Annotated in this window: 58 protein-coding genes, 1 tRNA gene, 1 other RNA gene and 1 pseudogene (2 of these 61 only partly in view); 31 read left to right on the top strand and 30 right to left on the bottom strand. The window is 67.6% G+C overall.

Annotated elements, in window-relative coordinates; genetic code table 11:
* A protein-coding gene (locus tag ACMGFE_RS20295) for a DUF5677 domain-containing protein (RefSeq protein ID WP_436927095.1) crosses the window boundary here: on the top strand, nt 1–993 show its 3' portion. It extends 570 nt beyond the left edge of the window; only the last 993 of its 1,563 coding nucleotides appear in the window; its start codon lies beyond the left edge, outside the window; it ends in the stop codon at nt 991–993.
* A 272-nt stretch (nt 994–1,265) separates the two neighbouring features.
* Here ACMGFE_RS20295 and ACMGFE_RS20290 read toward each other — a convergent pair whose 3' ends face one another.
* From ACMGFE_RS20290 to ACMGFE_RS20270, 5 genes are all read right to left on the bottom strand, one after another.
* Nucleotides 1,266–2,891, bottom strand: a complete 1,626-nt coding sequence (locus tag ACMGFE_RS20290; RefSeq protein WP_436927094.1) for a DUF7845 domain-containing protein — start codon at nt 2,889–2,891, stop codon at nt 1,266–1,268.
* A 6-nt stretch (nt 2,892–2,897) separates the two neighbouring features.
* A complete protein-coding gene (locus ACMGFE_RS20285) occupies nt 2,898–3,041 on the bottom strand; it encodes a hypothetical protein (RefSeq protein WP_436927093.1) in 144 nt (47 codons plus the stop codon).
* A complete protein-coding gene (locus ACMGFE_RS20280) occupies nt 3,038–3,238 on the bottom strand; it encodes a sigma factor-like helix-turn-helix DNA-binding protein (RefSeq protein WP_436927092.1) in 201 nt (66 codons plus the stop codon). Before ACMGFE_RS20280 ends, ACMGFE_RS20285 begins: the two co-directional genes overlap by 4 nt.
* Nucleotides 3,235–3,465 (bottom strand): hypothetical protein, encoded by a 231-nt coding sequence (locus ACMGFE_RS20275; RefSeq protein WP_436927091.1) that lies wholly within the window; start codon nt 3,463–3,465, stop codon nt 3,235–3,237. Before ACMGFE_RS20275 ends, ACMGFE_RS20280 begins: the two co-directional genes overlap by 4 nt.
* 189 nt (nt 3,466–3,654) lie before the next feature.
* Nucleotides 3,655–3,729 (bottom strand) — tRNA-Arg (locus ACMGFE_RS20270).
* A 97-nt stretch (nt 3,730–3,826) separates the two neighbouring features.
* On the opposite strand from ACMGFE_RS20270, the gene ACMGFE_RS20265 reads away from it, so the two are divergent.
* The 3 genes from ACMGFE_RS20265 to ACMGFE_RS20255 all read left to right on the top strand — a co-directional run bounded on the left by ACMGFE_RS20265 (nt 3,827) and on the right by ACMGFE_RS20255 (nt 5,876).
* Nucleotides 3,827–4,666 carry a geranylgeranylglycerol-phosphate geranylgeranyltransferase gene (locus ACMGFE_RS20265; protein WP_436927090.1) on the top strand — a complete coding sequence of 280 codons (840 nt, stop codon included), beginning with the start codon at nt 3,827–3,829 and terminating at the stop codon, nt 4,664–4,666.
* Between the two features lie 120 nt (nt 4,667–4,786).
* A complete protein-coding gene (locus ACMGFE_RS20260; protein WP_436927269.1) occupies nt 4,787–5,422 on the top strand; it encodes an RAD55 family ATPase in 636 nt (211 codons plus the stop codon).
* Nucleotides 5,423–5,465: 43 nt separating this feature from the next.
* Complete coding sequence (locus ACMGFE_RS20255; protein WP_436927089.1) at nt 5,466–5,876, top strand: CoA-binding protein; 411 nt, start codon at nt 5,466–5,468, stop codon at nt 5,874–5,876.
* Nucleotides 5,877–5,969: 93 nt separating this feature from the next.
* Here ACMGFE_RS20255 and ACMGFE_RS20250 read toward each other — a convergent pair whose 3' ends face one another.
* Nucleotides 5,970–6,410: a DUF5798 family protein gene (locus tag ACMGFE_RS20250; RefSeq protein WP_436927088.1), complete on the bottom strand. Its 441-nt coding sequence runs from the start codon at nt 6,408–6,410 to the stop codon at nt 5,970–5,972.
* 126 nt (nt 6,411–6,536) lie between these two features.
* On the opposite strand from ACMGFE_RS20250, the gene ACMGFE_RS20245 reads away from it, so the two are divergent.
* The 3 genes from ACMGFE_RS20245 (at nt 6,537) to ACMGFE_RS20235 (ending at nt 8,586) form a co-directional block, all read left to right on the top strand.
* Complete coding sequence (locus tag ACMGFE_RS20245) at nt 6,537–6,956, top strand: DUF7548 family protein (RefSeq protein WP_436927087.1); 420 nt, start codon at nt 6,537–6,539, stop codon at nt 6,954–6,956.
* Nucleotides 6,957–7,047: 91 nt separating this feature from the next.
* Nucleotides 7,048–7,361: signal recognition particle sRNA (gene ffs, locus ACMGFE_RS20240), an RNA gene on the top strand.
* Between the two features lie 367 nt (nt 7,362–7,728).
* Nucleotides 7,729–8,586, top strand: coding sequence for an alpha/beta fold hydrolase (locus tag ACMGFE_RS20235; protein WP_436927268.1), 858 nt, complete (start codon nt 7,729–7,731; stop codon nt 8,584–8,586).
* Nucleotides 8,587–8,862: 276 nt separating this feature from the next.
* Here ACMGFE_RS20235 and ACMGFE_RS20230 read toward each other — a convergent pair whose 3' ends face one another.
* From ACMGFE_RS20230 to ACMGFE_RS20220, 3 genes are all read right to left on the bottom strand, one after another.
* Nucleotides 8,863–9,726, bottom strand: a complete 864-nt coding sequence (locus tag ACMGFE_RS20230) for a mechanosensitive ion channel family protein (RefSeq protein WP_436927267.1) — start codon at nt 9,724–9,726, stop codon at nt 8,863–8,865.
* Between the two features lie 89 nt (nt 9,727–9,815).
* A complete protein-coding gene (locus ACMGFE_RS20225; RefSeq protein ID WP_436927086.1) occupies nt 9,816–10,064 on the bottom strand; it encodes a YhbY family RNA-binding protein in 249 nt (82 codons plus the stop codon).
* A gap of 85 nt (nt 10,065–10,149) precedes the next feature.
* A complete protein-coding gene (locus tag ACMGFE_RS20220) occupies nt 10,150–10,434 on the bottom strand; it encodes a ribonuclease P protein component 4 (protein ID WP_436927085.1) in 285 nt (94 codons plus the stop codon).
* A gap of 130 nt (nt 10,435–10,564) precedes the next feature.
* On the opposite strand from ACMGFE_RS20220, the gene ACMGFE_RS20215 reads away from it, so the two are divergent.
* Nucleotides 10,565–11,668 carry a glycosyltransferase gene (locus ACMGFE_RS20215; protein WP_436927084.1) on the top strand — a complete coding sequence of 368 codons (1,104 nt, stop codon included), beginning with the start codon at nt 10,565–10,567 and terminating at the stop codon, nt 11,666–11,668.
* A 129-nt stretch (nt 11,669–11,797) separates the two neighbouring features.
* On the opposite strand, the gene ACMGFE_RS20210 is transcribed toward ACMGFE_RS20215, so the two are convergent.
* The 6 genes and pseudogenes from ACMGFE_RS20210 to gatC form a co-directional block, all read right to left on the bottom strand.
* Nucleotides 11,798–11,935, bottom strand: a complete 138-nt coding sequence (locus ACMGFE_RS20210) for a DUF8556 family small protein (RefSeq protein WP_436927083.1) — start codon at nt 11,933–11,935, stop codon at nt 11,798–11,800.
* 99 nt (nt 11,936–12,034) lie between these two features.
* Nucleotides 12,035–12,151 (bottom strand): annotated as a pseudogene (locus ACMGFE_RS20205) (ubiquinol-cytochrome c reductase iron-sulfur subunit); the annotation flags it as partial.
* 83 nt (nt 12,152–12,234) lie between these two features.
* Nucleotides 12,235–13,140 (bottom strand): winged helix-turn-helix domain-containing protein, encoded by a 906-nt coding sequence (locus tag ACMGFE_RS20200; RefSeq protein WP_436927082.1) that lies wholly within the window; start codon nt 13,138–13,140, stop codon nt 12,235–12,237.
* Between the two features lie 47 nt (nt 13,141–13,187).
* Nucleotides 13,188–13,850, bottom strand: a complete 663-nt coding sequence (locus tag ACMGFE_RS20195; RefSeq protein WP_436927081.1) for an HD domain-containing protein — start codon at nt 13,848–13,850, stop codon at nt 13,188–13,190.
* A gap of 16 nt (nt 13,851–13,866) precedes the next feature.
* Nucleotides 13,867–15,159 carry an Asp-tRNA(Asn)/Glu-tRNA(Gln) amidotransferase subunit GatA gene (gatA, locus tag ACMGFE_RS20190; RefSeq protein WP_436927080.1) on the bottom strand — a complete coding sequence of 431 codons (1,293 nt, stop codon included), beginning with the start codon at nt 15,157–15,159 and terminating at the stop codon, nt 13,867–13,869.
* Nucleotides 15,160–15,217: 58 nt separating this feature from the next.
* Nucleotides 15,218–15,502 carry an Asp-tRNA(Asn)/Glu-tRNA(Gln) amidotransferase subunit GatC gene (gene gatC / locus ACMGFE_RS20185; protein WP_436927079.1) on the bottom strand — a complete coding sequence of 95 codons (285 nt, stop codon included), beginning with the start codon at nt 15,500–15,502 and terminating at the stop codon, nt 15,218–15,220.
* Between the two features lie 346 nt (nt 15,503–15,848).
* Here gatC and ACMGFE_RS20180 point away from each other — a divergent pair, with 346 nt between their 5' ends.
* Together ACMGFE_RS20180 and ACMGFE_RS20175 are read left to right on the top strand one after the other, a co-directional pair.
* On the top strand, nt 15,849–16,823 hold the full coding sequence (locus tag ACMGFE_RS20180) for a transcription initiation factor IIB (RefSeq protein WP_436927078.1): 975 nt from the start codon (nt 15,849–15,851) through the stop codon (nt 16,821–16,823).
* 60 nt (nt 16,824–16,883) lie between these two features.
* Complete coding sequence (locus ACMGFE_RS20175; protein WP_436927077.1) at nt 16,884–17,354, top strand: NUDIX hydrolase; 471 nt, start codon at nt 16,884–16,886, stop codon at nt 17,352–17,354.
* A 36-nt stretch (nt 17,355–17,390) separates the two neighbouring features.
* Here ACMGFE_RS20175 and ACMGFE_RS20170 read toward each other — a convergent pair whose 3' ends face one another.
* The 3 genes from ACMGFE_RS20170 to ACMGFE_RS20160 form a co-directional block, all read right to left on the bottom strand.
* Nucleotides 17,391–17,942 (bottom strand): hypothetical protein, encoded by a 552-nt coding sequence (locus tag ACMGFE_RS20170; RefSeq protein ID WP_436927076.1) that lies wholly within the window; start codon nt 17,940–17,942, stop codon nt 17,391–17,393.
* Nucleotides 17,943–18,039: 97 nt separating this feature from the next.
* Nucleotides 18,040–19,113, bottom strand: a complete 1,074-nt coding sequence (locus ACMGFE_RS20165; protein WP_436927266.1) for an asparagine synthase C-terminal domain-containing protein — start codon at nt 19,111–19,113, stop codon at nt 18,040–18,042.
* A gap of 53 nt (nt 19,114–19,166) precedes the next feature.
* Complete coding sequence (locus ACMGFE_RS20160; RefSeq protein WP_436927075.1) at nt 19,167–19,853, bottom strand: CehA/McbA family metallohydrolase; 687 nt, start codon at nt 19,851–19,853, stop codon at nt 19,167–19,169.
* Nucleotides 19,854–20,100: 247 nt separating this feature from the next.
* On the opposite strand from ACMGFE_RS20160, the gene ACMGFE_RS20155 reads away from it, so the two are divergent.
* Nucleotides 20,101–21,579 (top strand): LVIVD repeat-containing protein, encoded by a 1,479-nt coding sequence (locus ACMGFE_RS20155; protein ID WP_436927074.1) that lies wholly within the window; start codon nt 20,101–20,103, stop codon nt 21,577–21,579.
* 70 nt (nt 21,580–21,649) lie between these two features.
* Here the strand turns inward: ACMGFE_RS20155 and ACMGFE_RS20150 are convergent, their stop codons facing one another.
* Both ACMGFE_RS20150 and ACMGFE_RS20145 read right to left on the bottom strand, forming a co-directional pair.
* Nucleotides 21,650–22,864, bottom strand: coding sequence for a TIGR04347 family pseudo-SAM/SPASM protein (locus tag ACMGFE_RS20150; protein ID WP_436927073.1), 1,215 nt, complete (start codon nt 22,862–22,864; stop codon nt 21,650–21,652).
* Complete coding sequence (locus ACMGFE_RS20145) at nt 22,861–23,241, bottom strand: Htur_1727 family rSAM-partnered candidate RiPP (protein ID WP_436927072.1); 381 nt, start codon at nt 23,239–23,241, stop codon at nt 22,861–22,863. The genes ACMGFE_RS20150 and ACMGFE_RS20145 overlap by 4 nt, the downstream gene beginning before the upstream one ends.
* Nucleotides 23,242–23,412: 171 nt before the next feature.
* Here ACMGFE_RS20145 and ACMGFE_RS20140 point away from each other — a divergent pair, with 171 nt between their 5' ends.
* The 4 genes from ACMGFE_RS20140 (at nt 23,413) to ACMGFE_RS20125 (ending at nt 25,805) form a co-directional block, all read left to right on the top strand.
* Nucleotides 23,413–24,534: a TIGR04053 family radical SAM/SPASM domain-containing protein gene (locus ACMGFE_RS20140; RefSeq protein ID WP_436927071.1), complete on the top strand. Its 1,122-nt coding sequence runs from the start codon at nt 23,413–23,415 to the stop codon at nt 24,532–24,534.
* A 144-nt stretch (nt 24,535–24,678) separates the two neighbouring features.
* Nucleotides 24,679–25,056, top strand: coding sequence for a helix-turn-helix domain-containing protein (locus ACMGFE_RS20135; RefSeq protein ID WP_436927070.1), 378 nt, complete (start codon nt 24,679–24,681; stop codon nt 25,054–25,056).
* Complete coding sequence (locus tag ACMGFE_RS20130) at nt 25,053–25,388, top strand: DUF7521 family protein (protein ID WP_436927069.1); 336 nt, start codon at nt 25,053–25,055, stop codon at nt 25,386–25,388. Before ACMGFE_RS20135 ends, ACMGFE_RS20130 begins: the two co-directional genes overlap by 4 nt.
* 96 nt (nt 25,389–25,484) lie before the next feature.
* On the top strand, nt 25,485–25,805 hold the full coding sequence (locus ACMGFE_RS20125) for a DUF7521 family protein (RefSeq protein ID WP_436927068.1): 321 nt from the start codon (nt 25,485–25,487) through the stop codon (nt 25,803–25,805).
* A gap of 108 nt (nt 25,806–25,913) precedes the next feature.
* Here ACMGFE_RS20125 and ACMGFE_RS20120 read toward each other — a convergent pair whose 3' ends face one another.
* From ACMGFE_RS20120 to ACMGFE_RS20095, 6 genes are all read right to left on the bottom strand, one after another.
* On the bottom strand, nt 25,914–26,036 hold the full coding sequence (locus ACMGFE_RS20120; protein ID WP_436927066.1) for a hypothetical protein: 123 nt from the start codon (nt 26,034–26,036) through the stop codon (nt 25,914–25,916).
* A gap of 129 nt (nt 26,037–26,165) precedes the next feature.
* A complete protein-coding gene (locus tag ACMGFE_RS20115) occupies nt 26,166–26,687 on the bottom strand; it encodes a hypothetical protein (RefSeq protein WP_436927065.1) in 522 nt (173 codons plus the stop codon).
* A gap of 166 nt (nt 26,688–26,853) precedes the next feature.
* Nucleotides 26,854–27,465, bottom strand: coding sequence for a hypothetical protein (locus tag ACMGFE_RS20110; protein ID WP_436927064.1), 612 nt, complete (start codon nt 27,463–27,465; stop codon nt 26,854–26,856).
* Nucleotides 27,458–28,648 carry a DUF3179 domain-containing protein gene (locus ACMGFE_RS20105; protein ID WP_436927063.1) on the bottom strand — a complete coding sequence of 397 codons (1,191 nt, stop codon included), beginning with the start codon at nt 28,646–28,648 and terminating at the stop codon, nt 27,458–27,460. Before ACMGFE_RS20105 ends, ACMGFE_RS20110 begins: the two co-directional genes overlap by 8 nt.
* 259 nt (nt 28,649–28,907) lie before the next feature.
* Nucleotides 28,908–30,599, bottom strand: a complete 1,692-nt coding sequence (locus ACMGFE_RS20100) for a glycoside hydrolase family 13 protein (protein ID WP_436927062.1) — start codon at nt 30,597–30,599, stop codon at nt 28,908–28,910.
* Nucleotides 30,596–32,413: a glycoside hydrolase family 13 protein gene (locus ACMGFE_RS20095; protein ID WP_436927061.1), complete on the bottom strand. Its 1,818-nt coding sequence runs from the start codon at nt 32,411–32,413 to the stop codon at nt 30,596–30,598. The genes ACMGFE_RS20100 and ACMGFE_RS20095 overlap by 4 nt, the downstream gene beginning before the upstream one ends.
* A gap of 254 nt (nt 32,414–32,667) precedes the next feature.
* On the opposite strand from ACMGFE_RS20095, the gene ACMGFE_RS20090 reads away from it, so the two are divergent.
* The 8 genes from ACMGFE_RS20090 to ACMGFE_RS20055 all read left to right on the top strand — a co-directional run bounded on the left by ACMGFE_RS20090 (nt 32,668) and on the right by ACMGFE_RS20055 (nt 41,622).
* On the top strand, nt 32,668–34,584 hold the full coding sequence (locus ACMGFE_RS20090; protein WP_436927060.1) for an ABC transporter substrate-binding protein: 1,917 nt from the start codon (nt 32,668–32,670) through the stop codon (nt 34,582–34,584).
* Nucleotides 34,585–34,593: 9 nt separating this feature from the next.
* Nucleotides 34,594–35,604 carry an ABC transporter permease gene (locus ACMGFE_RS20085; protein WP_436927059.1) on the top strand — a complete coding sequence of 337 codons (1,011 nt, stop codon included), beginning with the start codon at nt 34,594–34,596 and terminating at the stop codon, nt 35,602–35,604.
* A complete protein-coding gene (locus ACMGFE_RS20080) occupies nt 35,591–36,856 on the top strand; it encodes an ABC transporter permease (protein ID WP_436927058.1) in 1,266 nt (421 codons plus the stop codon). Before ACMGFE_RS20085 ends, ACMGFE_RS20080 begins: the two co-directional genes overlap by 14 nt.
* 1 nt (nt 36,857) lies before the next feature.
* On the top strand, nt 36,858–39,161 hold the full coding sequence (locus ACMGFE_RS20075; RefSeq protein WP_436927057.1) for an ABC transporter ATP-binding protein: 2,304 nt from the start codon (nt 36,858–36,860) through the stop codon (nt 39,159–39,161).
* A 136-nt stretch (nt 39,162–39,297) separates the two neighbouring features.
* A complete protein-coding gene (locus ACMGFE_RS20070) occupies nt 39,298–39,495 on the top strand; it encodes a hypothetical protein (protein ID WP_436927055.1) in 198 nt (65 codons plus the stop codon).
* Between the two features lie 122 nt (nt 39,496–39,617).
* Nucleotides 39,618–40,676: a TrmB family transcriptional regulator gene (locus ACMGFE_RS20065; protein ID WP_436927054.1), complete on the top strand. Its 1,059-nt coding sequence runs from the start codon at nt 39,618–39,620 to the stop codon at nt 40,674–40,676.
* Between the two features lie 236 nt (nt 40,677–40,912).
* Entirely contained in the window at nt 40,913–41,185 is a 273-nt protein-coding gene (locus tag ACMGFE_RS20060; protein ID WP_436927052.1) for a DUF2249 domain-containing protein, read from the top strand.
* A complete protein-coding gene (locus tag ACMGFE_RS20055) occupies nt 41,182–41,622 on the top strand; it encodes a hypothetical protein (protein WP_436927050.1) in 441 nt (146 codons plus the stop codon). Before ACMGFE_RS20060 ends, ACMGFE_RS20055 begins: the two co-directional genes overlap by 4 nt.
* Nucleotides 41,623–41,667: 45 nt before the next feature.
* Here ACMGFE_RS20055 and ACMGFE_RS20050 read toward each other — a convergent pair whose 3' ends face one another.
* Both ACMGFE_RS20050 and ACMGFE_RS20045 read right to left on the bottom strand, forming a co-directional pair.
* Nucleotides 41,668–41,982: a cupin domain-containing protein gene (locus ACMGFE_RS20050; protein ID WP_436927049.1), complete on the bottom strand. Its 315-nt coding sequence runs from the start codon at nt 41,980–41,982 to the stop codon at nt 41,668–41,670.
* On the bottom strand, nt 41,979–42,212 hold the full coding sequence (locus tag ACMGFE_RS20045) for a DUF2249 domain-containing protein (protein ID WP_436927048.1): 234 nt from the start codon (nt 42,210–42,212) through the stop codon (nt 41,979–41,981). The genes ACMGFE_RS20050 and ACMGFE_RS20045 overlap by 4 nt, the downstream gene beginning before the upstream one ends.
* Nucleotides 42,213–42,340: 128 nt before the next feature.
* Here ACMGFE_RS20045 and ACMGFE_RS20040 point away from each other — a divergent pair, with 128 nt between their 5' ends.
* The gene (locus tag ACMGFE_RS20040; RefSeq protein WP_436927047.1) at nt 42,341–43,528 is read left to right on the top strand and encodes a hypothetical protein; all 1,188 of its coding nucleotides are present in this window, start codon (nt 42,341–42,343) and stop codon (nt 43,526–43,528) included.
* Nucleotides 43,529–43,691: 163 nt separating this feature from the next.
* Nucleotides 43,692–45,521 carry a cbb3-type cytochrome c oxidase subunit I gene (locus ACMGFE_RS20035; RefSeq protein ID WP_436927046.1) on the top strand — a complete coding sequence of 610 codons (1,830 nt, stop codon included), beginning with the start codon at nt 43,692–43,694 and terminating at the stop codon, nt 45,519–45,521.
* A 205-nt stretch (nt 45,522–45,726) separates the two neighbouring features.
* Here the strand turns inward: ACMGFE_RS20035 and ACMGFE_RS20030 are convergent, their stop codons facing one another.
* On the bottom strand, nt 45,727–46,641 hold the full coding sequence (locus ACMGFE_RS20030) for an alpha/beta hydrolase (RefSeq protein ID WP_436927045.1): 915 nt from the start codon (nt 46,639–46,641) through the stop codon (nt 45,727–45,729).
* Between the two features lie 215 nt (nt 46,642–46,856).
* Between ACMGFE_RS20030 and ACMGFE_RS20025 the strand changes: the two genes are divergently transcribed.
* The 4 genes from ACMGFE_RS20025 (at nt 46,857) to ACMGFE_RS20010 (ending at nt 49,760) form a co-directional block, all read left to right on the top strand.
* Nucleotides 46,857–47,318, top strand: coding sequence for a VOC family protein (locus ACMGFE_RS20025; RefSeq protein ID WP_436927044.1), 462 nt, complete (start codon nt 46,857–46,859; stop codon nt 47,316–47,318).
* A 141-nt stretch (nt 47,319–47,459) separates the two neighbouring features.
* Complete coding sequence (locus ACMGFE_RS20020; protein WP_436927043.1) at nt 47,460–48,467, top strand: DUF4129 domain-containing protein; 1,008 nt, start codon at nt 47,460–47,462, stop codon at nt 48,465–48,467.
* 88 nt (nt 48,468–48,555) lie between these two features.
* Nucleotides 48,556–49,386, top strand: coding sequence for a DUF7537 family lipoprotein (locus tag ACMGFE_RS20015; RefSeq protein ID WP_436927042.1), 831 nt, complete (start codon nt 48,556–48,558; stop codon nt 49,384–49,386).
* 65 nt (nt 49,387–49,451) lie between these two features.
* The gene (locus ACMGFE_RS20010; protein WP_436927041.1) at nt 49,452–49,760 is read left to right on the top strand and encodes a hypothetical protein; all 309 of its coding nucleotides are present in this window, start codon (nt 49,452–49,454) and stop codon (nt 49,758–49,760) included.
* A gap of 238 nt (nt 49,761–49,998) precedes the next feature.
* Here the strand turns inward: ACMGFE_RS20010 and ACMGFE_RS20005 are convergent, their stop codons facing one another.
* Nucleotides 49,999–51,174 (bottom strand): multicopper oxidase domain-containing protein, encoded by a 1,176-nt coding sequence (locus ACMGFE_RS20005; RefSeq protein WP_436927040.1) that lies wholly within the window; start codon nt 51,172–51,174, stop codon nt 49,999–50,001.
* 233 nt (nt 51,175–51,407) lie between these two features.
* Between ACMGFE_RS20005 and ACMGFE_RS20000 the strand changes: the two genes are divergently transcribed.
* Nucleotides 51,408–52,271, top strand: a complete 864-nt coding sequence (locus ACMGFE_RS20000; RefSeq protein ID WP_436927039.1) for a universal stress protein — start codon at nt 51,408–51,410, stop codon at nt 52,269–52,271.
* Between the two features lie 95 nt (nt 52,272–52,366).
* On the top strand, nt 52,367–54,333 hold the 5' portion of the coding sequence (purL, locus tag ACMGFE_RS19995; RefSeq protein WP_436927038.1) for a phosphoribosylformylglycinamidine synthase subunit PurL. 205 nt of this gene lie beyond the right edge of the window; the window shows 1,967 of its 2,172 coding nt (coding positions 1–1,967); the start codon lies at nt 52,367–52,369; its stop codon lies beyond the right edge, outside the window.

The raw sequence follows: 54,333 nt of genomic DNA, 5'->3' as shown, positions 1-54,333 counted from the left end.
CCAGAGACAGAACAGTCTAAAAAAGTGGCAGCGACAGTTAGGGCCGCGACGAAATCTACTCGGGGTTTTAGAGAAGATGGTCAGAGTGATTGGGCCAAGCGATTCTGGAAAAGAGGATTTGAAATTACTGACTGTATCTTTCCTCAGCAATTCGAAGGAAAAGAGTCAGAGGATACAATTGAACAGAATCCGCTTGACGAAATCACTGATAATTTGATTTCGCTTGGCATAGAGTATGATGAGAACCTTCGAAGAATATTACTGGATACATGGTGGAAAGCCGATCCAGACCCAGAATTCAGCGGAAAAGATTCTGTCTTAGATGCCCTATTGATGAGGCAAGTTAATTTCTCAACCAAACTTGCGACTACACCAAACGCCTGGTCAATGGATATTGGTGGCACGATATTGCGATGTATGTCTGACACATATATCACGCTGGAATGGTTCAATAAACAAGGTGAAAAAGAAGATTATCAAGATTTTATCGAGTATGGGCTTGGGCAGCAGAAGTTATTCTTAGAGCATGCATCAGATTTTCTAACAAATTATCAAGGAGATGCCGGCCAAATAGAGGAGAAAATGGATAAATTGGAACGAGCGCTTGAGGAGCAAAGATATACATTTCTTCTCCCAGTAGATGTGGGTAGTTGGAATACTGACACTCGCACAATGGCACAAGAAGCAGATTGTGAAGATGTGTATAATCTAAGATTCTCGTTGCACAGTGCCACCGTTCACGGTGTGTGGTACGCTTTAGAACAACAAAACCTCACAAAGTGTTATAATCCGCTACACAATTATCACAGAATCCCTGAATTCAGAGGCCCTGCTAGAAACCCTTTCGCTGTCGTGGAAGCAGGAAACCTTATGAACAGATCTATTGACAGCTGGCTTGAAGCGCGTGATATAAGCTCTACCGAAGGAGAAATTCTGGACTTGGCAGCGAATGCAAAAGGTATTATTAGTGACTATATAGAGATTCCAGTATAGATCTACATCTATTAATTGAGTTGTCATTCGAGAGTTCTGTGCGGATTTTAGCCGAGGTTTGTGTTTTAATGAAGTGGCCTTAGCCACACCCCTAAGACGGAACCAAACCCCCCGGGTTGGATTCCGTCGCGGCGGCGACGCCCAGCTGGCGCTCGCGGTCTCCATCGAGTACAACCGAGGTTGCGGAAAAACAGCTGGATAGCACAAATCCAGTTGGATAGTACCCGGAAAACAGGGGTGACGGACAGTGATGCCTCTACTCGGGCGGGCTGCTACCCGGTATTCAGGAACCGCCAGGCGTCGCTGATCGAGCCGTCACCAAACCGGACTTGCGCCTCTCGGTATCGCTGCTCGGGCATCCCCGCGTCCTTCCAGACACGGAACCCCTCTCGAATCGACTCGCCCACGTTGCTCGCGACCGTGCCCTCGAACCGGAGCGTCATCCGGGCTTCGCGGGCATCATCAACGTCGACACCGTGGCGGGCAGCCCAGGCGATGAACGCACTCATCGTCTCGTTCAGCCCACGCTCGGCGGCTTCCATCGCCTTCGCCGTCGTCTCCGCGGCCCGTTCCAGGCTGTCGCGCGCCTCGTCGACAGCGGCGTGAACCATCTCGGCGACGTACTCCGAGCGCAACGACACCGACGCATACTCGCGCTCAACGAGATCGTCCATCTCCCGGAGCGCCCGCCGGACAGATTCAACGTGCCGGCCGTGAGTGTCCGCGATATCCGCTGGTTCCACTTGGCCGCCGTCTGTCACCAGCGTCTCCATCGCCTCCCACTGCACGGGCGAGAGGCCGTCTGCGAGGTGACGAACCACAACGCTCTCCTGGGACTGTTCGACCCGAGTTAGGTCCAGCCCGATGGGTTCGGGACCACTCTGGTCGACAGCCGGCTCGAAGTACGCATCGGCGACGAACGGCCCATGCCCATCGCTCGGGGCGACGTCCAGACCGGCGTCGGCCAGCACCGACAACACGGTCTGATCGAGCTCTCGCTGCAGTCGGTCGAGATCTCGCCAGCGGACCGTCTCGTCGTTCTCCAGCAGCGACGCCTGGAGCGACGCACCGACCTTCGGATGGGACAGCGGGTGATCGTCCGGCATCGACGCCGCTTCACGAGCGTAGTAGTGCTTCACCTCTTTCGGCAAAGCGTGGTCGGGGAACCCCTCGCGCACTCGACTCGCGTCGAGCGTCGCAGTGTGGTAGTAACCGGGCAGGTTCCGGCCGCGCTCATCGTCGTCGTTTTGGACGACTTTGCGGTAGCCTGAACGGTCGCTTTCGAGAAGATGACCCATCGCCGCCAGCGGCCCATCGCGAGCGTGGACCGGGCCGCTCGCGTCCTTGTGGACACGTGCGTACCGCTCGGCGTCCTGAATGTTCGAGTAGGGATGTGGGTCCTCGAAGTACCGCGCCGCGATACCGAGCACGCCGGCGGCGCGGCGGAGCAACTTCGGGTACCGCTCGAACGCGATGTTCGAGCCCTTCACCCGGACGTTAATCCCCTCACCGAACCCGTCGGGGACGGGAATCTCTACGCGCGTCCCATCGCCTTTCTCACCTTTCATCCCAGGCCAGCGCGGTGCTACGTGAGCCGTGAAATCCTGCTGTCCGGCGGAGTCCTGCGACGGATGGCGCATCACCTTGATGCGGTACTCGCGAATGGTCTCGATGCGGAAGTCCGTCCCCTGCGGTGTCTGACTGCCGGGGTGGACGATGTTGCTCTCTTGGTAGGACAGCCGGGCAACCCACCGCTCACCGTCGGCGTGGAACTCCTCGCGACGGGAGCCGCCGGCTTGCTTGACCGCGCTGTCCAACCCGAAGAACGGTGCGAGGCCGTTATCGTTAAACAACAGGTTTGCGTTGAACTCGTGTGGGGCGAGTCGGACGGTGCGCACCTGCGCTCACCCCTCGTAACTGGATTCAGCGACGGCGCGCTGGACCCGCGCCTCGCTTTCTGCGACCGGTTGCTGACCGCTCCAGTCCCAGCGGACGCGCTCGCCTGCCTCCACGTCATAGAGGCGAGAGGCACGGACGAACTCGCTCACGCCGCCTCACCTCCATCGAGACGCCGGCGAGCGCGGCGTAACAGGTTCCCGACAGTGCCGGGCGATCGGCCGGTCTTGCGGGCGTACTCCCGCATCCCGTAGCCGTCCTGCTCGACCGCTTCGTACACTTCCCGCTGAGCGTCCGACAGCGCCGACAGATCCTCTTCGTACTCGAAGAGGGACGACTGGTACCTCACCACCACTCACTCCCGAAACACTCCGGGTTCCCGCACAGGCTGTAGTGGGGATACGCCGCAACGGGAACGTCCGTGAACTCGGCATCTTCTCGGTACTCCGCTTCGACGCACGCCGGCTCGGGGTCGTCAGAATCGGGGTCTACCCGGTGTAGGGTATCGGCGTACTGCGACCGGTTCCGCACGGCCGTCTCGGGGACTTCCTCCCCCTGGCTGACGGCCTGGCTCATGCCTCCACCCCTCCCGTCGGAGACGGGGCTTTGCGTCGGAGAATCGCAGGACGGCGGTGGGCCGCAGTTTGTCCCGACCTTGTGTCAGTCTCAGGGGTCGATTCCGATACGCCAGTATCGGCTGATTCCGGGAATAACAGCGCCGCTACCGGATGAACAGAATTGTATCCGAGTCGGGCTGCAAAGGAATGGGCGCTGCAGGATTTGAACCCGCGACAGCTTGGTCCGAAGCCAAGCACTCTGTCCAAACTGAGCTAAGCGCCCTGCACTCTTTCCTACACGAGCGTTCGTGTTTAAACGTCCCGATCCGTCGCGGCGCCGTCCCGCGCCATTTATGATGCCGTCGGCGAACGGGTGGGACATGGAACGGGCGAAGGGGGTTCTGGAACTGACGCGCCCGGGCAACGCGATCGCCTCGGGCGCGCTGACGGCCATCGGCGCGTTCGTCGCGAGCGCGTCGGCGGACCAACTCCCGGCCGTCGCGGCCGCCGTCGCCGCGACGGTCTTCGCCGTCGCCGCCGGTAACACCATCAACGACTACTTCGACCGCGAGATCGACCGTATCAACGACCCCGGCCGCCCGATCCCGAGCGGCAGGGTCTCCGCCCGCGGCGCGCTCGCCGTCAGCGTCGTCCTGTTCGCGCTGGCCACCGTCTGTGCGCTGGCCCTGCCGACGCTGGCGCTCGCCATCGCCGCCGTCAACCTGCTCCTGCTGCTAGCGTACACGGAGTTCTTCAAGGGGACGCCCGGTGCCGGCAACGCGCTGGTCGCCTACCTCGGTGGCAGCACGTTCCTCTTCGGCGGAGCGACCGTCGAGAACGTCCCGCCGACGGTCGTACTCGCGCTCCTCGCGGCCGTCTCGACGCTCGCCCGCGAGATCATCAAGGACGTCGAGGACGTAGCGGGCGACCGTGAGGAGGGGCTACGCACGCTTCCTGTCGTCGTCGGCGATCAGCGCGCGCTGGGAGTCGCCCTGGGGCTCCTGGTCGTCGCCGCCGCGGCGAGTCCACTCCCGTACCTGCTGGACATGCTCGGCGTCGCCTACCTCGTCGTCGTCGCGCCGGCGGTCGCGCTCATGCTCTTCGCCGGGTACGAGGCGTTCGCCGACCCCGGCGACGGGCAGGAACACCTCAAGTACGGTATGTTTCTGGCGATCCTCTCGTTCGTGATCGGGCGGGGGACGCTCGTTATCTCGGTGTAAGCAGATCCGTCTCCCTGCGGCCGGATTATAAAAAAGATTTTAACAACCGCCGGAACTAATCGATATATATCGCGCGGACCCGCGGCGGTTCGGCGTGGAACGGTGGTGACCTTCGAAGGAATGTACGACCTTGGAACAACGTTCGGGAACGCGACGCTGGCGCCCGGCTCGAACCTTCTGGTTTCCGGCCCGCCGCTCTCCGGGAAGCGTCGCATGGCGCTGGAGATCCTCGCCCACGGCTCCGAACAGGGAGAGGCCGTCATCGTCGTCACCACCCGCGACAGCGCGAGCCGCATCCTCAACGACTACGAGGCGCTCGTGTCCGACCCCGAATCCGTCGACATCGGGATCGTCGACTGCGTCACCAAACACCAGGGCCGGAGCGCGCGCGACACGGACATCGTGAAGTACGCCTCATCGCCCGAGGACATGACGGGGATCGGGATCAAGTTCTCCGAGTTCGTCGAGGAGTTCCGGACCGAGCGCGGCATCGAGAACGTCCGCGTGCTGGTCGACTCGCTCTCGACCCTGTTGATGTACTCGGACGTCCAGACGGTGTTCCGGTTCATGCACGTGTTCACGAGTCGCATCGAGAACGCCGACGCGCTTGGCCTGCACATCATCGAGTCGACGGCTCACGAGGAGGAGACGCTCAACACCCTCCGGCAGCTGTTCGACCACGCCGTCACCGTGGAGGCCGACGGAACGCTGTCGACGACCGTCCCGGACGCGACGGTCGATCGGCTCGACGGCTGACGGCGTCGGCAGTCTTTTGATCGCCTCGCTCCAACGTGCGGCTATGCCAGTCGACTCCGACGACCGACTCCACGAGATCCTCGACGCCGACACCATCGCCGTCGTCGGCCTGTCGAGCACGCCGGGCAAAGCCGCGCACGACATTCCCGCGTACATGCGCGAACAGGGCTACGACGTGATCCCGGTCAACCCCTACGCCGACGAGATCTTCGGCCGCGAGCCGTACGACTCGCTGGCGGACGTCGAGGAGTCGATCGACATCGTCGACGTGTTCAGACCGAGCGACGAGGTTCCCGACATCGTCGACGAGGCGCTCGCCCGCGACGACGCGGCGACCGTCTGGCTCCAGCTCGGGATCACGGACGACGAGGCGGGCGAGCGCGTCGAGGACGCCGGCAGGAACTTCGTCCAGGACCGGTGTCTCAAGGTCGAACACCAGCGACTGCTCGGCTGACCTGGGGCGCTGCGGCGGCCGCCGGTCGCGGCCACGACGTGAGAACGACACCGCGTGTCCGTTCGCGTCTCGTTTCTCCTGCTCGCTCGCGCTTCAGGCACCGGTGCCGCTGTCGCCGGCGTCTTCGGCGCTGTCCGCGACAGCGTCCGCCGAAACGTCCCCTTCGCCGTCGCCGGTAGCGCTGCCCTCGTCGTCTGCGGCGGGGCTTCCCTCGTCGGCGGTGGCGTTGTCCTCGCCGTCGCCGACGTCGCCTGCCTCGTCGGCGTCGCCCTCGTCCGGGGCCTCGGCCTCGGGATCGGGCAGTCGCTCGGCGACGAGCGCGTCGACGTCGATGTCCTGTTGCTCGGCCATTGCTTCGACGATCACGCGCTGTTCGGCGAGTTCGCGGTCGATCGATTCGATCTGGTCGCTCGTGCTCTCGACTCGCTCGCGCACGTCCTGGACCTGCTCGATGACCTGGTTCAGTCGTTCGTAGAGTTTCTCCGCGATGTCCGCGACGCGGCTGATCTTCTTGGCGGTGTCGCCGAATGGCATGTCCCCGGCTTCGGCGTCCCGCGTTGTCGGCTTTTCGACTCGGCAGTCGGGTCTCACGGCCGGTTCGTCTCCGGCGTCGGACCGGAAACCACCGTCGTTAAAACTGCAGCGTCCGCAGACACCGCCATGAAGCAGACGCGGCTCGCGCCGCTGGTCGGCGTCGTCGGATGCGTTCTCGTGCTCGTGTCGCTCGCCGTCCCGTACGGGCTGGTGCGAACCGCCCCGGCGTCCGCCGTCGGGACCTACTACGGCGAGGGCGTGCTGAACCCGCTCGTCGGCGGGATATTCGCGCTCGTGACGGCGATCGTGCTCGCCGCGGGTCGCGACGAGCGGACCGACCCGCCGCTCGCCGCGGGAGTCGGGATCGCGCTCGGTGGGTTCACGTTCGTCGTGACGGCGCTGTGGGCCGCGACGGTCCCCCAGCAGGTGGTCTTCGACATGGACGCGCCAGCGATCATCACCTACCACCGGTGGGCGAGCGCGGCCGTCGCGCTGGTGATCCCGACGGCGAGCCTCTGGTGGTCGCGGACCCTCGGACTTCTCTGAGCCGGTGACGAGCGCTGTTCGCGCGCCGGGATCGGTGGACCGCCTGACGGCGGAGACCCGAAAGGCCCTTATGGGGGACGGCGGTACCTCAGAGTGGACTAGGCCGGGCAGCTAGGCCCTGCTCGTCACCCGCGGTATGGCCTTCAGCGGGGGCCGAATCCCGGGTGCGTCCGGACAGACGGGCGTGGGCCCCGCGAGCCAACGTGGAAGCCTCGTCCTGCGGGGACGGCGGTCCACGGCTTCGCGTCTGCAGGGACGCGCGGCCGTGGTTGATCGAGGGTACTCCGTCAGGCGCGGAAGCGAGCAGCGGACCCTCGGACACCCGTCGCTCGCAGGGTCGCGGGGTGGAGGAGGCAAGCGGGATTCCCCGCGTCCGAACGACCGGGCAACCCCGGGCGTCCGACCATTCATACTGCCACCATCTTTTTCCCGGAGAGGTATCCTCGCTCGCTTCGCTCGCTGCGGGTACCTCTCCAGCAAAAACATGGGTGAAAAAGGCCGCTCGCGCTCCGCGCGAGCGGTGAACCGGCGCTGCGCTTCGGATGCTCGCGGCAGGCCTGCCCTTCCCCGGGGCGGCCGACGAGACGGCCTCCCGGCCACCGCGACCGCGCTGCACCGCGACCGCGCTGCACCGCGACCGCGCTGCACCGCGACCGCGCTGCACCGCGACCGCGCTGAACTGCGACGGCTTCGCTCCGCCCCACACCGCCCCGCACCACTCCGCACCGCGACCGCTGACGACCTTATCCCCCCGGAGCGCCTACTCGCCGGCATGCCCACCGTCCGAACCAACGACATCGAGACGTACTACGAGCGCCGCGGAGAGGGGCCACCGGTCGTGTTCGTCCACGCGGCGATTCTCGACCGCACCCAGTGGGACGCCCAGGTCGACGTCTTGAGCGACGAGTACTCGGTGATAACTTACGACGTCCGGGGCCACGGCCGGACCGGCGGTTCCGCCGTCGGTCGCTACTCGATCGAGTTGTTTGCCGACGACCTTGCGGCCTTGATCGACGCGCTCGACTTGGAGAAACCCGTGGTCTGCGGGTTCTCGACTGGCGGCTGCATCGCACAGGTCTACGCGGCCCGCCACCCTGACCGGTTGGCGGGGCTGGTCCTCTCGGATACGTTCACGCCAGAACTGCTCTCCCCCCTCGAGTGGCTTCAGCGGTCGGTGATCCCCCGGGCCACGATCCCGCCGGCGCGGATATTCGGCTACGAGCGCGTCGAGAAGGTGATGGTCTGGGTGCAAGAGCGTATCGCCGGCGAGGAGTTTAGCGGCGACTACGGAAACGTCGAGAAACTCCGGGAGACTGGGCCGAGCATGGAAACCGACGAGTTTGCGAAGGTTATCCGCGCCCTGGCGTTCTTCCACCGATCCGCGGTTGACCTCACGGCTATCTCGGTCCCGACGCTCGTCATGTACGGCGAGAACGAGGCGGGATTTGTTCGGACACAGGCCGCTAGACTCGGCGCTGAAATTCCGGACGCGACCGTCCGCGTGATCCCGGGTGGCGGACACGCGTCGAACCTCGACAACCCCGAGTTCTTCACGAACGCGGTTCGGGGGCTGTTGGCGGACGCGTATCCGGCGGAAGCGGCCGAAATGGCGGGTGAAAGCGGAGAGTAAGCGGCAGAGATGCGGCGCTGATCGCGGCGTCGGAGTCGCGGTCGCGGTGGCCGGGAGCACGTGTCGCCGCGAAGCGGCGGCCGTGCGACCCGGGGAAGGGCAGGGCTGCAGGTGTTGCCGGAGAGCATTCGGCGAGCGGAGCGAGCCGATTCACTTCTCGTGAGGGAGCGAAGCGACCGAACGAGAAGGTAGTTTTTCCCCAAGTTTTTGCGGACGGGGGTTCCCGCAGGTCGCCGCAGGCGACCGAGGAAACCCCCGTCCGTAAAAAGTGGTTTCTCAGTCGTCGCCCGCCGCCGGTTCGGCGACGCCCTCGACGTTCGAGAGCTCGATGCCGCCGTGCAGGTCCCGCTGGGGGTAGGGGATGTTGATGCCGGCGTCGTCGAAGCGGTCCTTGACGGCGGTGACGTACTCGCCCTGGATGCGGACGAAGTCCGACCGACTGGGGTTGTCGATCCAGAAACGCGACTGGAGGCCGACGTATGAGTCGGCGAGTTCGGTGAGCCGGACCGAGGGCTCGGGGTCGCTCATGATGCCCTCGTGCGCGTCGGCCTCGTCGAGGATGATCTCGGTGGCCTCGTCGATGTCGTCCTCGTAGCCGATGCCGAAGACGAACTTCAGTCGGAGTTCGTCGTTCGCGACGGGGTTCTTGATGACGTCCTCGGTGAGATTCGAGTTCGGGACGGTCAGCAGTTCGTTGTCGAAGGTGCGGACGCGAGTGACGCGGAGGCTGATGTCCTCGACGACGCCCGCGTGGTCGCCCCACTCGATCCAGTCGCCGATGCGGAACGGTCTGTCGGTGAAGATGAACACGCCGGCGACGAAGTTCTTGAGCACGTCCTGCATGGCGAACCCGATGGCGAGCGTGGCGGCCGCGCCGATGGTCGCCAGGGCGGTGAGGATGTTGCCGTAGCCGGCGAAGGCGAAGGCGGCGCCGATAGCGACGAAGACGATGAGAATACCAGCGAGCTTCTGCAGGGGCCGGCGGGCGTGCATGTCGAGGTCGCGCGCGCTCAACAGGCGGTCGACCAGCGGCATGAGGAAGAGACGGCCGAGCAGGTAGATGGCGACGAACGCGACGACGAAGGTGATGGCGGAGCCGACGGCGCCCGCCAGCGGCGCGTCGAGGCCGACGACCTCCATCAGGAAGTCTGCGATCGGACCCGGTGTGTCGCCCTCGACCGGTTGTTGCTGGAGCGGCGTGATCGGCCCGACGCCGGATGTACCCCTGGTCATCGCTCGAACACCGCGGTGTGACCCCGGCTGCGGACCACCTCTGCGTTGACCCGCTCGGCCAGGTCGGCCGCGAGCTCCTCGGTCGTGGTTCCGCCCCGGGCCGCCCGGAGGAACTTCGCCTTGACGAAGTCGCTGTCCTGTAACTGGTCGTTCAGTTCGTCTTCGACGGGGTCGAGGCCGTTCTTGCCGACCCAGACCGTCACGTCGAGTTCGTGGATCCGCTGTGCGCGAGATGAGTCGCTCATGTCTCTACTACTTGGAGTGAAGCCGTTCAAAGGTTACGGGTGCTGACGGCGGGAATTCGACGGTCGACTCGCGCTCCAGCGGGCGTCAGTCGTACGGATACCGGGCTTGCGCCCCGCAGTCGCAGGTCACGACGACGTGGCCGTCCTGCAGGCGCACGCGAGCGTTCCGCCCGGGGCGGAGGTACGCGTCGCAGCTGTCGCAAGTGAAGCGGGTGAACTCGGGCGGGAGGCCGATCCGGTTGCGCTCGGCGATGCGGCGCGCGCGGCGGACGTAGCGGCGGGCGCGGTCCTCTCGGCCCGCGAGCGTGGCTTCCTCGGCGAGTTCGCGCAGGCGGTCGATGCGCTCGCGGGCGACGGTCTCGGTATCCATCCGGTCGTGGGTACGTGCCGCCGACCGGCAGGTATACTTTGCGTTCGTGTGCGGCCGGGCGGCGCCGCGCGCGGCTGGCCGGCGGTCGAGATGACAACGCATTAAGCCCCGGTTAGCATACGATGGCTCCATGGACCTGCCGAGGGTGGCTGCGTTCACGGACACCTACCTGCCGACGCACAACGGTGTCACCTACACCGTCCAGACGTGGCGGGACCGCTGGCACCGGCGCGGCGGCCGCATGGACGTGGTCTACCCCGACGGCGACCACCACGCGGGCGAAGGCGAGTACCCCGTCAGTAGCCTCCCCTTCCCCTTCTACGAGGGCTTCCGCGTCGGCGTCCCGGGCGTCCCGGAAGCCGTCGACAACGCGGAAGTCGTCCACGCCCACTCGCCGTTCAGCCTCGGCCTCGCGGGGATGCGCCTCGCCCGGAAACACGACCTGCCGATGGTCGCCTCGTATCACACCCCGACGAGCGAGTACGCCGAGTACCTCGCGTTCACCCGTCCGATCGAACGCGCGGTCGAGCGCAGCGCCGAGGAGTACGAGCGGCGCTTCCTCGACCGGACGGACGTGGTCGTCGCGCCGAGCGAGCGCACGGCCGACCACGTCCGGGACACCGTCGGCACCGCGACGACCGTCGAAGTCGTCTCGAACGGCGTCGACGTCGACTTCTTCCGCCCGGTCGAGACCGAACGCTTCCGCCGGCGCCACGACATTCCGGACGGGCCGCTGGTCGGGTACACCGGCCGGCACGGCTACGAGAAGAACCTCGAAGCGATCGTCGATGCTACCGAGGGACTGGACGCGACGCTCGTGTTCAGCGGCGACGGGCCGGCGCGCGCCGACCTGGAACGCGCCGCCGACCAGGCGGACGTGGACGCACACTTCCTGGGTTGGGTCGACCGCGAGGAACTCCCCTCGTTTTACTCGGCGCTCGACGTGTTCGCGTTCCCGAGCCCCGTCGAGACGCAGGGGATCGCCGCCCTGGAAGCCAACGCCTGCGGCACTCCCGTCGCCGGCGTCGCGAGCGCGGCCCTCGCAGACACGATCGACCAGGGCGAAACCGGCTACAAGGCGCCGCCGGACGACGTGAGCGCCTTCCGGGACGTCATCGAGCGGACGCTCGCCGAACGCGACCGGCTCGGCGAGGAGTGTCTCGCCCGCCGGGAGTCTATCAGCGTCGAGCGCTCGGTCGACCGCCTCGCCGACGTCTACGACCAGTTGCTCTAATCGTCAGTTCTCGTCGGACGCTCCCCCGCACAGCCTCGCGCCCATTGCGACGCCGAGGGCGATCCCACTAACTGTCGCTGTCCGTCGAGGCGTTCGGGCGGAAAACTGTCGGGACGTTCCCGGGGGCGATCAGGTCGTGTCGGCTTCGGGGTTGTTCGCTCGGCGGTAACTGCCGACCATCTTCCACAGCGTCTTGTCGACGTCGCCGTCCGAACACTCTGTCTCGATCTGGCGGTACAGGTCTTCCGAGACGGTGATCTCCGGCATCACCTCCACGTTGGGGGCAGATACTGAAAAGCCTCCTGTGAGTCGGGAACGAGTAAATTTTCGAGGGTGTCGCTCCCTCCGGGGTCCGCGACCGCGCGGTCAGCCCTCGGGACGGGGGAACGCGGTGAACACCTTCGAGACGACGTCGAAGGGGTCGTAGATCGACTGGTGGCACTGGCAGTAGACCGCGTTCGCGGCGCCGTCGAACTCGGCCGAGACATCCACGCCCACTACTGGGACCGGGCCGTCCCCGTCGAGGACTCCCTCGCGACGGTCTGAACCCCCCGTGGCCCGCCGGATCAGTTCGTCCCTTCGCTCACGTTTCGCCGTTCGTACTCGATCACGTCGAGATCCTCGTCGAGTGTGAGACCGAGAGCGTCGCCGCCGACTTCGATCGTCGTCTCGACGCGGAGCGGGTCCTCGGAAAGTATCTCGCCGGGCGCATCGACCAGCGCGTCGAGTTCCCAGATCGGGGTGGCCCGGACGTCGATTCCGGCATCGTGAAACAGGGAGACGACTGCCGGGTGATCGATTACCGCCGCTCCGACGGCCGACTGGATGGTACCGCCGCACTCGCGGCACGCGTAGACGACGTTGAGGAACCCGTCGAAGCCGTCGACGTCCGGCCCGTCCATCTCGTCGACGGACGCGTCTATCCGCCCGTGACAGTACGGGCAGAACCCGCGGTTGATCCGCTCGATCTCGCTGAGAAGGTGTTTGTTGTACACCTCCGGGAGATCTTCGACGTCGCGGCGGGCGGCGAGGATGGGCGGCGCCGCCATGTCAGTGATCGTCACGTCGCAGTCGACGCACGCCACGTCCATCTGCCCGTTCGCGTACCCGGCCTCGATGGTCCCGTCGCAGATCGGGCAGTCACCGACTGGCCGCGGTTCGACCGCGGTCTCGTCGTCGGTGTAGACGCCCGAGACGACCGCGCCCACGAGTCGCGATCCGGCGTGCGTCGGCTTGTATCCTCCCTCGGTCTTCCGCACGAACCGGGGTCGCAGCTCCTGCAGGTGGTAGTTGAACTGACCGGAGTCCCGCACGCCCGCCGCGTCCCTGACGTCCGCGAACGACGCGGCCTCGTCCCCGTCCGAGGTCTTCGTCAGGTCCCACACGGCCTGGAGGATCGCGAACCGCGTCCCGTCCGCGACGGCGCTGAACACCTCACTCGGGTCGGCCCGCCCGTCCGTTCCATCCGACATGGCCGCGGGATGCTCGCCGCAGTCGCTTGAATCTACCGTCGCCCGGCTCACCGCTCTGGGGCGACCCCGGACTCCCGGTCGAATCGCGCGAAGAACTCGTCCATGAAGCGACGCCGCGACGCTCCGAGGCGGCGGCCCGGCTCGGTGTGGAGGGCGGCGAGGCGCTCGGCGGCCGACTTCCGGAGGAGCGCCACGTCCGGGCAGTCCGGCGGGTCGTCGGCCACCGACACGTCGTCGATGGCCGCGTACCGCTCGCCGGCTCTCCCCGATCGCTCGCCGACGATACAGGCCAGGCGGACGATGCCGCGGGCGCCGGTCGCGTCCAGTTTGTCCGCGTCGAAGAGCAGTCTCGCCTCGGGCGTCTCCGGTTCCGGGGAGCTCGACCGGATGCTGTGCGCCCGGATGCAGTCCGCGACGGCGTCGATCCGGTCGGCCGACACGCCTTCGCGTTCGAGCAGATCCGCCGCTTCGACCGCCGCCCACCGGTCGTGGTCGTCGATCTCGCCGGTTCGTTCCAGCGGACGACCGATGTCGTGCAGCCAGGCCGCCGCGGCGAGGCAGTCGCTGTCGACGGGTTCGTCCAGGTCGACGGCGAGGCGGACCGCCACGTCGCGGACCCGCCGAGCGTGGAACTCGTCGTGGGCGGGGAGGGCGTCGTCGTAGTACGGCAACGCGAGCCGTCGCGCGATCGGTTCGAGACTCCCGGTCATCGAAGCCGAGGGCGACTCAGGCCAGCGCGCTGCCGGCCCGGATGACGGCCTTCTCGCCGAACGCCGGCCCGACGAACTGCAGGCCGACCGGAAGCCCGTCGTCGGTCTCCCCGGCGGGGACGGAGATCGCAGGGACGTTCGCCAGGTTCGCCGGCGTGGTGTTCGCGTCGGCGAGGTACATCGTGAGCGGGTCTTCGAGGCTCTCGCCCATCTCCATCGGCGGGACGGGCATCGTCGGGGAAGCCAGCACGTCGGCGTCGTCCAGCGCGTCGTTGATGTCGCGCTTGATCCAGGCGCGGGCGTCCTGGGCCTTCTTGTAGTACTTGTCGTGGTAGCCCGCGGAGAGGGCGTAGGTGCCGAGCAGGACGCGCGATTTGACCTCCTCGCCGAAGCCCTCCTCCCGAGCGCGGGCGAACGTCTCGTTCCAGTTGCCGTCGTAGCCGCCCGACTGTCCGTAGCGGACGCCGTCGAACCGTGCGAGGTTCGAGGAGGCCTCGCTCATCGCCGTCACGTAGTAGGCCTCGACCGCGTAGCGCAGGCACTCCAGGTCCACGTCGTGGTAGGTCGCGCCCCGGGCTTCGAGGTCGTCGATGGCGTCCCAGAAGACCTCGGTGACCCGTTCGTCCGCGCCGTCGAGCAGTTCCATCGGGATGCCGATGTCGAGCCCGTCGACGTCACCGTCTGCGGCTGCGGCGTAGTCGTAGGCGCCCTCGCCGCGCTCCTCGGTCGCGTCCCGGACCGTCGCGTCGTTCGGGTCCGGACCGGCGATGACCTCTAGCAGTTGCGCGGCCTCCTCGACGGTAGGCGCGATGGGCCCGACCTGTTCGAGGGAGTTGGCGTAGGCGACGATCCCGTACCGCGAGACCAGCCCGTAGGTGGGCTTGATGCCGACGACGCCGCAGAAGGCGGCGGGTGCGCGGACCGAGCCGCCGGTGTCCGTTCCCAGCGCCATGTCCGCGTCACCGGCGGCGACGACAGCCGCCGATCCGCCCGAGGACCCGCCGGGGACGTGGCCCCCGGCGACCGGGTTCTCGGTGGGGCCGAAGGCGGACGTTTCGGTGGTCGTCCCCATGCCGAACTCGTCCATGTTGGTCTTGCCGGGGATGGTGGCGCCGGCTTCCGTGATCCGTTCGACGACAGTCGCGTCGAACGGTGGGACGTAGTCGTCGAGCATGGCGGACCCGCAGGTCGTGCGGACGCCCTCGGTGGAGATGTTGTCTTTGACCGCGACGGTCGTCCCGGCGAGCGGGCCGTCGTCGGCGCCGTCGATTCGCTCCGTCGTGATGTAGCCGTTGTAGTCCGTGCTCATGCGTCTGAAGCCTCCGTTCTGGCTCGCGCGCTGTCGACAGTTCCGGAACGATTCGTCGTCACGAGACGTTCGGGCCCTTGAAGTAGCCGTCCTCGGTCTCCGCGGCGTTCCGGAGCGCCTCCTCCTGGGAGAGGCACTCGCGCACCTCGTCGGGGCGCATCACGTTCGCGAGTTCCTCCTCCTCGTCGACCTCGGGGACCTCGTCGAGGGTGTCGAAGTACTCGAGAATGTCCGCGAACTTCTCGGTGAACCGGTCGACCTCCTCGTCGTCGAGGTCGATGCGCGCGAGGTCGGCGACGTGGCGCACCTCCTCCGGATCGACGACGCTCTCCGTGTCGCTCATGGCCGAGGCGAGGCGTGGCCCGGCGGTAAGGGTTTCGATGCCCCCTCCACCGGTTCGACGAGCGTCGATCCAGGTCGGCCGCGTTCGACCGCCGAACCGACCGGGTTCTCCCCTGTCTGCTATCCCACGCCAGATCGTCGCGGATAACGTCTGAACGGCCCAGGTATCGGCAGTTCACACCTTCGTTTTCAGGAGTGTCGGCGCCGCAGAACCGATACATTAACTATGGTCGAGAATAGACGTACCATCTTGTGCCGTTTTTGGAAAAGATTTAAGTCGTTTGGCCTGCAACAGATAATCCGGTGAGACGGTTTTTGCGGGGACACCCCCGCATAGTTTGCAACCAATGACCGACACCTCAATCAGACGATACACGAGCGAGCGCGAAGAGGAACGCGAGCGAGAGGACGACGAGAGTGAGACGCTCGTCTGTCCGGAATGCGGGGGGAATCTCGCTTCCGACGCGGAGCACGGCGAGACGGTCTGCGAGGACTGCGGCCTCGTGGTCGAGGAGGACGAGATCGACCCCGGTCCGGAGTGGCGCGCGTTCGACGCGAGCGAGAAGGACGAGAAGTCGCGCGTCGGCGCGCCGACGACGAACATGATGCACGACAAGGGCCTCTCGACGAACATCGGCTGGCAGGACAAGGACGCCTACGGCAACTCCCTGTCCTCGCGCCAGCGAGAGAAGATGCAGCGCCTGCGCACCTGGAACGAGCGCTTCCGCACCCGCGACTCCAAAGAGCGCAACCTCAAGCAAGCGCTCGGCGAGATCGACCGCATGGCCTCGGCGCTCGGCCTGCCGGAGAACGTCCGCGAGACCGCGTCGGTCATCTACCGGCGCGCCCTCGACGAGGACCTGCTGCCCGGCCGCTCCATCGAGGGCGTCGCCACGTCGGCGCTGTACGCCGCCGCTCGCCAGGCCGGGACGCCGCGCAGTCTCGACGAGATAGCCGCCGTGTCCCGCGTCGGCAAGGACGAGATCGCTCGCACCTACCGCTACGTCGTCCGCGAACTGAGCCTGGAGATCCAGCCGGCGGACCCCGAGAGCTACGTTCCCCGGTTCGTCTCCGACCTGGACCTCCCCGACGAGGTCGAACGCCGCGCTCGACAGCTCCTGAACACGGCCAAAGAGCAGGGCGTCCACTCCGGCAAGTCCCCGGTCGGCCTCGCCGCCGCCGCGGTCTACGCCGCCTCGCTGCTCGCCAACGAGAAGGTCACCCAGAGCGAGGTCAGCGAAGTCGCCAACATCTCCGAGGTCACCATCCGCAATCGCTACCACGAGCTCCTCGAAGCCGAAGAGGAGTTCACGGCCCCCTGACGCCGTTTTCCCGCGAGTCGTTTCCGCAAGTCCGAAGCCACCGGTGACCCTCGCGTCGCTATGGAGACGACTCGACACTACACCGCGACGGTCTACGTCGTCAGCGACGACGCCGTCGCGCTCCACGTCCACGACGGACTCGACAGGTGGCTCCCGCCCGGCGGCCACGTCGACCGCGACGAACTCCCCCACGAGGCGGGACTCCGGGAAGTCCGCGAGGAGACCGGCCTCGACCCCGAACTGGTCGCCGACGTCGACGACGTGACGTCGGCGACGGTCGACCCGCTCCCGAAACCCCAGCACTTCCAGCTCGCCGACGTGAACGTCCACGGCGACTTCGTCGGCCACCAGCACGTCGACATGGTCTACTACGCTCGCGCCGACAGCCGCGAGATCGACCCCAGCGACGGCGAACAGCCGGCCGAGGACTGGCGCTGGTTCACGGCCGCAGACCTCGACGGAACCGTCGATGGACTCGACCCGGACGTCGTCGAGATCGGTCGGCGGGCGATCGAGACCGTCGGCGAGTGAGCCCCGCTCGACGGACGGCTCCCGTGTGCTCCGGCCTCACCCGGAGACGCCGATCCGTTCCCTCGAGACCACGGTCCCGGACTCGGTGTGGCGGATCGTCACCTCGATGGTCTGGCCGGGCTGCAGGTCGACCCGTCGCTGTTCGATCCGGACGGCGATCTCGCTCCCGGCTTCGAACTGCGCGCCGCTCCCGTTCCGCGCGGCGGCGACGCCGTCGATCCCCCGACGTCCCCGCGTGAAAATGTGGTTGCCGCTGTAGTCGTCCTGCGTGAGTCGCCTGGTCGGGAGTCCGTGTAACCGGGCGCGCTTGTCGTGGTCCGGCAGTTTCACGATCAGGTCCAGGTCGGCGACAGCGACGCTGGCGCCGCTCTCGTGTCTGATACGGAGCCACTGGGCGTCCTCACCGTCCGCCTGAACGGGGTCGGCGTTCGTCGAGAGGATCGGTCCCCCGTCCGACAGGAAGTCGCCCGTCTGCATCAACAGGCCGCCGGTGACGGCGATCATCAAGACGGTGAGGCCGAACCCGATCGCGGCCATTCCCTCCGTGGATATCGCGCGATCGGCGGCGCGGTGCATGGGTCCTCTCATCTACCGAGGCACTCTCTCTGCCGGTAACACACCGATCGTCTTAGCTCCTGTTGTGAACGATACTACAGGACGGCGAGTCGCCGACGGGACGGCCCCCTCACAGCAGTGACTCGACGTAGCGACCGACGTGGTCGTCCATCCGCCGTTTGTACCCCGCCTGCCGGGCGAGCCGGTCGAGTTCGCGCGAGACGAGGCTACCGTACTGGACGGCTTTCTTCTCCCGGAAGGCGACCCGATCCGGTACCCATTCGCGGACCGCGAGGCGGAGCGCCCACTTGCGCTCGCCGCGGTCTGTCACGAGCATCGGCCCCGACAGCGCGAGCGCCGCCGCGACGACGCGGTCGTCGAGCAGGGGCGCGACCGGTTCGACGCCCGCACCGCGGAGCGTCAGGCCGTCGCGTTCGAGCTGGGCAGGCAGCGTCTCGACCACCTCGCGGCGGGCGCCGCGGACGGTGTCGGCCGCGACGCGCTCGTCCTCGGGCGCGCGGGCCACCTTCGCGTAGCCGCCGAACAGCTCGTCGGCGCCCTGGCCGACCGCGAGTCGGTCGAAGCCGTCCGCCGCGGCCCGCTCGGCGACGAGATAGAGGGGCAGCGCGATGCTCACGTCCATCGCGTTGGTGCGGCCGGTCGCCGCGACGACGCGGGGAATCGCCCGCTCGACGTCCTCGTGGGCGAGTTCGACCACCCGGAGGTCCCGCCCGAGCGTCGACGCGGCCGTCCGGGCCGCCTCCACGTCGTGACTCCCCGGGAAGCCCGCGACGTACAGCGGTGCGCCGAGGCGAGCGGCCAGCGCGGCGGAGTCGACCCCGCCGGAGAACGCGACGGCCAGTCCCTCCGTCCCGGTTTCGTCGATCGCCGAACGAACCGCGTCGCGGACCCCTCGCACGGCCGCGCTGTCGTCGGGCGCCGGTTCCTGGTCGGGGAGCGACCAGACCCGTTCGTCACCGGCGGGCGAGCGAGCGTGTCCGGCGGGGACGGACGCCGGGTCCGCGAGGGCGCTCGGGTCGAAGCTCCACGTGGTCGGGTCCGCGGCCTCGGTGAACACCGGCTGGCGACCGAGCACGTCACGGACCACCCGGCCGTCCACGGCGCCCGCGAATCCGGCGGTACCGGGGAACGGGTCGCCGTCGGCGGTCGCCCCGCGGATCGTCTCTGCAGGTGCACCGCGGATCCGGTCGCTCGCCGCGTCGAACGAGCGATCGGTCGCCGATCCGGTCGCGTCGGTCATTGGAAGAGTCCGTCGAGCGCGAGGCGGACGCGACGGCGCGTGTTGCCGACGGCCTGTCGGAAACTGACCAGCCAGGGGGTCCGCCGCGTCTGGAGCGTCGTTCGTCCGTCGCTGACGGCCCGGCAGATGCCGTCGGCGGTCCGTTCGTCGGTGTCGACGAGCGTCACCGCACGGCCGACCATGTCGCTGACGTGCGCGTCGCTGCCGGCGGTGATCGGCAGGTCGTAGCGGTCGGCGAACCGCCTGGCCTGCCGGTTGGAGTAGCCTGTCACCAGCCGCGAGTTGTACACCTCGATGGCGTCTGCCTCGCGGAGTTCGGCCTTCGAGATGTTCGCGAGGACGCCGCTGCGCATCTCCTGGAAGGGGTGGGGGACGACGGCGATCCCGCCCTGGTCGCGGATCCGCTCGATGGTCTCCGCGAAGGACAGCCCGGGGTCGACCGCTTCGGTCACGTTCAGCCCGAGGACGTGGCCCGCGGCGCTCGACACCTCGATGCCGGGGATGCCGACGAGCCCGTACGCCGGCGCGCGGTCGAGCAGCGTCTGGTTCGCGGACACCTCGTCGTGGTCGGTGACGGCCAGCGCGTCGAGGTCCGCTTCGGCCGCGCGTTCGAGCAGCATATCCACGGAGTCGCGGCCGTCGTACGAGGCGGCCGAGTGCGCGTGGAGTTCGACCGATAGCACGGACTGTGATAGCGCCGGTGTCGGCAAAAGCGCCTCGATCCGTACGGTCCCGCCCGCTCGAACCCCCGTTTCGGCTTGCGCGGCGGCGACCGTCGCTGCACCACGGCCGCGCCGTTCGCTCCCCCGCCACGGTCTCTCGCGAACGAGCGATCCGCTCTCGTCGTTCTCCCCGCTCGACGGCGAGATACTTCTGTGAGCGTTTGAGTTTCCGCCACGGCTTTTTCCGTATCGGCCGACGGTCGGAGCGATGAACCGGCGCCAGTACCTGCAGACCGTCGCCATGTCAGTCCCCGCCGCTTCCGGCATCGCGCCCGGCGTGGCCGCGGCACGCGCGGACTACGAACCGCTCGGCTCGGTGTCCGTCTCGGGCGCCACGGAAGCCGTCGTCGGACCGGACGCCCGGACCGCCTACGTCGCAACCCAGGACGGATTCGCCGTCGTCGACGTCTCGGACCCCGCGTCACCGGCGGTCGTCGACAGGCGGACGGCGTTACTCGCCGACCGCGAGGGCGGGCCGCTCCGGGAGATCCTGGACGTCTCCGTCGCCGGCGACCGGCTGCTCGTCGCGGGGCCGGCCAACCACCACGACGAACCGGCCCTCGAAGGATTCCTCCTGTACGACCTCGCGAACCCGACGGACCCGGAACGCGTCGCGTTCTACGAGACGGACTTCGCCATCCACAACGCCTTCCTCGCCGGGGATCACGCGTATCTCGCAGACACCGGTCGCGTCGTCGTGGTCGACGTGACCGGGACGCCTGCGGAAGTGGGCTCGTGGCGACCGCGCGACGCGGACCCGGCGTGGGCCGACGTCCACCCGCTGCTCTGTTTCGCCCACGACATGTTCGTCCGGGGCGACCGCGCGTACGTCGTCGAGTGGGACGCGGGGACGTTCGTCCTCGACGTCTCCGACCCCACCGCTCCGACTGCCGTCACCCGAATCGGGGGCCGCTCGGCCGAGACCCTGGCCTCGATTCCCGACGACGAGGTCGTGGCTCACTCGCTCGGGATGCCCGGTAACCACCACACCGCGATGGTGAACGAGGACGCGTCGCTCCTCGTGTTGAACAAGGAGGCGTGGCAGACGGACCTCACCGAGGAAGCGGGCGTCGACCCGCTCGGCGAGGTCGAACTGTGGGATCTGCGCGACGAATCGTCGCCGGCGCACCTCGCGACTATCGAAGCGCCGGAGTCGCGCGACCCCGAGAAGTCGGCGCTCAACACGACGCCGCACAACTTCGACGTCGCCGGCGACCGCCTGTTCACCTCGTGGTACGACGGGGGCGTGAAGGTCCACGACGTCTCGGACCCGGCGAACCCCGAACTGCTCGCCTGGTGGCGCGCCCCGTCGCGGTGGACGTTCTGGACCGCCCAGCGCGCGACAGACGCGTTCTTCGTCGCGAGCAGCCACGCTCGCGGCCGCTACAACGCCGGGAAAGGCGCGCTGGTCACGTTTCCGAACCGCCCGGGCGAGCAACAGTCGCCGCCGCCCCTGACGGCCACACCCACACCAGCGGACCCGACGCCGCAGGGATCGCCGAGTCCGACCCCCGCGTCGACGGTCACGACAGCATCGGGGACGGGGGCGCCACCGACGGACGGTACCGCGAGCACGACCGTAGCGGCCGCTTCTGGAACGACGACCGGTGACGGGAGCGGGTTCGGGCTCCTCGCGGCGCTCGGAGCGGTAGGGATCGCCGCCTGGCGTCGCGGACTGAGAGAGTGAGAACAGGTGATAGCGCGATCCGGCCCGGTTCCGTATCGCGGATAGAGATTTATCGGAGAGCGAAGAGCGTTCAGTCGGCCGAGGTCGGAGAGCGCGCGTCGCCGCCGAGACCGCGCTCGTCGGGCGTCAGGTAGCACTGCGGGTCCGGTCCGAACGGGTCGTCACCGGCCGCGAGCGCTCGCAACCGGGAGGCACCGCGGCAGACGTCCTGGTACTGGCACCCGGCGCACTTGCCGGTCAGGTGCTCCTCGCGCTCGCGGAGCGCCCGGAGGAGCGGGTTGGACTCGTCGGTCCAGATGTCGCCGAACGGTCTGTCGCGGACGTTCCCCAGGGAGTAGCCCTGCCAGAACTGCGTGAGGTGGACGTTGCCCTGGTAGTCGACGTCGGCGATGCGTTCGCCCGTGGGGTCGCCGCCGTTTCGCCGCAGGTACTGATACACTCTCTCGGCCTGTTCGGTCCCCAGTTCCCGCCGGGCGTACTCGACGAGGTAGGCCGCGTCCGCGTAGTTGCCCACCAGCAGCGTCTCGATTTCGTGGCCCCGGTCGTGGTACTCGCGGGTCAGATCGCAGACCCGACGCACCGCTTCGCGCCGTTCTTCCGGCGTCAGGTCCACGTCCTGGATGTCCGCGCCGCGGCCGCCGTAGTCGAGGTGGTAGAAACAGAAGCGGTCGACGCCGCGGTCGGCGAGCAGGGCCACCACGTCCTCCAGGTCGTCGGCGTTGTGTCGGGTGATCGTGTAGCGGAGGCCGGTCTTGAGGCCCGCGGCCTGGGACGCCTGGATACCCTCCAGCGCGCGTTCGAACGCCCCGTCCTGGCCGCGGAACGCGTCGTTGCGCTCGGGCATCCCGTCGACGGAGACGCCGGCGTACATGAGGCCCGCGTCGCGCAGGTTCGCCGCCCGCTCCTCGGTCAGGAGCGTCCCGTTCGTCGAGAGCACGGGCCTGAGTCCGGCGTCGGCGGCGTGGGCGACGAGTTCGGTCAGGTCGTCGCGAGCCAGGGGTTCGCCCCCGGAGAACAGGACCACGGGCGCGCCGAAGTCGGCGAGTTCGTCGAGGAACTGCTTGCCCTCCGCGGTGGTCATCTCGCCGGGCGCGGGCTCGGTCTCGGCGGCCGCGTAGCAGTGGTCGCAGTAGAGGTTGCACTGTTTCGTGCAGTTCCAGACGACGACCGGCCGGCGCTGTTTGCGCTCGCGGATCTGGTCCTTCGAGGACTCGTCGGCCGCGTCGTACCTGAGTCCGTCGCCCTCGGCGTCGAGGTCACAGAGGAGCTTGCTGACCGATATCACGCCCGCTCACCCCCTGCGTCGGCGTCGCGGCGCTCGTGATCGTCGGTTCCGGCGTCGCCGGCCCGGTCGCTCAGTGCGACGCCGTCGGCGGTGAACCGGCGCGTCTCGTCGGCGGGGCAGAGCCAGAGCGTCTCGGCGGTCCAGCCGAACAGCTGTGCGGCCTGTTCGCGAGCGATCTCGGTCGACGGGGCGCTGACGCTCCCCGCGTGCCGGAGCGGGTCACCCGTGCTCTCGCGGACGAACAGCTCCCACTCGCGGGTCACGTCACCCCGCGGCCCGTCGACGGACCCGTCGAGGGCTGACGCGCCGGTATCGGGCGCGGGGGTCGGATCGGCATCGGGGTCGGACATGTCCGGGGAGACGGACTCCCCGTTCATACCCCCGACCCGTATTTTCACTCGCTGGGAACGCGGCCGGCCGCTTAGGTCGTCCGAACCGAATTCGACCACGATGACCGGAATTCGCGCGGGACGAAGGGTCGACGGCCACGGACTGCCGGACGGGGAGCGAGCGGCCGCGCTCGACCGCGGTCCGCGGAGGTGGCGCTGATGCGACCCCCCGTCGACACCGCCGAGCGCCCGCTCGTCCTGATCTGGGAGGTGACACAGGCCTGCGAGCTGTCCTGTGACCACTGTCGAGCGGACGCACAGCCCGCCCGCCACCCCGACGAACTCTCGACGGCGGAGGGCAAGCGACTGCTCGACCAGACCGCGGCGTTCGGCGACGGCCAGCTCGTCGTCCTCTCGGGCGGTGACCCGATGAAACGCCCGGATCTCGTCGAACTCGTCGACTACGGCACCGACCGCGGACTCACGATGTCGCTGACGCCCAGCGGAACCGACGAACTGGACGCCGAGGCTATCCAGTCGCTGGCCGACGCCGGGCTCAGGCGGATGGCGCTCAGTCTCGACGGCGCGGACGCCGCCAGTCACGACGCCTTCCGCGGCGAATCGGGGAGTTTCGAGTCGACGATGCGGGCGGCGGAGCAGGCTCGCGAGGCCGGCGTTCCGCTCCAGATAAACACGACCGTCTGTGCCAGCACGGTCGACGAGCTGCCCGCGATCCGCGACCGCGTGGCGGACCTCGGGGCGGTGCTGTGGAGCGTCTTCTTCCTCGTCCCCATCGGCCGCGGCCGCCTGCTCGACCCGATTCCGCCCGACCGCGCCGAGCGCGTCATGGAGTGGCTGGCCGACGTGGCCGACGAGGCCCCGTTCGGCCTGAAGACGACCGAAGCGCCCCACTACCGCCGCGTCCGCAGACAGGCCGCCGCGGAGACGCGAGCGGACGGGGAGGGCGGTCCGAGTGACGCCGAGAACCGCCGCGCGAGCGTCATCGCCGGCGACGGCTTCGCGTTCGTGAGTCACACGGGCGAAGTGTACCCCTCGGGGTTCCTGCCGGAGTCGGCGGGGACGGTGCCCGCGGACGACGTCGTCGAGGTGTACCGCGAGTCGGACCTGTTCGAATCACTCCGGGACCGCGACGCCCTCGGCGGGAAGTGCGGTGCCTGCCCGTTCCGGCAGGTCTGCGGCGGGAGCCGCTCCAGGGCGTACGCCCACACCGGCGACCCCCTGGCGAGCGACCCGCTCTGTGGCTACGTCCCGCCGGAGTACGACGGACCGCTCCCCTGGGACGACGCCGAAGACCCGGTCCGGGCGGACGGTCGGCCCTGACGGACAGGGAACCGGGCCGAACATGTCCGAAACGTGTTAGATGGGTGAGGCGTCTGGCGCGGACGTTCTCGCCGTCTCGCGCCGGTGCGTGGCCGTCGCGTGTCGGTGCGATTATAACGGTCGTCGGGTAAGTGAGGGGTAGGAATGGTCCGTGACCCGTTCGCGGACGACGAGGCGCCGGACCTTCAGGACGTCCTGGACGCGCTGGACGACCCGGACTGTCGGGCGATCGTCACGGCGCTGAACGAACCCATGACGGCCAGCGAGATCTCCGAGGCAAGCGACATCCCGCTGTCGACGACCTACCGGAAGATCGACCGCCTCGAGGAAGCCCAGTTGTTGTTCGAGGGGACCGAGATCCGCCCCGACGGACAACACGCCAGCATCTACGAGGTCGACTTCGAGGAAGTCGTCATCTCTTTGACCGAGGAACGCGATTTCGAGACAGAGATCGCCCGACAGCCTCGGACCCCGGACCAGCGCCTCGAATCGCTGTGGTCGGAGGTGCGCAAAGAAACATGAGCCCGCACGCAACAACGATACTCGTCGCACTGAAGACGATAACCCTCCTGCTTGGAGGGCTCATCACGTACTTCTCCTACAAGGCCTACTCCAGGAGCGGCGCGCGACCGCTGTGGTACCTCGCCGTCGGGTTCGGGATCGTCACGTTGGGGACGTTATTCGCGGGACTCGTGGACCAGTTGCTGCGGTTCTCGCTGCTTTCGGCGGAGTCGATCCCGATCACCACGGCGGCGCTGAGCGACAGGGCCGTCGCCGACATCGCGCTGGTCCTCGAGAGCGCACTGACTGCCATCGGGTTCGCCGTCATCGTGTACTCGCTGTACTCCGAGTAATTCTCGCCGTCTGTTCGGTCTCGTTCCCACGCCCTGAGAACGGGTGTCCGGGTATAACCTGTCGACGCCGGTAGGACTCGAACAGAGTGACCACCCGTGTTCGACATTACCTTCGCCCTCGCTCTGACCAAGGCGACCACACTGCTGTTCGGGACGATCCTGACCGGCCTGGCCTGGCGGGCGTACCGTCGGACGAGTGACCCGGCCCTCCGCGCGCTCGCGCTCGGCATCGGCCTCGTGACCGTCGGCGCCATCCTCGGCGGCACGCTCCACCGAGTCGTCCGGGTTCACCTCCCCGTGGCCGCGACCGTCCAGAGCGCGTTCACCGCCGGCGGGTTCGCCGTGTTGACCTACTCGCTGTACGCCGGCGACGAGACCGAGCACCAACCGGAGAACGACCACCGACGCACCGACTGAGACGCCGGTTCGGCCGCGTTCGACGGCTCGAAACCGCTCACGACGAGCTGCCACCAAAGCGGCGATGAATTCTATACCGCTATATCGAACGACGGCCGTCGGCACACCCTATTCCAGCAGTGTCCAGCTGTAGTACCCATCCGTGACCGCCTTCGTCTCGAAGGCGTGTGCGATGATCGCCGCCAGGTCCGCCTGCCCGGTGTTGTCGACGACGAATAGGTTCTTACGCAATTTGAGCCCAAGGCGAGGATATGTAAATTAGGACTTAACTATCAGCGCTATGGGGATTCCGACTGACTCGGAGGCCTGGAGAAGCGGTTCAGAACGCGAAGTGAGTTTCTCTACTCAGAGCAATGTCGGTCACGACGGCGGTGTCGGCGTGGCCGGACAGGATTCTTCGGTACACGGAATCGAATCGACTTTCACATTGTCCCCCTCTTGTACTATCCGAATTGCGTAGTGATTATCATCGTATGAGATGTAGGTCGAATCATATAAATCGTCAGCTGACGGCCCCCATACCTGTTCAATGTTATTGAACAATTTTTTCACCTCCGTTCCATCGTTAATACAATCTACATACGTCTTGTTTGTAGATAGTGCTTGATCGATGGCGCGTTGAGCGCCCGAATCTAATTCGTTATATCCGATGATCGCTACAGTTTCATATTCACTAACGTAGTTCGGGACCTGAAAAATAGATAATTCGTCGTATGGCTCCCGAGGATCTTCTTTTGTGGATGTCTTTGAACACTTTTCTTTTTCCGAAACAGTAGGGCTTGTTCCAGAATCATCAGCCGGGGTTTCACTTGTATTATTGCAACCAGAAAGGAAAGGCAAAGCAACAATACACCCAAGGTGGAGAAAATTTCTCCTCTTCATGAATTAATACGCATCCGAGGGTTAGATAAGACTTACTAGTGAGAAGACATGATATGTCCCAAATAGCTAGAAAGCGTGTTCGTCAGTGACGAGCGCCGACGCAGCCGGTCTCGACCGTCAAACCGGCTGCAGTCGCCAGTGGATATGACACGGCGTCCGGGGGCGGTCACGTCGCCGCGGGGTCGACGTGCCGACTCACGAGCACGAGACCGGCCAGCAACAGGACCACCGCGGCCGGAAGCAGGAACTGGAAGGCAGTGAGCAGGGCGCCCGACGCCTGAACGCCGACCGCGATCAGGACAACCGGGCCGCAACAGGCGGTTCCGGACAGGAGCGCGGGCAGTCCGGCCAGCGCCCCCGCCGAAGACCCGTCGATCCCGCAACTGGCGGGCCGCGTCCGGGCGAGATAGGTCAGCGCGACGTTGAGGCCGACGAGCCCGGCGACGCCCGCGCCCAGGACCGTGTCGAACGAGAACAGGTACGTCACCGGCCCCAGCCGCACGCTGGCGACCGGCGTGAACGAGAACGGGCCCAGCGCCGGTCGGAAGAATCTCGCGGCCGCGTCGTCGACGATCGTCACGCCGAACCCACCGATCCCGGGAGCGAGATGGCCGAGCGCGTAGAGATAGAGGACGAGGTACGCGGCGCTCGTCGCGACGAAGACGAGGCCCGCGTCGCGGCGGTGGAACGGGAGCGTCGCACTCGTTCGCGTCCGGGAGAGGGCCTCCCGGAAGGCGGCGACCGGGCCGCGTCCGTCGTCGCTCGTCGGCTCAGGCATAGACGTTCGTGTCCGGGTAGTAGCCGCTCCAGGCGAACCACATCGCGTCGAACGCGTGGACCCGCGTCAGTGGCAACTCGTCGGGTGCGTACGTCTCCCCGCCGCCGCGGACGCGCCCGTCTTCGAGCGCGAACGCCCGCTCGTCCGGGTTCAGGTAGACGTAACCGGTCGCGAGCCGCGGGTCGGCGACGGCGACGATGGGAGCCCCAGCGAGTTCACCGGCCATCGTCCCCGCCGACAGGAGCGACTCCTTCTCGAACGCGACCGCACCGTCCGGCGTTCGGGCTCCCATGAACACCCGTTTCGGCTCGTATCGGTCGTCTTCGTTCAGTTTCGGGAAGAGGGTGCTCCCGTTCGCGTAGTAGCCCCCTTTCGGGTCGTACGAACCGTACGGGTCGCTGCCGTAGTTTCGCGCGTGGCCGGTGTCCGTTGACAGGACTCGCGTGCCGGGATAGCGCCCGCGCCACGCTTCCCAGGTCGTCCAGACGAGGCGGAACTCCCGGAGCGACGCGGTCGGGGGGTCCTCGTTCCACGGGCCGGGGACCGACGTCGCGAGGATCTGCGGCCACCACGTCTCGCTCGCCCGGTCGTACATCACCAGGTTGTTGTTGATCAGTCGGCCGGAGACGCCGAAGGTGGTGTCGCCCCGCTCGAACCCCTGGACCGTGCCGGTCAATGGGCAATAGGTCACCGCGACCGACGTTCCGTCGACCGTGTCGTTGACGATCTCGTGGTGGACGAGGATCGACTGGGGGTACGCTTTGACCGTGTCGCCGCGCGCGACGCCGAACACCGGATCCCCTGCCGAGAGGAACGACGCGTCGTCGACGTCCACGAACGACGGTTCGTCGATCGACGGGATGCCGTCCCTGGACGGACCGCCCGACCGGGCTTCCGACGTGAGGTCCGCAGGCGACGCCGGCAGCGGGAGCGTCTCGTCCGCCGTGGGGACCGAATCAGTGGGGTCCCGAGCCCGGTCGCCGGCGGTCTGGTCTGCGTCGGCAGTGGACGTCGATCCACCGCCGTCGCTCCCCGTCTCCGGCGCGTCGCGGGTATCGACCGCTTCGTCGCCCCCGTCGGCGCCGGCGCTCGACCAGGGCCCGAGCGAACCACAGCCGGCGACGACGCCGGCACCCAGCGCGCTCGCGGTCGCGAGGAACCGGCGTCTGCCGAGCGTTGTCATACACCAGGCTAGGCGAACGAGGGAAATAACGGTAGGCCGCCTGTGCGGACGCCGCGCCATGGCATCGTCCGGCCGTCGGGCGACGCGCCGGACGGTCGGAGTTCAGACCATCGGGCGGTCGGCGTTCAGACCATCGGGCCGTCGGAGCCCAGACCATCGGGCGGTCGGCGTTCAGACCATCGAGCCGTCGGCGTTCAGACCATCGGGCGGTCGGAGGCCAGATCACCGGGGTCGCCGGGGGATCCGTCTCTGCGCGGTCTCAGTACTCGTAGACGGCTGCCTCGAAAGGACGGAACTGCGCGTCGACGGGATCGGAGGGTGCGCTGTCGTAATTACCGATCAGGACCTCGGCGTCGCTCGCGGCGACGCCGTCGGACTCGAAAGTCGCCGGCTCGGCCGACCAGTTGCAGACGACGAGCCGCCGTTCGCCGTCGAGGTGGCGGGTGTAGGCGTAGATCTGCTCGTCCTCGGGGGCGAGCAGTTCGTAGTCGCCGTAGACCAGCGCGGGGTCCTCGCGGCGGAGCTCGATCAGCCGGCGGTAGTGGTTCCAGACCGACTCGGTGTCGGCGACGGCGTCCTCGACGTTGACGTCGGTGTAGTTGTCGTTGAGCGCGAGCCACGGGTCGCCGTCGGTGAAGTCGGCGCGGTCGGCGGCGGCCCACTGCATCGGGGTGCGCGCGTGGTCGCGACTGCGGTAGTTGACGGCCGTTCGCACTTCGTCGAAGGAGTCGACGGCGCCGTCGGCGAGCAGGTCCTCGACGATGCCGACGGTCATCGCGTCGTCGACCTCCTCCAGACTCTCGAACTCGGTGTTCGTCATCCCGATCTCCTGGCCCTGATAGAGGTACGGCGTCCCGCGCATCGTCAGGAGGAAGGTGCCGACGAGCTTGGCCGACTCGCGGCGGTAGGCCTCGTCGCCGAACCGCGAGACGATGCGGGGGTGGTCGTGGTTGCCGAGGAACAGCGCTTCCCAGGTCTCGCGGGCGACCTCGCGCTGGTTTCGCGTCATCAGCTCCTTGAACTCGGGGAGGCTCCACTCGCCCCAGTCGTCGCCGGTCCAGTCGCCGCCCTGGTCGACGCCGAGGTGGTCGAAGTGGAACACCATGTCGAGGCAGTCGCCGCGCTCGATGTACTCGCGGGCGTCCGCGGCCGAGGCGCCGCCCATCTCGCCGGCGGTCATCGCCTCGTCGGGGATGACCGCGCCGAGTTCGTCGAGGTACTCGCCCAGGCGCGGGCCGAGCGTGTAGTGCTCGGACCCGAGCGGCCCGTGTTCGTCGGGGTCACCGTCCGGGTACCCCTCCGGCTTCGACAGGTGGCTGATGGCGTCCATGCGGAAGCCGTCGATGCCGCGGTCGAGCCACCACGTGACGACGTCGGTGACGGCCGTTCGGACGTCCGGGTTGCGCCAGTTGAGGTCGGGCTGGTTCTCGTTGAACACGTGCAGGTACCACGCCCCTCGTTCCTCGTCGTAGGACCACGCCGGACCGCCGAACAGCGACTCCCAGTTGTTCGGGGGTTCGTCGGGCGAGCCCTCGACCCAGTGGTAGTAGTCGGCGTACTCGCCCTCCTCGCGGCGGGAGCGCTGGAACCACTCGTGCTCGTTCGACGTGTGGTTGACCACGAGGTCCATGATGATCTTCATGTCGCGGTCGTGGAGGGCGTCGCGCAGCCGCTCCCAGTCGGCCATGTCGCCGAACTCGTCCATGATGGCGCGGTAGTCGCGGATGTCGTAGCCGTTGTCGTGGTTGGGCGAGTCGTAGACCGGGCAGAGCCACACGACGTCGACCCCGAGGTCGTCGAGGTAGTCGACGCGCTCGGTGATGCCGGGGATGTCCCCGACGCCGTCTCCGTCGCTGTCGTTGAAGCTCCGCGGGTAGATCTGGTACACGACTGCCTCTTTCCACCAGTCGCGGTCGATGCGGCTCTCGTCGATGGACATCGTCTGTGTCATGGATCAGTGCTGGTCTCCGTCAGGTCGGTCGCGGCGTCGGTACGCGGCGTCAGGTAGACGCGGGCCTCCCACGGACCGAGGTCGATCGAGCGACCCGGCACCCGGGGCGCCTCGTCGTTGGCGAGCGCGAGTTCCAGCCCGTCGAACGCGGCGCCCCCGGGCACGTCGAACGTCGTCGGCTCGTCGTCGAAGTTGAGGAGGACGAGTGCGCGCTCCCGTGCGCGCCCGCGTTCGTCGCCAGCCGACTCGGTGGCGTCTCCGCCCGTCTCCGCGCCGGAATCGCCCGTCTCCGCGCCGGAACCGTCACGGTCGAGGGTTCGCGTGTACGCGAACAGGGACTGGTGGTCGGGGGCGAGCAGTTCGAAGTCGCCGGAGACGAGCAGATCGCGCTCGCGCAGGGCGATCAGGTCGCGGTAGTAGTGGAACACCGAGTCGGGGTCCTCGCGCGCCCGTTCGACGTTGATATCGGTGTAGTTGGGGTTCACGTCGATCCAGGGGTCGCCGTCGGTGAACCCGGCGTGTTCGTCGTCGGACCACTGCATCGGCGTCCGGGCGTTGTCGCGGCACATCGCCTCGACGGCTTCCCGGACGTCCTCGTAGGCCGCGGCGTCGACGTCGGGGTCCTCGATGGCCGCGTCGACGTAGTTCAACGCCTCGACGTCGCGCAGGGCGTCGCGGGACTCGAAGGGCGCGTTCGTCATGCCGATCTCCTCGCCCTGGTAGACGAACGGCGTGCCGCCGAGCGTGTGCGTCAGCGTACCCAGCAGTTTGGCCGACTTCCGGCGGTACTTCCCGTCCGACCCGAACCGCGAGACCATCCGAGGCTGGTCGTGGTTGTTCAGGTAGAGGCTGTTCCAGCCCTCCTCGGCCAGCCCCTGCTGCCACTTCGCGAGGATCCGCTTGAACTCGGGGAGCGACGGGTCGCCGGCGTCCCACTTGTGCTCGTCGTGGTCGAAGGTGACGTGCTCGAACTGGAAGACCATCGAGAGCCCGTCGCCGTCCGGGCCGACGTACTGTCTGGCGTCTTCGACCGAGACGCCGGGCGTCTCGCCGACGGCGAGGAGTTCCTCGTCGTCGAGGACCGCATCGACCATCTCGCCGACGTACTCGTGGACGCGCGGGCCGTTCATGAAGTGCTCCGCGCCGGTCAGGCCGGCGTCGGGGTCGCCGTCGGGCAGCCCCTCGGTCTTGGAGATCATGTTGATGACGTCCATGCGGAAGCCGTCGATGCCGCGGTCGAGCCACCACCGCATCATGTCGAAGACCTCCTCGCGGACGTCGGGGTTGCGCCAGTTGAGGTCTGGCTGGCGCTCGTCGAAGAGGTGGAGGTACCAGGCTTCGCGCTCGTCGTCGTAGGACCACGCCGGCCCGCCGAAGACTGACTGCCAGTTGTTCGGGGGTTCGTCGGGCGGCCCCTCGACCCAGTGGTAGTAGTCGGCGTATCCGTCCGCTTCGTCACGGGACTTCCGGAACCACTCGTGTTCGTCGGAGGTGTGGTTGACGACGAGGTCCGTGATCAGGCGGATGCCCCGCTCGTGGAGTTCGTCGCGCAGGCGCTCCCAGTCGGCCATGTCGCCGTACCGGTCGTCGATGGCACGGTAGTCGCTGATGTCGTAGCCGTTGTCGGCTTGCGGCGATTCGTACACCGGATTGAGCCAGACGGCGTCGACCCCCAGGTCGTCGAGGTACTCGACGCGGTCGATCAACCCCTCCAGGTCACCGACGCCGTCGCCGTCGCTGTCGGCGAAACTCTTCGGGTAGACCTGGTAGACGACGGCTTCCTTCCACCAGACCGGGTCGTCGACCTGGCTCATCGCGACTCACCGACCGTCGAGGTCGACGGGGCCGAACGTCCACCGCCGAAAGCGGCTGCATCCCGCTCCGGTCGGGCGGTTAGCTTTTGTCCTCGAATCGCTTGCTTGCTCGTCATGAGTAGTGTCTGGAAGTCCGGCGCGGACTTCGCTCGTCAGTATCGAGAGGAACGACCCACTTAATTCTGACGAGGATTTTGAAGAACGACTTCAACCACAATTTTTATTGCATGGTCCTTCATGTTCCTGAACGAGCGATGTCTGATAATCAGCAACACGGTTCGGACCGAACGCCGCTGTCGCGCCGACGGATGATGCAGCTGCTCGGCGCGACGGGCGCCGCGGCCGGCCTGGCGGGCTGTGGTGGACAGTCGGCAGTGGAAACGGACACCCCGGGCGACGGCGGTGACGGTGGCGACGGCGGCGACGGCGGCGACGGCGGGTCGTCGGACGAGACCGACACGCCGACCGAGACCGCGACGCCGGTGCAGGTCGACAGCGAGTCCCTGGGGACCATCCAGGAGCTCGCGTACGTGACGAACCAGACGCTGCCGGTGCTCCCGTTGCAGGAGAAGCTGGCGCAGTCGTTCCAGACGACCGACGACTGGTCGGTTCCGTCGAAGGACAGCGACAAACTCCAGCTCTACTGGCCGACCGAGTGGCTGCCGCGCTCGGGCGACTGGACCGGGAAGGACGGTTCCGACGACGACCGCCTGACGTTCGCCCAGTGGGCGGTCCCCAAGGACTCCCAGTACAACCCCTGGAACGGGAAGAACTTCGGCGAGGCGCGCCGGATGCTGTTCGACCGGTTCATGAAGTACAACCTCGCGACCCAGGAGTACTCCGGGTACGTCATCAGCGACCACTCGCTGGACGGGAAGACGCTCACGCTGAACGTCCGCGAGGGCCAGACCTGGCACAACGGCGACGCCGTCACCGCGACGGACGTGGCCAACCAGATCAAACTCGACATCTACAACGGCGGGAGCCTCGGTCAGTTCGTCGCGCCCGAGGACAAGGGCAAGGTCTCCGAGCGCGTCGTCGCGGCCGACGACACGACCGTCGAACTGACCCTCACCGAGGAGGTCAACGAGGACATCCTGCTGGCGTACCTCCAGCCGAAGTACCTCGTCGCCCACGACGGCACCTACGGCGAGTTCGTCGCCGCGTTCGACGAGGCGGAGTCCGAGGACGAGCGCTCGCAGGCGCTCTCGGACCTCACCAGTGACACCACGCCCGATCCGGTCGGCTGTGGTCCCTTCCAGTTCGAGGACGCCGACACCCGGCGCACCCTGTTGACGAAGTACGACGACCACCCGGACGCGGACAACATCAACTACTCCGAGGTCGAGTACCTCTACAAGCCGGAGAACCAGGGACGCTGGAACTCCCTCATCAACGAGGAGACGGACGGCTCGGCGACGCTGTTCATGCCGTCGAACAAGCTCAACCAGCTCCCCGACTCGGTGCAGGTCAGCCTCATCCCGCGCCACTGGGGGCTGGGCCTCGTCTTCAACTTCGAGAAGTCGCCCGTCGACGACCCGCGCGTCCGCAAGGCCATCGCGCACGTCGTCAACCGCGAAGCGGTCGCCAAGAACTCCGGTGCCGGCACGAACTCGAAGATCGCCGTCACCTACCCGAGCGGCCTCACCGGCGAGTTCAACGGCCAGATCGAGGGCGCCTGGCTCGAAGGCGTCGTCGACGAGTTCGACACCTACGGTCGCGGATCCGTGCAGACGGACAAGGCCGCCTCGTTGCTCCAGGACGCCGGCTACGAGAAGAGCGGCGGCACCTGGCAGAAGGACGGCGATCCGCTGACGATCCCGATCAAGGGGCCGTCGGGCTTCTCCGACTGGGTGGCGGGCGCCGAGACCGTCGTCTCCCAGCTCAGGGAGTTCGGCATCGACGCGCAGGCCAAGATGAAAGACACCTCGACGTACTGGGGACAGGACTACAGCAACGGCGACTTCGTCGTCGGGCTGCAGGGCTGGGCGTCCTACGACCAGTCCCATCCGTACTTCCACTTCCAGTGGTTGTTCGACAGCTGGGACGCGAAGAACGCGTGGAACCTGCCGACCGAGTTCGAGTCGCCGGTGCTCCACGACCAGATCCGCGACGGCGACACCGTCGTCCCCGGGGACCTTGTGTCTGCGCTCTCTACCGCAAGCGAGTAACCCAGACTCATGAGCTACGTACTGAAGCGGATCGGCCAATCAATCCTCACCGTCTTCGTGGTGGTGTCGGCCAGCTTCGGCCTCATCCGGCTGTTGCCTGGCGGCCCGCTCGACTACCTGCGGGCGCAGATGATCCAGCAGGGCGGCAGCACCATGACGATGGCCGAGATCAACCGCCGGATCGCCGCGCAGACCAACATCGCCGTGAACGAACCGATATACGTCCAGTACTTCGATTACATGACGGCGATCCTGCAGGGCGACTTCGGCCAGTCGATCTGGTTCGAGGAACCGGTCGCGAGCATCATCGGCCCGGCCATCCCGTGGACGGTCTTCCTGACCGCGTCGGCGCTGTTCCTCGCGTTCATCGTCGGCGTGTCGCTGGGCGCCGTCATGGCCTACAAGGAGGGGTCGAAGTTCGACGTGGGCTCGACGGGGGTCGGGCTGGTGCTCAACTCCACGCCCGGCTACGTCGTCGCGCTGCTTCTGGTCGCCTACCTGGGCTACCGACAGGAGCTCTTCCCGACCGGCGGGCGCTACGCCTCGGAACTGACGCCGGGGTTCAACGTCCCCTTCCTCCTGAGCGTGCTCCACCACGGCGCGATGCCCATCTTCTCGATGGCCGTCGTCGGCTTCGGCGGGTGGGCCCTGTCGATGCGTGGTAACTCCATCCGCGTCCTCGGCGAGGATTACCTCCGCGTCGCGCGCCTGCGCGGCCTCTCGACGCGGCGGATCGCCCTTCGATACGTCGCGCGCAACGCCATCCTGCCGATGTACACCGGCCTGATGATCGCCATCGGCACCGTCTTCGGCGGGGCGGTCATCATCGAGAACATCTTCGCGTACCCGGGCGTCGGGTTCTACCTGATCACGGCGATCGAAGCGCGCGATTACCCGCTGATGATGGGCGGGTTCATCCTCATCACGGTCGCGATGGTCATCGGCATCACCATCGCCGACCTGACCTACGGGATCCTCGACCCGCGCGCCAAGGGAGGTGCCTCGCGTGAGTCCTACTGACGACGGAGACGACTTCGACGGTGGTCGGGACGACCACGACGGCACCGAAGACCCGACCTTCGACGCCATCGCCGGCAACGACGACGCCCTCGACGCCGAGGAGTTCGTCGAGGCGGACGATTCCGGTCGCGTTTCCCGGGCCGTCACCGGCCACGGGCGGAAGGGCCGAGTCGCCGCGGACGGGGGTGAGCGCCCCAGTGGGGCGCGAGCCTCGTCAGAGCTCCGCTCTGACGGCGGGTCGGTTTCGGAGTTCGAACAGATGGCGGAGGTGTCGCTCACCCCCCAGGAGCGCCGGCGGCAGTGGTTCGACGAGAAGTTGCTGGCGCCCGCCCGTATCGTCTGGGACGACTGGCGAGCGCGCCTGGGCGTCGTCATCGTCACGTTCTACCTGTTCATGGGCATCGTCGGCCCGAAGCTCGTCGCGAAGCCGACGCAGAACCAGGGCGGCTACCTCGTCGGCGCCTTCCGGACGCTGGAACACCCCCTGGGGACGACTGCGTCCGGCGTGGACATCCTCTCGCAGGTCGTCTACGCGACGCCGTCGATGCTGATCATGATCACGGCCGGTGCGGTGTTCACGGTCGTCCTCGGGACGGCCACCGGCACGCTCGCCGGCTACAAGGGCGGGCGCGTCGACAGCGTCCTGATGACGATCACGGACGTGATGATGACCATCCCGGGCCTGCCGCTGACGATCGTCCTCGCGGCGGCGCTGCAGATCGACGGCAACCCGGCGGTTATCGGCGTCCTGATCACCGTCAACGCCTGGGCGGGACTGGCACGCGCCATCCGCTCGCAGGTGCTGACGCTGCGCGACGCCGAGTACGTCGAGGCCTCGCGAATCATGGGCATCCCGTCACCGAAGATCATCGGGAGCGACATCATCCCCAACCTGATGCCGTACATCACGATGAACTTCGTCCGGCAGGCCCGCGCGGTCATCTTCGGGTCGGTCGGGCTGTACTTCCTCGGCGTCCTGCCGTACAACAGCGTCAACTGGGGCGTCATGATGAACGCGGCCGTGAATCGCGCCGGGGCGACTTCCTCGCCCGCGGCGTTTCACTGGTTGCTGATGCCGATGCTGACGATCATCGTCCTCGCGCTCGGACTGACCCTGCTCGCGCAGGGGGCCGACCGGGTGTTCAACCCGCGGGTCCGCGCCCGCCACGCCAAGTCGGTCGAAGGCGGCGACGAGGGCGACGGCGACGATGGCACCGGCGGCACCACTACGACGGCGACTGGAGGGATCTGACATGGCGAGCACACGCGACGACGGGAGCATCGACGGCGGCAGCCGCGGCCGCGACCAGACGGCCGAAGCCACCGAGGATCCCATCGTCGAGGTGCGCAACGTCAGCGTCACCTACGACCTCCAGGCCCGCGACGCGATGGTCCTGGACGACGTGAGCCTGGATCTCCGCCGCGAGGAGATCCTCGGCTGCGTCGGGGAATCCGGGTCGGGCAAGTCCATGCTCGCCAACGCGATGATGGACGCCGTCGAGGAACCCGGGATCACCACCGGGAACGTCCGATACTACCCCGAGGAGGGGGCCGAACCGGTCGAAGTCCTCGACCTGGAGGGCGACGACCTCAAAAAGTTCCGCTGGGAGGAGATCTCGATGGTCTTCCAGGGGGCGCTGTCGTCGTTCAACCCCACCATGACGATCCGCGGGCACTTCGAGGAGACCCTCGACGCCCACGACTACGACGTCGAGGAGGGGATGGAGCGCGCCCGCGACCTGCTCGCGGACCTCTACCTCGACCCCGACAGGGTGCTCGACTCCTACGCTCACGAACTGTCGGGCGGGATGAGCCAGCGGGCGCTGATCGCCCTGTCGCTCATCCTCGAGCCCGACGTGCTCCTGATGGACGAGCCGACCGCCGCGCTCGACCTGCTGATGCAGCGGTCGATCCTGAGCCTGCTCGACGACATCAAGGAGAAGTACGAGCTGTCGATCCTGTTCATCACGCACGACCTGCCGCTGGTGGCCGGACTGGCCGACCGACTGGCCATCCTCTACGCGTTCGAACTGGCGGAGGTCGGGCCGAGCGAACGGATCGTCCGCGACTCCCAGCACCCCTACACCAGGGCGCTGCTGAAGGCGGTGCCCAATCTCGACGCGCCGCTGTCCACGATGACGCCCATCGAGGGGACGGCGCCGAACCCGGCGCACGTCCCGAACGGGTGTCACTACGCGCCGCGGTGTCCGCTGGCGGACCAGCGCTGCCACGAGGAGAAGCCCGACTGGTACGACGCCGGTCCCGACCAGCGCTCGGCGTGTTTCTACCACGAGCGGGCCGACGAGGCCGTCCCGTTCGACGTCGAGGAGGTGCTGGCCTCGGTCGACGATGCCGGCGCGTCGGCGAACGATCCGGCCGAAGACTCGGACGCCGAGGACTTCTCCGGCTTCGGCGCCGACGACAGCGCCGGCCGAACGGCCGCGACGGTGCCCGACGACGAGGCGGTCGTCTCGCTGGACGACGTCGAGATCCACTTCGAGGAAGAGCAGGGACTGGTCGAGGGGCTGTTCGACGAGCCCGACTCGGTCCGGGCGGTCGACGGCGTGTCGATCGACATCCCGGAGAACGACGTGCTCGCGCTCGTCGGCGAGTCCGGCTGCGGGAAGACGACGCTGGGCAAAGCGATCATCGGCGTCCAGCGGCCGACCAGCGGTTCCGTCACGTATCGTGGACAGGACGTCTGGGACGCCAAGGACGGCGTCGACGACCCCGACATCGAGTACGGGGACATCCGCCGGGCGCTCCAGATCATCCACCAGGACCCCGGCGCGTCGCTGAACCCGAACCAGAAGGTGGTCACCTCGCTGGAGGCGCCGCTGAAGCGCTGGAACCCGGAACTCTCCACGGAGGACCGCCGCGCACGCATCTACGCGCTGCTCAACCGGGTCGGGATGCAGCCGCCCGAGGACTACGCCAACCGCTTCCCACATCAGCTCTCCGGCGGGGAACAACAGCGCGTCGCCCTCGTGCGCGCGCTGTTGATGAATCCGGACGTGATCCTCGCCGACGAGGCCGTGAGCGCCCTGGACGTGAGCCTGCGCGTGGAGACGATGGACCTGCTGCTCGAACTACAGGAGCAGTTCAACACCTCCTTCGTCTTCATCTCGCACACGCTCTCGAACGCGCGCTACCTCGCGGAGAAAGCCGACGGCCGCATCGGGATCATGTACCTCGGCGAACTCGTGGAGATCGGGCCGCCCGACCAGGTGCTCAACGACCCGCAACACCCCTACACGAAGGTGCTGCGCTGGGCGACAGCGAACCTGGACCCGAGCGACCAGGAGATGCGTGACCCGCCGGTCCGGTCCATCGACATCCCCGACCCGGTGAACCCGCCGTCGGGCTGTCGCTTCCACACCCGCTGTCCGGAAGCCCGCGAAGTCTGCACCACCGAGGCGCCGGAACTCGGCGAAGACGAGACGACGACCGGCGCGCGCGCCGTGGCCTGTCACCGCTCGGACCCGAATCACGAGTACTGGAACAGCACGCCGCTCGACGGGGTCGACTCGGCCGAGACGCCGACGTTCGACGACTGACCTCCGCTTTCCATGCATGGACCCACCTCGCCACCGCCGCGCTCGCTTGCCATGACTCACCCGGCGGCCGGTCCGGGGGCGAGGTCGGGACCATGAAGTACACACCGGACGATGACCACACACGGAGGACGAGCACGTGACGAACGTCTGGCGCGCGTTTTTCACCATGAGCGCCGTGTTGCTGGGCTTTCTGCTGCTGTCGGTCCCGTTCGTCGAGCCCGGCTCGAGCGCGTTCGTGATCTCGGTCGCGAGTTTCGTCATGCTCGCGATCATGTTCGTCGCGTCCGCCGCGTTCATCTACTTCGAGTGGGACCCCTTCGAGGACCTGGTGTGAACCGTCGGGCCCTCGAACGTGGCCGCAGACCGGCCCAGCGTCGCCGTCGAGTCCCACAGTCGTACGAAACCGAAACCGCTACGGAAACGACCATACGTGATACGAGATAACACACCGAAACCATGACAGAACAGCACGTCGACGACCAGACGCTCAGGGACGAGTTGAACGTGTTCGGCTTCTCCGACACGGAGATAGACACGTACCTGGCGGTCCTGGAACACGGGGAGACGACCGTTCGCACCATCTCGGACGAGGCGGACGTGACCCAGCGGGCGGTGTACAACATCGCCGAGCGACTCGAGGACCGGGACCTCGTGACGGTCAACGGGCACGCGTCGCCGACGACCATCCGCGCGTTCCCGCCCGAGGAGGCGATCGACTCGCTGTCCGGCAGACTGGAGTCGATCACGCCGACGCTCGAAGACCGGTTCAACGCCACCGAGCCCCAGGCCCCCGAGATCCAGATCATCAAGTCGCGGGAGACCGCCGTCAAGCGCCTCCGAGAGGGGATCTCCGAGGCCGAACACGAGGTGCTCGTGGCCGTCCCCGAACACACCTACGCGGACATCCAACCGGAACTGCAGGCCGCCGTCGACCGCGGCGTGCTCGTCTTCCTGCTCATCGGCGGCATGGAGGACCTGGACGACGACACGCTGGGCTTGCACCGTTCGGCAGCGGTGGTCCGGGCGTGGTCAGAGAGCCTGCCCTTCATGTACGCGGCCGACGACGAAGCGGCGATGATCGGTCACTCCGGCGTCATCTCGGGGACGCACGTGGACGAGGGCGCCGTCACGGTCAAGCAGGACAACCTCGCCGGTTCGATCGTCGGCCTCTACTTCGGCGCGTACTGGCCGGCGGCGACCGAGCTACACGTGCGCGATCCGGAACCGCTGCCCCGGAGGTTCGAGTGGTTCCGCCACGCGGCCCTGGAGGCCGTGCTCCATCGACGAGCGGGCGTCGAACTGGAGGCCGACGTCACGACAGTCGAGGGACTGGAGATCTCCGGCCGCGTCAGCCAGATCCGCCAGGCGTTCGTCCAGCCCTCCACCAACGACTACACGCTGGAGACGAGCCTCTACATCGAGACCGCCGAGGGCGAGGTCAGCATCGGCGGCCCCGGCTCGTTCATCGAGGAGCACGAGGGCGACACGGTGACGCTCCGCCCGGTCGACGAGTAGGGCGGACCGTCAGTCCCGCCGTTTCGTCGCGTCTACCTGTCTCTCCGCGTTTGTCCGCCTCTTCGCGTCTGTCCGCTTCTTCGCGACTGTTCGTCACGTCTGTTACTCCCTTCAGGTCGCGTCCCGCCGCTCCTTCACGGGCGATTCCGAACCGCCTCTCACTGCCCAGGGCTCGCCCGACCGATCCGAAGACGTTCGGCGGAACCCTGGGGGCCGTCGCGGTCCTATCCGTTCGTATGTCCGCAGGAGTGAACATCGACCGCGTCGTCGGCGAGACGGACGCACCGGCAGACGCGCCGCGGGAGACGCTCGACGTCCGGGATCTCGGGCCGCCGAAGCCGCTCGCGAACACGCTCGAACGCCTCCCGGAACTCGACGACGAGACGGTCCTCGTCCAGTTGAACGACCGCGCGCCCCAGCACCTCTACCCGAAGCTCGACGACCGGGGCTACGAGTACGCGACCGTCGAACGCGACGACGTCACGGTCACGACCGTCTGGCGCGCATGACCGGCACGCCATCGAGTGAGCGGACGGCCGACCGCGACGCCCGCGAAGTGACTGACCCGATCGGCAGGTCCGTGGCGACGGACTCGGCCAGCCCGACCGTGTCGAAGGACTCGTCCCGCCGGTCGCCGCCGTCGGACGCGAGCCAGCGGGCGAACGACGAGGCGCCGGACGCAGACGCCGCCATCGCGCGGATCTACGACCGGGCGGACGAGATTCGTACCCACGAGGTCGAGACGGCGCTGGTCAAACTCGACGCGACGGGCGACCTCGCTCCGGAGGACCGGGCGGCGATCGAGGGGCTCGCCGATCGACTCGTCGCCCGGCTGATCGCCGTCCCCGAGCGGGGGCTGCGGGCCGCAGCCGACGACGGGACCGACGCCGAGGACGGAACGGAAGACCCGGCGGTCGCCGAGACGGCGCTGAAACTGTTCGGATAGTCGATTCTCCGCAGGCGAGAGCGGTCGAAGAAACAGATAGTAGCCTCAGCCCTCGGCGAGGACGAGCAGGGCGACGCTGTCCTCGCGGGCCTCCGGCGAGATGTCCCGGTCGCCGGAGAACCGCGCGACGTCGCCGGCGACAAGTTCGACCGTCTCCTCGCCGAGCGCGACTTCGAGTTCGCCCTCGACCACGTAGCAGACGATCTCGCGGTCGGGGTGCTGGTGGGGCGGGACGCGGTCGCCGGCGTCCAGCGCGAGCCGCACCGTCTTCGGTTCGCCCTCGAAGAGAACGCCGCGACCGTCGCCCTCCAGATCCGGCAGGTGGACGGACTCGGTGGCGCTCCGGACGCCCTCGGTCATACCTTGGGGAGGTCGGCGACGAACTCGTCGGCCTCCCGGCGCTCGACCTCGTAGTTCTCGGCGTCGAAGTCCTCGACCTCGGCCTGGAACTCGTAGAACAGCGGCTTGGGCTCGTGGTCGTTGACGATCCGGAGCGTCTCGCCGCTGTCCAGGTCCTCGAAGGCCTCGTGGATCATCGGGTGGCGTTCCGGCGGCGGCACGTCGCGGATGTCGAGAGTCGTCGCGGGCATACGCTTCGTCGTAGGTCGCGCGCGGCCCTGTCCCTTCGTCCGAACATGTTCGACGTTTCGGGACGCGCCCCGCGGGCCGACGTCGTTCGCCGCCAGATTGAGGGAGTGGGCGGTCGCAGGTTCGCGGGATGTCGTCGGCGACGCTCTCACGGTGGTCTCGCGCGCTGGTCGCGGCCGGGGTCTGCTGGCTGGTCGTCTGGCAGGCGGCGGCGGTCGCCGGACTCCCTCGACGGACGACCGTCGCACTCGGTCTCTACGGGTTCGTCCTGCACGTCGTCTTCGGGAAGGCCTACTCGCTGGTCCCCTCGTACTTCGACCGGGACCTGGCGTGGCCGTACGCCCCGGCGATCACCCTCCCGCTCGCGGCCGTCGGGACCGCCGGACTCGCCCTCGAAGCCGTCGACGGCGTGCCGGGGGTCGTCCGTCCGATCGGCGCGTGGTCCTGGGCGCTCGCCGTCGCCGTCTTCCTCGGGACGCTCGTCTGGACGCTCCGGGAGAACCTCTCGGGCGCCGAGACCGGGACCGGCGACCACAACGCCGACCGGCGGCGGGTCGACCGCGCCGCGAACCTGTTCGTCCCCGTCGTGTTCGCCTACCTCGCCGTCGGCTCCTGGGAGACGCTCGCGGCGCGCACGGCCGTGTCCCCGGTCCTCGACGGCTACCCCCCGCGAGCGACGCACCTGCTGGCCGCCGGCGGGGCCGCGCTCCTCGTCTTCGCCGTCGGATTCCGCCTCCTCCCGCGGTTCCTCGTCGCCGAGATCCCCGACTGGGTGCCGTGGATCGTCCTGCCCGCGGGCGCCCTGGGGCCGGCCATGCTCGCTGTGGGCCTGCCGGCGGGACCGGTCTTCCGAACCGGGGCGCTCGTCGAGGCGGTCGCGGTCGTCGGGTTCGCCGCCGCGTACGGCCACCTCTATCGGTCGAGCGACCGGCGGCGCGTGGGGTTCTACGGCCCGCTCGTCGGTGCCGGGTTCGGTGTGATCGCCGTCGGGCTCGGGCTCTCCTTCGCGTTCGGCCCCGTCGATCCGACGCTCGTCGCCGCGCACTACCGGCTGAACCTGCTCGGCTTCCTCGGCCTGACGGTCGTCGGCGTGACCTTCCAGTTCTACCCGCCGACGGTCGGCCGGTTTCTCGGCGCGGGCGACGACCTCGCGCTCGCGGCGCTGGGCGCGCTGGCCGGCGGCCTCGTCGTCGAACTCGCCGGCGCAGTCGTCTCGACGCCACTGGCGCTCCGCGGCGGCCGCGCACTGGCACTGCTCGGCACGCTCGCCTACGCCTACCTCGTCCTGGGCGTGTTCGTCCAGCGAGCCAGGCAGTGACCCCACCCGCCGCGTCGGTCTCGTCGGTCCGTCGGTCCGCCGATTCCCCGGCCAGCCAGTCCGGGGGTCGCGGCGACGGGTATCCGGCAGGCGCCCCGCAGATAAAGGGCCCGAACACGTTCCCGCGAAAACCCAGGGACGGGGCGGCCGAACCCCCCGTCACATGGCTGATATCGCGACGCTCACGCTGTCCGGGCTAACCGCGCTTCTCCTTCTGGGCGTGTTCACCTGGGTGCTCCGGGTCGAAAACTGGCGTTCGTACACCCCGGCCGTCGGTGACGGCGCTGGCGCCGGGGCCGGCCACGGCACGGGTGCCGGCCACGGGCACAAACCGAGCGGCATCGTCCGCTGGCTAACGACGGTCGACCACAAGGACATCGGGCTCATGTACGGAGCGTTCGCCGTCCTGGCGTTCGCCTGGGGCGGCATCGCCGTCTTGCTGATGCGCTTCGAACTGGTCACCCCCACGTCGAATATCGTCGATAGCGGACTCTACAACGGGCTGTTGACCAGTCACGGGATCACGATGCTGTTCCTGTTCGGGACCCCGATCCTCGCGGCGTTCTCGAACTACTTCGTCCCGCTGTTGATCGGCGCCGACGACATGGCGTTCCCGCGGATCAACGCCATCGCGTTCTGGTTGCTACCGCCCGGCGCGCTGCTCATCTGGGGCGGCTTCTTCCTCCCGAGTCTCGCGCCCGCACAGACCTCGTGGACGATGTACACGCCCCTCTCCATCGAGCAGGCGAACCCCGCCGTCGATCTGATGCTGCTGGGCCTGCACCTGACCGGCGTCTCGGCGACGATGGGCGCGATCAACTTCGTCGCGACCATCGTCACCGAGCGCGACGACGAGGTGACCTGGGCGAACCTTGACATCTTCTCGTGGACCGTGCTCACCCAGTCGGGGCAGATCATCTTCGCGTTCCCCCTGCTCGGGAGCGCACTCGTCATGCTCCTGCTCGACCGCAACCTCGGCACCACCTTCTACGCCGTCGGCGAGGGCGGTGGCCCGCTCCTGTGGCAACACCTGTTCTGGTTCTTCGGCCACCCCGAGGTGTACATCCTCGTGCTCCCGCCGATGGGCCTGATCAGCTACATCCTGCCGAAGTTCACCGGCCGCAAGCTGTTCGGGTTCAAGTTCGTCGTCTACTCGACGCTGGCGCTCGGGGTGCTGAGCTTCGGCGTCTGGGCCCACCACATGTTCGCGACGGGCATCGACCCGCGCTTGCGCGCGGGCTTCATGGCGGTCACCATCTCGATCGCCATCCCGAGCGCGGTGAAGACGTTCAACTGGATCGCGACGATGTGGAACGGGCGGCTGCGGCTCACCACCCCCTTCCTCTTCTGCGTCGGGTTCATCGCGAACTTCATCGTCGGCGGGATGACCGGCGTCTTCGAGGCCTCCATCCCCGTTGACCTGCTCCTGCACGACACCTACCACGTCGTCGCGCACTTCCACTACGTCATCATGGGCGGCATCGCCTTCGCGGTCTTCGCGGGCATCTACTACTGGTTCCCTATCTACACGGGCAAGATGTACCAGCGCACGCTGGCGAAGTGGCACTTCTGGCTGACGATGGTCGGCACCAACCTCACCTTCTTCCCGATGATCCTGCTCGGCTACGCCGGGATGCCGCGCCGGTACGCGACCTACTCCCTCGAAGTCGGGCCGGAACTCCTCTTCGCGCTCCTGCACCGGTCGGCGACGCTCGGGGCAATCTTGCTCGCGGTCGGTCAGATCATCTTCGTCTGGAACATCGTCCAGTCCTGGCTCGAAGGGCCCCAGGTCCGGGACGGCGACCCGTGGGACCTGAAGGAGACGAACCAGCACGGCCGCGAGTGGGCCTGGTTCGAACGCCAGCGAGAGACCGCCCTCGCCACCGACGGCGGTGGCGTGAGCGGAGCGAACGGCACCTCGTCGGAGCAGCGCTCCGACGGCGGCGAGGAACGGGACAGCGACGACGCGGCAGCGGCCGAGAGCGACGACTGACTGGCGATATTCCGTCTGTCTCGTACTGGTGGTCCTCCCGTATCGGGGAACGATGTATCGCCTCGACCCACGATATATTCGATCCCTGTCAGGAGCCGCGTGCTGAATACGGAGCGTGAGTTCAACACGGCATCTCTACAGAGAAATTGTCCGCCTGGGATGGCGACTGAAGTCGAGAGCGGGCAACTTCGCCGACGATCTGAGTTCACTCTGGCACCGAAAGAAGCGTCTCGGTGAGAAACTGCGATTGCGCAGACGACACCTGATCGAACGTCTCACTCGGGAAATACAGCAACCCGAAGTGACCGCCAGGGATCTCGACCCACTCCTTCGGCCCGGCCAGCCGCTCGTACGCGTCGCGTGCCACGGCAGGGGACGACCGGACCATCTCGTCGTCTGGAGACACCACGAACAACGCTGGGCACGACACGTCCGAAGCGCACAGTCCGGGATGCCACTGGACTGGTCGTTTTGGGCGGACGACCGTGACCTCGTTCGTCCAGTTCGTGCCCGTACGAGTCCCGTAGCCGTTGAACCAGCGAAACGCCGTCTGCGGTTTCAGGGCCGAGGGACGCCGGTCCTGGTCGTCCCACACGACCGGCATCGGCCCGTGGATCTCGTCGGGATCCGGTTCGATGGACCCGGACCAGGCCGTCTCCTCGATCGATTCACGGCGGGATCCGCCGGGGTCGTCCGGCGGCACCGTTTCCCCGAGCGCCGGGACCTGAACGACCAGTGCTGCAACACGGTCATCCACTGCGGCCACGACCAGCGCAACGCCACTACTGTAACTATCACCCCACAACGCGATCCGAGACGGATCGACGTCGTCCAGCGTGGTCGCACACGAGACCGCGTCGCGATACCCACGTGCCTGCATCCAGGGATTGATCTGTTGACGCGGTTCGCCGTCGCTCGCACCGAAGCTCCGGTGGTCGTACAACAACACGGCCAGACCCTCGTCGCAGAACGCTTCGGCGTACCTATCGGCGACCATCTCTTTGGTTGCGGTGAATCCGTGGCCCATGACGACCAGTGGCCACGGTGGCGGCGTGTCGGGCGAGTAGTACCACCCGCTAATCTCTGCCCCTTCCGATTCGAACGTCACGTCTCGTCTCATATCCCCGTGTACGGGACGTTCGATGATATATTCTCGGCAGTCGAGGAGTCTGCGCCGCCTTTCCCGACTGAATGTGCGAAATACGCACTGTCTGCAGCACGGCAGGCTACACGTCGCGAGAATCCGATAGAGAGCCTGACGAAAATTCGGCTCGGACGCCGAACACCATCGTTCGGGCCCGGCAGTTGATGGGAGAGCCGACCGAATCCACGGACATGAGTGACGATAGCGACCGCGCTCGGATGGTCGGGATCAACCACGTCGCCCTCAGCGTCGGCGACGCAGACGAGGCACGGGCGTTCTACGAGTCGATATTCGAGTTCGAGGTCCGCGGCGAGACTGACCACGCCGCGTTCCTCGACGTCGGCGACCAGTTCATCGCGCTCACGGAGGTCGTCGACGCGGGCGAGGCGACGGACGCCCACCGGCACTTCGGCCTCGTGGTCGACGACACTGACGTCGTCGAGCGACGCCTGGCAGAGACAGACGCCGATGTCCTCGACACCGACGGGATCGACTTCCTCGACCCGTGGGGCAACCGGATCCAGGTCGTCGACTACGCGGACGTCCAGTTCTCGAAGGCCGACCACGTGCTGGAGGGGATGGGCCTGGGCGACCTGGAGAAGTCCGACGCCGCCCTCGACGAACTCGCCGAGAAGGGGATGGCGCCGGAGTGACCGAATGAGATCGACGGCTACTGAGCGGTGCGGCTGACGGTCGACGGCATTGACCGGATCGAGGGTGTCGACTCCTGGCGCTGCTGTCAGCGACCCAAAACGTACGAAAAACCTATCCGGTAGATAGACATTCACACGCGCATGGACGACTATCTGTCACGGGCGTCCCTCCGAGTGCTGGTGGTCGGACTGGTCGCGATGGCCGCCGTCGCCGTAGGGGCCGCGGCTATCACGTCGGCTGTCGAGCCCGCAGCGCCCAGTACGCAACCCGGCGACGAGGCGCCGGAGCCGGATGTGGACAGCGTGGCCCCGGAAACGCCGAGCGATCCAGGCCCCGGACCGGATACGGTAGGCGATCCGAACCCTCCCGACGACCCGATCGAAACGAGCTGGTGCGTCCAGCCGCTGTCGGCCTGGTACGGCGGAGTCGTCTACTTCGGCGCGTTCGCGGCCGCGTTGGTGGCGATCAAGCGGCGATACTCGCTGGGCGCGACCTTCTTCGGGCTGTACGCGCTCGCGCCGCCGGCGTTTCTCACCTACTTCCTGTCGACGGACTGCCCGGACTACGACGGGCCCGGCCTCGGTCCCGGCCCGGACCTGCCCGGTTCGGGCGGCGACGGCGGCCTCACCGAGCCGTTGATCCACGCGGTGGACGTGCCGCCGGAGGCGGTCCTGGGCGCGTTCGGCGTCGTCCTCGTCGGGACCGCGGCAATCTTGCTCCGGGCGTCGGGGGGCGAGTCGGTCACCGACGTGTCACAGGAGCCCCTCGCCTCGGACGACGGCGAGCCGGTCGGTCCGCGCGACCTGGCCGTCGCGGCGGGCCGCGCCGCCGACCGTCTCGAAGGCCACGACGCGGACGTGGACAACGAGGTCTACCGCGCCTGGTGGGAGATGACCAGTCTGCTCGACGTGGCGAACCCGGACTGCGCCACGCCCGGCGAGTTCGCCGACGCCGCCGTCGACGTCGGCATGAGCGAAGCCGACGTGGCGGAACTCACTCGCCTGTTCGAGGAAGTCCGCTACGGCGAACGCGACGCGGCGAGGCGGGAGGAGCACGCAGTCTCCGTCTTCCGCGCCGTCGAGGAGTCGTACGGCGACGGCGCGACCGCCCACGACAGCCGGTCGGACGAGTCCACGGGCGAGCGCTAGCGGTCGGTCTCCCGCGAGCGCAACGGACTCGAATGCCCGCGACATAGACTGACACGCAACTTTTACGCGCGGACGACCAATCGTCCGTATGCGCTCGGTGGCCGTCGTGGTGCTCGTCCTGCTCGCGGGCTGTAGCGCCGTCACCACCAGCCCACAGCCGGAGACGGTCACCCCCGCGCCGGTCCCGACGGACGACGCGCTGCCGCCGGGCGTGGGACCCGGCGGGGTGACGGACCCCGCGGTGCTCGCCGGGGCACACGCCGCCGTGCTCGACGGGGCGTCGTACACCCTGATCGCGAACAGGACGGTCCGGTACCCGAACGGCTCGCTCCGCTCGGCACTCGGCGTTCACCTGGAGCTCTCGGCCTCGCGGGACTACCACGCGTCCGCGGCCGTCCGGGGGCCTGACGCGGCCGTGTTCATCGGCGAACCGCCGACCCGTGCGGAGTACTGGGCGAACGACGAGACGTACCTCCGTCGACAGGTGATCGGGAACCGGACGGTGTACAGCCGCTACGCGACTACGGACGAGTACGTCGGCACCTGGCGGTTCTGGCTGGGGACGGTCGCGCTCGACATCGGCCCGGAGACGGACCTGCGGAGGACGGTCGAGAGCTTCCACACCGGCGTCGCCGAGCGGCCGACCGACCGCGACGACCGGCGGACGCACCTGGTCGGGACCGACGTGCGCGCCATGGACTTCGTCGACGACCAGAGCGGCGTCCGGTCCATCGAAAACGCCACGCTGCACGCCTTCGTGACCGACTCCGGGCTGGTCGACGCCTACCAGGTCGAGTACACCGCGACCCTCGAAGACGGCACGACGGTGCGAGTCAAGCGGACGGTCCGGTTCCGGGCCGTGGGAAACACGACCGTCGAGAGACCGCAGTGGTACGACGAGGCGATGTCCCAGGGGTGACGGGCGGGGACCGGTCGAACCGATTCGGCGGTGGTGGCTTCGGACCGCCCTCCGTACGACGGCCCATGAGCGAGCGTGCCGCGGCCCTCACCGCGCTGGCCGACCGACTGCGTGACCGCGAGTCCGTGACCGACGCGTGGACGGCAAAGAGCTTCACGGACCGCCTGTTCGTCGTCGAAGTACCGGAGTCGGGCGCGCTTCCCGACGACGTGCGGGCGACGCTCCACGACCACGACCTGCGGGAAGCGAACGAGGTGTACGACGTCGACGGGGCCGACGACGCCGACTACGCCGGCGAACTGGCCGACGGACGACGCTACCGGTTCGTCGACGTCCGTTCCCGCGGCGAGCTGCAGTCCTACGTGGTCGAGTAGACCCGAGCGGTCGAAACGACCGCACGGAACCGGGTCGGTGAGAAAATCGAGCGGACAGATCGAGGGCTGGGTACCGGCAGCAGCGACCGAGAATCGGGAACGGGAAGTCGGGATCGGGACCGAGAATCGGGAGCCGGGAGTGGCGGGATCGGTGGAGTCGAGAATTGGGATCGGGACCGGGAATCGGGAGCCGGGATCGGGGGGACAGACTGGAGGTGGGACAGACCCGTCGGGCGGCTCAGCCCTCGTAGCCGGCGTAGTCCATGAGCTGGCTGAAGATGTCGGTGTCCATGGCCTCCTTGTAGACGATGGCGCCGACCATGCCGCCGGGGTAGGAGTTGCCGTTCATCGCGTGGAACACCTTGTGGCAGTGCATGAGGTAGATGCCGGGGTCGGCGTCGGCCTCGAACTCGATGGTCTTGCGTTCCGCGGGCGCGATGTTGAGTACGTCCTCCTTGTAGCGGGCCGCTTCGGGGATCACCGAGCCGTCCTTCTCGACGACCTCGAAGCGATGGTTGTGGGTGTGCATCGGGTGCATCATGTACCCGTTGTTGGCGAAGTGGATGCGGACGGTGTCGCCCTGCTCGACGATGACGGGCGAGCCGTCCTCGGGGTGGAGCGTCCGCGGCGCGGACTTGCCGTTGATGGTGAAGACGTTGGGGTTGCGCTCGCGGGGGCTGTAGTCGACGTCCATCCCGGCCATCTGCTTGTTGAGGTCGCTGTCCCACTCCTTGAGCGTCATGAACAGCTCCTGGTCGGCGGGCTCGTAGCCCTTCGGGTCGACCCGGAAGAAGCCGTACATGCCCATGTCGATGTGGCGGTGGGTCTGGTAGTGGCAGTGATAGAGGTGAGTGCCGGGGACGTTCGCGGGGATCTCGTAGGTGTGTTTCTCGCCCGGGGGGACGGTGATGCCAGTCGTGGTCGGGACGCCGTCGTTCTCCCAGGCCTTGCGGACGCCGTGGAAGTGGACGGTGTGCGGTCGCTTGCCGTCGGTGTTGTCGAGGGTGACCTCCATGTCCTCGCCCTCGGTCGTCCGGAGGATAGGCCCGGGGACGCTGGGGTCGCGGTCGTCGGCCTGGAACGCCCAGGTCGCCGGCAGGTCGACGGGGCCGCCCATCGACTCCCCGGGGTGGACCTCGTGGTAGGACGGGACGCTGGAGAGGGTGACCTTCCCGCCCTGCTCGTCGACGTTGACGATCTCCGGCGGCGAGGTCTTCGGGAGGTCCGCGGGGTTGGCGGTCTGGGCGGCAGGAGAACCGCCGGATTCGACTTCGGAGACGGTCACGCCGCCCGCGTCCTGGGTGCTCCGCGTGGAACAGCCGGCGAGGGCGAAGAGGCCGGACGTCCCGGCCGCAGCTTTGGCGAACTCGCGACGCGACATGTCCGTTCCGGGCGCACCGATGTTGTCGGTCATACTCGTCTTCGACTTGCCGGGGATTGCATATAGGGGGGTAAGGGAATTCCCAGGGTGTGAAAACTCCCCCGCTATCGGGGTACCCACTGATAACCAGCCGCCCGAAGCCGTTCGAAGCTCCCGTCTGCGGGGGCCGTCTCTCGGGGTTCGTCTGCGGAACTGTCCGGAAGCGGCGGGCGATGCACGGCGTCGTACGGCCAGCGTTTTTCACACTGGCCCGCGGACGGACAGGTATGTACGACGAGATACTCTTCCCGACGGACGGGAGCGACGCGGCCGACGCCGCGCTGGAGGTCGCGACCGCCGTCGCCGACGCGCACGACGCGACCCTCCACGTGCTCTACGTCGCCGACACGAACCAGCCGAGCCTCGCTCGCATCGAGGGACAGGTGCAGGACGTGCTCGAAGGCGAGGGGCGCGAGATCGTCGACGAAGCGGCGTCGCGAGCCCGCAACGCCGGCGTCGAGACCGTCGACGAGGTGATCCAGGGCGGTCCGTCGCGAACGATCTGCGACTACGTCGACGACCGGGGGATCGATCTGGTCGTCATGGGGACCCGCGGAGGCCGGGACATCGAGCGGATCATCCTCGGGAGCGTCACCGAGCGGGTCGTCCGTAACAGCGCGTCGCCGGTCCTGGTCGTTCCCCCCCAGAGCGACCACCAGTATCCGCCGGACGACGTGCTCGTCGGGACCGACGGCAGCGACGGGTCCCGGGCCGCCGTCGACGAGGGGATCGATATCGGCGCGGCGACAGGGTCGCGGCTCCACGTCATTTCGGTGCTCGAATCCTCCGCTCTGGGGTTCGACGTGCGCTCCGAGCAGGTCGCCGAGGAGCGCCGACGTCGCAACGAGGAGGTGCTCGCCCAGGCACGCGAGCGCGCGAACGACAGCGACGTCGCCGTCGAGACCGCGATCGAAGAGGGCGACGTGGTCGATACGCTCAACGGGTACGTCGACGATCACGGTATCGACCTCGTCGTCGTCGGCACCCACGGGCGGACCGGCATCGACCGGCGCCTCCTCGGCAGCGTCACCGAGAATCTCATGCGCTCGGCGTCCGTGCCCGTGCTGTCGGTTCGGGCGTCACAGGAGTGAGCGTCGGCGGTTCCGTACTCCCCAGATGCGACGAGGGCGCCGAGTCCTGATCGCGATGGAAAGCGATTTAGCCGGCGGGAAGCGACGGGACCGTAATGAGTCTCTCCGACGCCGACCGCGAGCTCGTGGTCGAGGAACTGGGGCGGGACCCGACGCCGGCCGAGGCCGCGCTCTTCGAGAACCTCTGGAGCGAGCACTGCGCGTACCGCTCCTCGTGGCCACTGCTTGGCGCGTTCGACAACGAGGGCGACCAGGTCGTCGTCGGGCCGGGCGACGACGCCGCCGTCGTCTCGCTCCCGTCCGCCGGCGCGGACGCCGACGATGACACGTACATCACGCTCGGCATCGAGAGCCACAACCACCCCTCGTACGTCGACCCGTTCGACGGCGCGGCGACGGGCGTCGGCGGCATCGTCCGCGACACGCTCTCGATGGGCGCCTACCCGATCGCGCTTGCCGATTCGCTCTATTTCGGCGACTTCGACCGCGAGCACTCCCGGTATCTCTTCGAGGGCGTCGTCGAGGGCATCTCCCACTACGGTAACTGCATCGGCGTCCCGACGGTCGCGGGGTCGACCGCATTCCACGACGACTACGAGGGGAACCCGCTCGTCAACGTCGCCTGCGTCGGCCTGATCGACGACCCCGACCGCCTCGTCACCGCCGTGGCCCAGGAACCCGGGAACGCGCTGATCCTCGTCGGCAACTCGACGGGTCGCGACGGCCTGGGCGGGGCATCCTTCGCGAGCGAGGACCTCGCCGAGGACGCCGAGACGGAAGACCGCCCGGCGGTCCAGGTCGGCGACCCCTACACCGAGAAGCTCCTGATCGAGGCGAACGAACAACTGATCGACGAGAGTCTGATCGAGTCGGCGCGAGACCTCGGCGCCGCGGGGCTTGGCGGGGCGTCCTCCGAGCTGGTCGCCAAGGGCGGCCTCGGGGCGAACATCGAACTGACAGAGGTCCACGAGCGCGAGCCGAACATGAACGCGATGGAGTACCTGCTCGCCGAGAGCCAGGAGCGGATGTGCTACGAGGTCCGACCGGAGAACGTCGACCGCGTCCACGAGATCGCAGACCGCTACGACCTGGGCTCGTCGGTCATCGGCGAGGTCACCGACGGCAACTACGTCTGCACCTTCGAGGGCGAGGTCGTCGTCGACGCGCCGGCGGAGTTCCTCGGCGACGGCGCGCCGTACAACGACTTGCCGGCCGAGGAACCGGCCGAACAGGAGCGGGACCTGCCCGACGGCGTCGACCTCGCGGAGGCGTTCGAGGCCGTGGTCGGCAGTCCGAACACGGCGTCGAAGGAGTGGGTCTACCGGCAGTACGACCACGAGGTCCAGGTCCGGACCGCGATGGCTCCCGGCGACGACGCGGCGCTGATGGCAGTTCGTGAGGCCGAGGCCGGACTGGCCTTCTCCTCGGGCGCCGACCCCAACTGGACCGACGCCGCGCCCTACGAGGGTGCCCGGGCAGTCGCGCTGGAGAACGCGACGAACGTCGCAGCGAAGGGGGCGACCCCCCACGCGGCGGTCAACTGCCTCAACGGCGGTAACCCGGAGAAACCCGACGTGTACGGTGGATTCAAGGGCATCGTCGACGGTCTCGCGGAGATGTGCTCGACGCTGGACGTGCCCGTCGTCGGCGGGAACGTCTCGCTGTACAACGACTCCGCGAGCGGCCCGATCCCCCCGACGCCCACGCTCGCGCTCGTGGGCGTCAAGAACGGGTACGAAGCGCCCCCGACGGCGCTACAGGGCGAGGGCGAACTCCTGCTCGTCGGCGCGCGCTCGCTGGAGGGCGACGCCGAGGCCCGCCTGGGCGGGTCGGAGTACCTCGCGCAGTTCGGCGGCACGGATCGGTTCCCCGACTCGCTCGCCGACCCCGACGCGTTCGTCGACACGCTGGTCGACGTCGTCAACGAGGAGACGACGCTCGCCACGCACGACGTGAGCCACGGCGGCCTCGCGGTGACGCTCGCCGAGATGGTCAGCGACGAGGCCGGGGCGAGCGTCGACCTCGACGCCCCGACGAAGGGGACGCCCGAGGCACTGCTGTT

Source organism: Halosimplex amylolyticum (assembly GCF_051414035.1).
Classification (GTDB): domain Archaea; phylum Halobacteriota; class Halobacteria; order Halobacteriales; family Haloarculaceae; genus Halosimplex; species Halosimplex amylolyticum.
This window is presented reverse-complemented; position numbering and strand designations above follow the sequence as displayed.

What these genes read in the sequence shown, in the direction of transcription:
- ACMGFE_RS20275 (WP_436927091.1), bottom strand. Translation starts at nt 3,465, where the DNA reads ATGAGCCAGGCCGTCAGCCAGGGGGAGGAAGTCCCCGAGACGGCCGTG.
- ACMGFE_RS20265 (WP_436927090.1), top strand. Translation starts at nt 3,827, where the DNA reads ATGGAACGGGCGAAGGGGGTTCTGGAACTGACGCGCCCGGGCAACGCG.
- ACMGFE_RS20260 (WP_436927269.1), top strand. Translation starts at nt 4,787, where the DNA reads ATGTACGACCTTGGAACAACGTTCGGGAACGCGACGCTGGCGCCCGGC.
- ACMGFE_RS20255 (WP_436927089.1), top strand. Translation starts at nt 5,466, where the DNA reads ATGCCAGTCGACTCCGACGACCGACTCCACGAGATCCTCGACGCCGAC.
- ACMGFE_RS20250 (WP_436927088.1), bottom strand. Translation starts at nt 6,410, where the DNA reads ATGCCATTCGGCGACACCGCCAAGAAGATCAGCCGCGTCGCGGACATC.
- ACMGFE_RS20245 (WP_436927087.1), top strand. Translation starts at nt 6,537, where the DNA reads ATGAAGCAGACGCGGCTCGCGCCGCTGGTCGGCGTCGTCGGATGCGTT.
- ACMGFE_RS20235 (WP_436927268.1), top strand. Translation starts at nt 7,729, where the DNA reads ATGCCCACCGTCCGAACCAACGACATCGAGACGTACTACGAGCGCCGC.
- ACMGFE_RS20230 (WP_436927267.1), bottom strand. Translation starts at nt 9,726, where the DNA reads ATGGAGGTCGTCGGCCTCGACGCGCCGCTGGCGGGCGCCGTCGGCTCC.
- ACMGFE_RS20225 (WP_436927086.1), bottom strand. Translation starts at nt 10,064, where the DNA reads ATGAGCGACTCATCTCGCGCACAGCGGATCCACGAACTCGACGTGACG.
- ACMGFE_RS20220 (WP_436927085.1), bottom strand. Translation starts at nt 10,434, where the DNA reads ATGGATACCGAGACCGTCGCCCGCGAGCGCATCGACCGCCTGCGCGAA.
- ACMGFE_RS20215 (WP_436927084.1), top strand. Translation starts at nt 10,565, where the DNA reads ATGGACCTGCCGAGGGTGGCTGCGTTCACGGACACCTACCTGCCGACG.
- ACMGFE_RS20210 (WP_436927083.1), bottom strand. Translation starts at nt 11,935, where the DNA reads ATGCCGGAGATCACCGTCTCGGAAGACCTGTACCGCCAGATCGAGACA.
- ACMGFE_RS20200 (WP_436927082.1), bottom strand. Translation starts at nt 13,140, where the DNA reads ATGTCGGATGGAACGGACGGGCGGGCCGACCCGAGTGAGGTGTTCAGC.
- ACMGFE_RS20195 (WP_436927081.1), bottom strand. Translation starts at nt 13,850, where the DNA reads ATGACCGGGAGTCTCGAACCGATCGCGCGACGGCTCGCGTTGCCGTAC.
- gatA (WP_436927080.1), bottom strand. Translation starts at nt 15,159, where the DNA reads ATGAGCACGGACTACAACGGCTACATCACGACGGAGCGAATCGACGGC.
- gatC (WP_436927079.1), bottom strand. Translation starts at nt 15,502, where the DNA reads ATGAGCGACACGGAGAGCGTCGTCGATCCGGAGGAGGTGCGCCACGTC.
- ACMGFE_RS20180 (WP_436927078.1), top strand. Translation starts at nt 15,849, where the DNA reads ATGACCGACACCTCAATCAGACGATACACGAGCGAGCGCGAAGAGGAA.
- ACMGFE_RS20175 (WP_436927077.1), top strand. Translation starts at nt 16,884, where the DNA reads ATGGAGACGACTCGACACTACACCGCGACGGTCTACGTCGTCAGCGAC.
- ACMGFE_RS20170 (WP_436927076.1), bottom strand. Translation starts at nt 17,942, where the DNA reads ATGAGAGGACCCATGCACCGCGCCGCCGATCGCGCGATATCCACGGAG.
- ACMGFE_RS20155 (WP_436927074.1), top strand. Translation starts at nt 20,101, where the DNA reads ATGAACCGGCGCCAGTACCTGCAGACCGTCGCCATGTCAGTCCCCGCC.
- ACMGFE_RS20145 (WP_436927072.1), bottom strand. Translation starts at nt 23,241, where the DNA reads ATGAACGGGGAGTCCGTCTCCCCGGACATGTCCGACCCCGATGCCGAT.
- ACMGFE_RS20140 (WP_436927071.1), top strand. Translation starts at nt 23,413, where the DNA reads ATGCGACCCCCCGTCGACACCGCCGAGCGCCCGCTCGTCCTGATCTGG.
- ACMGFE_RS20135 (WP_436927070.1), top strand. Translation starts at nt 24,679, where the DNA reads ATGGTCCGTGACCCGTTCGCGGACGACGAGGCGCCGGACCTTCAGGAC.
- ACMGFE_RS20130 (WP_436927069.1), top strand. Translation starts at nt 25,053, where the DNA reads ATGAGCCCGCACGCAACAACGATACTCGTCGCACTGAAGACGATAACC.
- ACMGFE_RS20115 (WP_436927065.1), bottom strand. Translation starts at nt 26,687, where the DNA reads ATGAAGAGGAGAAATTTTCTCCACCTTGGGTGTATTGTTGCTTTGCCT.
- ACMGFE_RS20110 (WP_436927064.1), bottom strand. Translation starts at nt 27,465, where the DNA reads ATGCCTGAGCCGACGAGCGACGACGGACGCGGCCCGGTCGCCGCCTTC.
- ACMGFE_RS20105 (WP_436927063.1), bottom strand. Translation starts at nt 28,648, where the DNA reads ATGACAACGCTCGGCAGACGCCGGTTCCTCGCGACCGCGAGCGCGCTG.
- ACMGFE_RS20100 (WP_436927062.1), bottom strand. Translation starts at nt 30,599, where the DNA reads ATGACACAGACGATGTCCATCGACGAGAGCCGCATCGACCGCGACTGG.
- ACMGFE_RS20095 (WP_436927061.1), bottom strand. Translation starts at nt 32,413, where the DNA reads ATGAGCCAGGTCGACGACCCGGTCTGGTGGAAGGAAGCCGTCGTCTAC.
- ACMGFE_RS20090 (WP_436927060.1), top strand. Translation starts at nt 32,668, where the DNA reads ATGTCTGATAATCAGCAACACGGTTCGGACCGAACGCCGCTGTCGCGC.
- ACMGFE_RS20085 (WP_436927059.1), top strand. Translation starts at nt 34,594, where the DNA reads ATGAGCTACGTACTGAAGCGGATCGGCCAATCAATCCTCACCGTCTTC.
- ACMGFE_RS20075 (WP_436927057.1), top strand. Translation starts at nt 36,858, where the DNA reads ATGGCGAGCACACGCGACGACGGGAGCATCGACGGCGGCAGCCGCGGC.
- ACMGFE_RS20065 (WP_436927054.1), top strand. Translation starts at nt 39,618, where the DNA reads ATGACAGAACAGCACGTCGACGACCAGACGCTCAGGGACGAGTTGAAC.
- ACMGFE_RS20060 (WP_436927052.1), top strand. Translation starts at nt 40,913, where the DNA reads ATGTCCGCAGGAGTGAACATCGACCGCGTCGTCGGCGAGACGGACGCA.
- ACMGFE_RS20055 (WP_436927050.1), top strand. Translation starts at nt 41,182, where the DNA reads ATGACCGGCACGCCATCGAGTGAGCGGACGGCCGACCGCGACGCCCGC.
- ACMGFE_RS20050 (WP_436927049.1), bottom strand. Translation starts at nt 41,982, where the DNA reads ATGACCGAGGGCGTCCGGAGCGCCACCGAGTCCGTCCACCTGCCGGAT.
- ACMGFE_RS20045 (WP_436927048.1), bottom strand. Translation starts at nt 42,212, where the DNA reads ATGCCCGCGACGACTCTCGACATCCGCGACGTGCCGCCGCCGGAACGC.
- ACMGFE_RS20040 (WP_436927047.1), top strand. Translation starts at nt 42,341, where the DNA reads ATGTCGTCGGCGACGCTCTCACGGTGGTCTCGCGCGCTGGTCGCGGCC.
- ACMGFE_RS20035 (WP_436927046.1), top strand. Translation starts at nt 43,692, where the DNA reads ATGGCTGATATCGCGACGCTCACGCTGTCCGGGCTAACCGCGCTTCTC.
- ACMGFE_RS20030 (WP_436927045.1), bottom strand. Translation starts at nt 46,641, where the DNA reads ATGAGACGAGACGTGACGTTCGAATCGGAAGGGGCAGAGATTAGCGGG.
- ACMGFE_RS20025 (WP_436927044.1), top strand. Translation starts at nt 46,857, where the DNA reads ATGAGTGACGATAGCGACCGCGCTCGGATGGTCGGGATCAACCACGTC.
- ACMGFE_RS20020 (WP_436927043.1), top strand. Translation starts at nt 47,460, where the DNA reads ATGGACGACTATCTGTCACGGGCGTCCCTCCGAGTGCTGGTGGTCGGA.
- ACMGFE_RS20015 (WP_436927042.1), top strand. Translation starts at nt 48,556, where the DNA reads ATGCGCTCGGTGGCCGTCGTGGTGCTCGTCCTGCTCGCGGGCTGTAGC.
- ACMGFE_RS20010 (WP_436927041.1), top strand. Translation starts at nt 49,452, where the DNA reads ATGAGCGAGCGTGCCGCGGCCCTCACCGCGCTGGCCGACCGACTGCGT.
- ACMGFE_RS20005 (WP_436927040.1), bottom strand. Translation starts at nt 51,174, where the DNA reads ATGACCGACAACATCGGTGCGCCCGGAACGGACATGTCGCGTCGCGAG.
- ACMGFE_RS20000 (WP_436927039.1), top strand. Translation starts at nt 51,408, where the DNA reads ATGTACGACGAGATACTCTTCCCGACGGACGGGAGCGACGCGGCCGAC.